Raw genomic sequence first — 56,309 nt, 5'->3', positions numbered from 1 at the left:
CAGGACCCGGACATCCCGCGCGACCGAGAACCACCCGCCGCCACGCAGCGGCCCGCCCCGGAGCCAGGACCCGGACATCCCGCGCGGCCAGGAACCGCCCGTCGCCACGCAGCGGCCGGACGGGGACCGGGCTTATCAGCGGCGGCGCTTCTTCGAGGGGTTGCCCGTGCGGCGGGAGGCGCGCTTGTGGTGCCGCTGCCGTGCCGCCTCGTACTCCTCGCGGTGCAGCTTCTCTCCGGGGGCCTCGGTGAGGGAGCGGAAGAAGTAGGCGAGGAGGGAGCCGACGAAGCCGATGGCCAGCAGTCCGCGCAGGGACGCCTGGCGCTCGGGGTCGGGGCGCCGGGAGAAGCCGTCCCAGGTGTGGCGGAAGGCGAGCGCGCTGCAGACGGCGAACATCCCAACCATCAGGACGGTCACGAAACCGCCGATGCCGGCGATCCGGAGGCCCTGGTAGGCGAAGCGGAGCACGAGGCAGGCGACCGCGGCGGCGGCGAGCGACCCGACGGCCACGCCGACGCGGCGGGCCGGATACCCCTGGTCGTGGTGGACCCACGAGGTGCCGAAGAAGCGCAGGGGCTCGGGGCGGGGACCACCGGCGGAACCGGGGGCACCCGGGGTGTCCGCGGAGCCCGCCCGGGTGTCCGGGGTGCCGTTCTCGTCGCTCACAGGACGATTATGGCGCCGGACGGGGGCGGGCCGGCGGGTGGGGCGGCGCGCGGGCCCGGCCGCGCTCAGGAGACGCAGCGCGAGGCGACGTAGCCGTCGCTGCCCGTGTGCACGTACGTGTCCGACACGAACTCGCCGTTGCCGATGTTGTCCCAGATGTTGGAGGTGCCGTAGTAGCCCGACACCGTCGTGCCCGTCGTCTGGCAGTAGATCGGCACCTTGGAACCCTCGGGCAGCACGCGGACGATGCTGTAGTTCGTGCCCGGACCGCCGCGGACGTTCAGCCGGACGCCCGGAGCGATCGGGTAGAACGCCACGGCGGCGGACGCCGTCACGGCCGCCGACGCCGTCCTGACGGCCTCGGTGCCCTCGCCGCTGCCGACGTTCTCCTCCACATGGTCGACGGACATGAGTACTCCCCCCTCGCACCCCATGACTGTCATGGAGCCACGGTGATTCCCCTGAAACGCGACATGAAACGCATGTGCGCAACTCGTACGCGGAGGCTAGCAAGTCGCCTCGGTCTCGTACGAGTCATCGACTAGGCTCCGTGCGTCGCGCGCGCGAACGAACAGCACGGGGGTGGTCCATGGCGCCACGGCGCAACACCGGGGCGGGCGCGGAAGCGGAACTTCCCGAATACGCCGGCCACTACCTCCTGGAGTCCTGCCTCGGCTCCGGGGGCATGGGCGTGGTCCATCTGGCCCGCAGTACCTCCGGCATGAAGCTCGCGGTGAAGGTCGTCCACGCCGAGTTCGCCAAGGATCCCGAGTTCAGGGGGCGCTTCCGGCAGGAAGTGGCCGCCGCTCGACGGGTCAGCGGTGCCTTCACCGCGCCCGTGGTGGACGCCGACCCGGAGGCCGACCGGCCCTGGATGGCCACCCAGTACATTCCGGGACCGACCCTCTCCGATCACGTCAAACGGAACGGCCCGATGGCCCCCGGCGAGGTGCGCCGGCTGATGGCCGGGCTCGCCGAGGCACTGCGCGACATCCACCGTGTCGGGGTCGTGCACCGGGACCTCAAGCCGAGCAACGTCCTGCTCGCCGGCGACGGGCCCAAGGTGATCGACTTCGGCATCTCCCGGCCGACGGACAGCGAACTGCGCACCGAGACCGGCAAGCTGATCGGCACGCCGCCCTTCATGGCGCCCGAGCAGTTCCGCCGGCCCCGGGAGGTCGGGCCCGCCGCCGACATCTTCGCCCTCGGCTCGGTGACGGTGCACGCGGCCACCGGCCGGGGTCCGTTCGACTCCGACAGCCCCTATGTCGTCGCCTACCAGGTCGTGCACGACGAGCCCGACCTGGCCGACGTACCGGACGACCTCGCTCCGCTGGTGCGGCGCTGCCTCGCCAAGGAGCCCGAGGAGCGGCCCACCCCCGACGAGCTGATGCGCGAGCTGCGGTCGGTGGCGGCGTCGTACGACACCCAGGCGTTCATACCGGCGCAGCGGAACGACGAGGACGGTACGGCGCCGGGCGACGCGCGGCCGGGGTCGGACGGCGGACGGCCGGGGGCGGCGGACGGGCCGGCGCCGGGCGTTCGCGGGGCGGGTGACCGGGGCGGGGCCGGCGCGGGACGCGCGGGCGGCGTCCGCCCGGACGGGAGCGGCGCGGCGCCGCGTGCCCGGCGGATGGCGTACCGGCGGGTGGCGCTGGTGGCCGGGGCGTTGGGGCTGGTCGTCGGCGGGGTGTTCGCCTCGGCGCGGTGGCTGGACGTCCCGCCCGCGTCGACGGCCGGGCCGAGCGCCCCGGCCGCGTTCGCCGGGTGGGAGGCGGGCTCGGTGACCGGGAGCGCGGCGCTGCCGCAGTGCTCGTACGGCGTGGGGAGACTGCTGTGCGCGCAGTCCGGCGTCGTCTTCGCCCTCGATCCGGCCGACGGCACGGTGCTGTGGCGCCACCCGGTGGCCGCCTCGTACCGGCGCGAACCGCCGCTGCTGGCCGGCGGGTTCGTCCAGCCGATGGCGGACCAGGGCGGACGGCTGGCGGCGCTGGACCCGGACACCGGTGAGGCGCGCTGGGAGCGGAGCATGCCCGAGCACGTCGGTATGCGGGCGGCGGGCGGCGTGCTGCTGTTCACCGCCGCCGACGGAACCGTCAGCGCCGTGGACGGCGCGACCGGTGAGGAGAAGTGGCGCCACCGCATCCGCGGCCAGAGCGGCGCGCCCACCTTCCTGGCCTTCCCCGGTGACCCGCTGGCCTACGCGATCAGTGCCTCGGACGCGGGTACGACGCGGGTGGCGGCGGTGGACCCGGAGACCGGGGCCGTCCGCTGGAACGCCGCCCTGCGTGGCACGCTCAAGCCCGTCGGCAGCGAGGACGGAGCCCTGTTGCTGCTCTCGCTCGACCGGGGCACGGGCTACACCGACGCGGTCGTGCGCTACGACCCCGGGTCCGGGGACACCCGCCGGGTGGCGCTGCCGGTGTCCCGGCCTGATCCGGTGGCCGGGGTGTCCGGCGGCGTGGTCTACCTGCTGGCCACCGGTGGGTCGCTGGAGGCGTTCGACATGAACGCGGAGGAACGGCTGTGGCATCTGGAGACGGCCGTGACCCGCGGGTCGGCGCCGGTGCGCGCGGGCGACCGGGTGTTCCTCACCGCCCCGGACGGACGGCTGCTCGCCTTCGACGCGCGGAGCGGCCGGCTCGTCGGGCAGACCCGGCCCCGGCTCGGCCCGAACGGCGACCGGGTGCCCGACGCCCTGCCGGCCCCGGTGACCGTCGACGGGCGGGTGTACGCCGGGGCGCCGGACGGGACCGTGTTCTCGGTGGACGGGCGCGACCCCGCGGACTGGTGACGCGCGCACGCGCGGGGGCCGCCTCCGGTCGGGAGAGATCGGGAGGCGGCCCCTCGGCGTCGTACGGGCGTGCGGTGCGGCGGGTGGATCAGCCCAGCCTGGACACGTCGCGGACCGCGCCCTTGTCGGCGCTGGTGGCCATCGCGGCGTAGGCGCGCAGGGCGGCGGAGACCTTGCGCTCGCGGTTCTTCGGGGCGTACGCGCCGTTCAGCGCCTGGTCGCGGCGGGCCAGCTCGGCGTCGTCGACGAGCAGGTCGATCGTACGGTTCGGGATGTCGATGCGGATCCGGTCGCCGTCCTCGACCAGGGCGATGGTGCCGCCGGAGGCCGCCTCGGGCGAGGCGTGGCCGATGGACAGGCCCGAGGTGCCGCCGGAGAAGCGGCCGTCGGTGATCAGGGCGCAGGTCTTGCCCAGGCCGCGGCCCTTGAGGAAGGACGTCGGGTAGAGCATCTCCTGCATGCCGGGGCCGCCCTTGGGACCCTCGTAGCGGATGACGACGACGTCGCCGTCCGTCACCTGCTTGTTGAGGATCTTCTCGACGGCCTCCTCCTGCGACTCGCAGACGACGGCCGGACCCTCGAAGGTCCAGATCGACTCGTCGACGCCGGCCGTCTTCACCACGCAGCCGTCGACCGCCAGGTTGCCCCTCAGGACCGCCAGGCCGCCGTCCTTCGAGTACGCGTGCTCGGCGCTGCGGATGCAGCCGTTCTCCGCGTCGTCGTCGAGGGCCTCCCAGCGCTCCGACTGGGAGAACGCCTCCGCCGAGCGGACGCAGCCGGGCGCCGCGTGCCACAGTTCCACGGCCTCGGGGGACGGGGAGCCGCCGCGCACGTCCCACGTCTTCAGCCAGTCCGCGAGGGACGGGCTGTGGACGGCGTGCACGTCCTCGTTGAGCAGGCCGGCGCGGTGCAGTTCGCCGAGGAGGGCGGGGATGCCGCCGGCGCGGTGCACGTCCTCCATGTAGTAGGTGCGGTTCTTGGCGACGTTCGGCGCGACCTTCGCCAGGCAGGGCACGCGGCGCGAGACGGCGTCGATCTCGGTGAGGCCGAACGGGACGCCCGCCTCCTGGGCGGCCGCCAGCAGGTGCAGGATCGTGTTGGTCGAGCCGCCCATGGCGATGTCGAGCGCCATGGCGTTCTCGAACGCCGCGAAGGTGGCGACCGAGCGCGGCAGGACGGTGTCGTCGTCCTGCTCGTAGTAGCGGCGGGTGACGTCCATCACCGTGCGGGCGGCGTCGACGTAGAGCTGCCTGCGGGCGGTGTGGGTGGCCAGCACCGAGCCGTTGCCGGGCAGGGAGAGGCCGATCGCCTCGGTCAGGCAGTTCATCGAGTTGGCGGTGAACATGCCGGAGCAGCTGCCGCAGGTCGGACAGGCGTTCTCCTCGATACGGAGGATGTCCTCGTCCGAGATCTTGTCGTTCACGGCGTCGGAGATCGCGTCGACCAGGTCGAGCGTGCGGACCGTGCCGTCGACCAGGGTGGCACGGCCGGCCTCCATCGGGCCGCCGGAGACGAAGACGGTCGGGATGTTCAGGCGCAGGGCCGCCATCAGCATGCCCGGGGTGATCTTGTCGCAGTTGGAGATGCAGACCAGGGCGTCCGCGCAGTGCGCCTCGACCATGTACTCCACGCTGTCCGCGATCAGGTCGCGGGAGGGCAGCGAGTACAGCATGCCCCCGTGGCCCATCGCGATGCCGTCGTCCACGGCGATCGTGTTGAACTCGCGCGGGATGCCGCCGGCCTCGGTGATCGCCTCGCTGACGATCCGGCCGACGGGCTGGAGGTGGGTGTGCCCCGGCACGAACTCGGTGAAGCTGTTGGCGACCGCGATGATCGGCTTCCGGCCGATGTCCGCACCGGGTACCCCGGAGGCACGCATAAGGGCGCGGGCGCCCGCCATGTTGCGGCCGTGGGTGACTGTGCGGGACCTCAGCTCGGGCATCGTCGCTCGCTCCTTCGGACTGTGCGCCGCCAGAGATTTCTGTGCGCCGCCAGAGACGTCTGACTGGAGTCGAGCGTACGCCGGTCATCCAGGGTGCGGGACGCGTTGTCCGGTATGCGGGATGCGCGTCTCGGATCAGGGGTGGGGCGGGGGGGCGCGGGGGGCGTCTGGGCGCACGGGCGGGAGCGCGAGGGTGAGCGGGGCGTGGGGCGTTGGGGGCGTGAGCGGGGGGCGCGGGCGCCGAGGCGTGAGCGGGGCGCGGGGGGCGAGGCGCGGGCTCAGCGCTCCGTGAGGTGTCGTTGGACGACGGGAGCCACGCGTGCGATGACCTGTTCGATGTCCGCCGAGGCGAGCGGCTCCAACTTGATCACGTACCGCATCATCGCGCAGCCCACGAGCTGCGCGGCCGCCAGCTCGGCCCGCAGTTCCGCGTCCGGCAGGTCCAGCTGGGCGGCGACGCGGCGCAGCAGCTGGGAGGCGATGAGGTGGCGGAAGACCGCGGCGGCGGTGTCGTTGTTCACCGCCGAGCGCAGGATCGCCAGCAGGGGCGTACGGGTGGTCGGGTTCTCCCAGACACCGAACATGAAACGGGTGAACCGGTCGCCGACGCCGTCCAGCGGACCCTCCGTGATGGTCTCCGGTGCGTGCAACGCGGGCGCGAACGCCACCTCCACGGCCGCCTCGAAGACGCCCTCCTTGGTGCCGAAGTAGTGGTGCACCAGGGCGGAGTCGACGCCGGCCGCCTTCGCGATGCCGCGTACGGAGGTCTTCTCGTACCCCTGGCGGGAGAACTCCTCGCGTGCGGTGTCGAGGATCCGCTCGCGAGTGTCGGCGGGTTCGCTGCGGCGGGGGCGCCCGCGTCGGCGGGGGCGGGGGGAGGCCGGGCTTCCCGTCGGCGGGGTGGGGGCCGCGCTTCCGCCGGCCGGGGTGGGGGCCATGTCGGTCACCGCCGGGGCACCCTCGCCGTGGAGGCCAGGTGGAGACGGGTGAAGGCCAGGGCCTCGGCCAGGTCGGCCTCGCGTTCGGCGCCGGACATCGCCCGCCGGGTGTTGACCTCGATGACGATGTGCCCGTCGAATCCGCCGAGCGCCAGCCGCTCCAGCAGTTCGGCGCAGGGCTGGGTGCCGCGGCCGGGCACCAGGTGCTCGTCCTTGTTGGACCCCAGACCGTCGGCGAGGTGCACGTGCCCGAGCCGGTCCCCCATGCGGTCGACCATGTGCAGCGCGTCCGTACGGGCCGTCGCCGCATGGCTGAGGTCGATGGTGAAGTGCCGGTAGTCGTCCTTGGTCACGTCCCAGTCGGGCGCGTAGGCGAGCATCTCCCGGTCGCGGTAGCGCCACGGGTACATGTTCTCGACGGCGAACCGCACATCCGTCTCGTCCGCCATCCGCCAGACGCCCTGCACGAAGTCCCGCGCGTACTGACGCTGCCAGCGGAACGGGGGGTGAACGACGACCGTGCCGGCCCCCAGCCGCTCGGCGGCCGCCCGGGCGCGCTGGAGCTTGGTCCAGGGGTCGGTCGACCAGACCCGCTGTGTGATCAGCAGACAGGGCGCGTGCACGGCCAGGATCGGGATCCGGTGGTAGTCGCTGAGCCGGCGCAGAGCGTCGATGTCCTGGCTCACGGGGTCGTTCCAGACCATGACCTCGACACCGTCGTACCCGAGGCGCGCGGCGATCTCGAAGGCCGTCGCCGTCGACTCCGGATACACCGAGGCCGTCGACAGGGCGACCTTCGCATCCGGGACGCGCACCACTGGTTCTGCCACGAAGGACAGCGTACGGGCCCGCACTGCGGCCCGGGGAGCGTGTTCGACCACAGCCCCGGGCCCCCGGTACCAACCGGCCACGCACGCGTGGCCGGATTCCTGCCGGCGCCGCCATTGGCCATGGACGGTCATCAGCGCCGGTGAGCGCGGGGGTGGCGGGGGCGGGGCGCGGCGGGGGTCGAGGTCTCGGGTGCGGCCCGACAGGGAGGTCGAGGGCACCGGCGCGGCTGTGCGTTCGGGGGTACCGGGTGGCGCACTTCACGCGGCGGGGCGGAGGTGAGGGGCACGTGCGCCGCGTGCGAGGGGGTGCGGGTGGGGGCGTGCGCGCCGTGCACGAGGGGGTGCGGGTGTGGGGCGTACGCCGGCGCCCATCCCTGTGGCGCGGGCCGACCCCGCGCCACCCCGCCCCGCGCCGCCTGCGGCGCTGGGGCATCTGGGCCGCTGGGCCGCCTGGGCCGCTGGGGCGCTGCCGCTCGGCTCCCGTGGCCCACCCGCTCAGCTCGGCCCCCCTCAGCCCCCTCAGCCCCCGCGGCGCTGCGCCCCACTCAGCCCTGCGGCGCTGCGCCCCGCGGCTTCGCCCCGGTCGTGGCTCAGCCCGTCACCATGTGGTCGAGGCGGCGCAGGATCACGCCTTCGCGGAGGGCCCAGGGACAGATCTCCAGGGACTCGACGCCGAAGAGGTCCATCGCGCCCTCCGCGACCAGCGCACCGGCGAGGAGCTGGCCTGCGCGCCCCTCGGAGACGCCGGGGAGTTCGGCGCGCTGGGCGGTGGTCATGCCGGCCAGGCGCGGCACCCAGGCTTCGAGGGACTCCCGCTTGAGTTCGCGCTGGATGTACAGGCCCTCCGCGGAACGCGCCGCGCCTGCGATACGGGCCAGCTGCCGGAACGTCTTCGAAGTGGCGACGACGTGGTCGGGGGCGCCGAAGCGGCTGAACTCGCCGACGGTACGGGCGATCTGGGCCCGCACGTGGCGCCGCAGCGCCCGTACGTCGTCGGGCTCGGGCGGGTCGCCCGGCAGCCAGCCCGCCGTGAGGCGCCCCGCGCCCAGCGGCAGGGACGCCGCCGCGTCGGGTTCCTCGTCTATGCCGTAGGCGATCTCCAGCGAGCCGCCGCCGATGTCCAGGACGAGCAGCTTGCCGGCCGACCAGCCGAACCAGCGGCGGGCGGCGAGGAAGGTGAGCCGGGCCTCCTCGGCGCCGCTGAGCACCTGAAGCTCGACGCCGGTCTCGTCCTGCACGCGCGCGAGGACGTCGTCCGCGTTGGTGGCCTCCCGCACCGCGGAGGTGGCGAACGGCAGCAGGTCCTCGACGCCCTTGTCCTCGGCCGCCTGGAGCGCCTCGTGGACGACGGCGACCAGTTTGTCGATCCCCTCGGGGCCGATCGCGCCACCTTCGTCGAGCAGCTGGGCCAGGCGCAGCTCCGCCTTGTGCGAGTGCGCGGGCAGCGGGCGCGCGCCCGGGTGCGCGTCCACCACCAGCAGATGCACCGTGTTCGATCCCACGTCGAGGACACCGAGTCTCATGGGGGGAACGCTACTGCCAGCCACGCCGTCCTCGGCCTCCCGTGCGGTCCCGGGAGAGCGCCCCGGCGACTTACCCTGGACGCGTGCCAAAGACGAAAAAGGCGAAGGACGAAAAGACGCCCAAGACGGCGAAGGCCGACAAGGCCGGCAAAGCCGACGAGTCGTCCAAGGTTCCCGCACAGACGAAGTCGGCGCGGAAGGCGAGGGCCGACGAGAAGGGCCTCGACTTCGCACGCGCGTGGGTGGAGTTCCCGGACCCGGCGGACGACGAGCAGGTCTTCCGCTGCGATCTGACCTGGCTGACCTCCCGGTGGCACTGCGTCTTCGGCAGCGGCTGCCAGGGCATCCAGGCGGGCCGCGCCGACGACGGCTGCTGCACGCTGGGGGCGCACTTCTCGGACGAGGACGACGAGAAACGCGTCGCCGAGCACGTGGCCCGGCTGACCCCCGACCTCTGGCAGCACCACGCGGAGGGCACCGAGAACGGCTGGATCTCCGAGGACGAGGAGGGCTCCCGCCAGACCCGCCCGTACCAGGGCTCGTGCATCTTCCAGAACCGCCCCGGTTTCGCCGGCGGCGCGGGCTGCTCGCTGCACATCCTCGCCCTGAAGGAGGGCCGGGAGCCGCTGGAGACCAAGCCGGACGTCTGCTGGCAGCTGCCGATCCGGCGGACGTTCGACTGGATCGACCGGCCGGACGACACCCGCGTCCTCCAGGTGTCGATCGGCGAGTACGACCGACGCGGCTGGGGCCCGGGCGGCCATGACCTGCACTGGTGGTGCACCTCGGCCACCTCTGCGCACGGCGCGGGCGACCCGGTCTACGTCTCGTACCGCGCGGAGCTGACCGAGCTGATGGGCAAGGCGGGCTACGACCGTCTGGTCGAGCTGTGCGAGGAGCGACTGGCGGCCCGGCTCCCCCTGCTGGCGCCGCACCCGGCGGACCCGACGGACTGACCGGAGCACCGGGCGGCCCCTGCCGACGGAGCTGACCGCCGGGACTGACCGACGGGACTGACCGACGACGGGGCGGCCCCGACCGGACCGACAGGCCGGGCTGCCTGACGGACGGCAGGGAGCCCGGCCGGGTCCGAGCCACCTGGCGAACCGCAGGAGACCGACCGAACCCGAGCCGCCTGGAGCGGCCAACCGGAGCGACCGAGCCGACGGGACCCGCCCCGGGTCGGCGCGGGCATCGGCCGTACCGTTCCGCCCTCCGCCCGTCTACGCCGACGGCACCGGCGTAGACGCCGTCGTACTGGGATCGGACGCGCCGCCGTTGGGCGACGCGGAGTCGGCCGGGCCGGACGGGGGCGGCTGGTCCGGGGTCGGCTCCGGGTCGGACGTCGGGGGCGGATCGCTCGGCGTGGGCTCGGTGGGCGCCGGGTCGGTGGGCGTCGGGTCCGGGTCCTGCGAGGTCGGCGGGGCACTGGGGCTGCCGCTTCCCGTGCCGGGTCCGCCGCCGGACCCCGATCCGGATCCGTTGCCGGGGCCAGGGCCGGGGCCGGGGCCGGGGCCGGGGCCGGGGCCGGGGCCGGGGCCGGGGCCGGGGCCCGGCCGCGACGGTCCAGGGTGCGCCGGGACCGGGGCGGTGCCGTACCCGGAGATGGAGACGACGGCCCCCGCGGGGGCGACGGCCACGCGCGCGTGCCACAACCCGGCGGGCTCGCGCAGTTGGTCGACGTGCACCTTGACGGTCACCGACTCGCCGGGCTCCAGGGTGCCCGTGGACCGGCTCAGGTAGAGCCAGGAGGCCCCCGTGGTCGCCGACCAGCGGACCGGTGCGTCGCCGTCGGGGTCGGCCTTGAGGGTGATCAGCGTGGTCTCACCGCTGCCGGCGGCGGTCACGGTGAGCCGCCCGGCCGCCTTCTTGTCGGCCCCGGCGACGCTGACCACCTCCACGGACACATCGGGCCGGTTGTGGCGGCCGAGGCCGGCCCCGGGACGCGTGCTGGCGTTCCCGGTGTTCTCGTAGCCGCCGGTCTGCTCCCCGGCCAGGCTGTCGGGGCCGTGCGCCTCCCCGGCGCTGGCCGAGCGGCCGTCGACGGCCTCGCCGGTGGGGGTGCCCCGGTAGGCGGCCCACAGGGCGAGGACGGGCGCGGCGACGACCGTGGCGACGACGGTCGTCGTGACGGCACGCGCGCGCAGGCGGTCGCGCCGGGCCGCGTGGTCCTTGGGGTCCATGGGGAAGCCGCGCCGGTCGAAGCGGGGCGCCGCCGCGCCCCGCACGCGCGGCAGGCGCGCCATGACGGCGTGCAGGGCGGCGCGGGGCGCCTCCAGGACGGGCAGCTCGGCGGGCGTGACCGTGTCGCCGGGCCAGCGGCCGGGCACCGCACGGCCGGCGGCACGGCGACAGCGCGGGCAGTCGTCGACGTGGCGGACGAGTTCCCGGCGCAGGGCGGCGCTGAGGACCAGCTGCTGGTCGCCGGTGAGGCGGGCCACCCCGGGGCAGCCGCCGGCGCCCACGACGGCGAGCGCGGCACGCGTGCGTTCCACCTCGCAGGCGGCCGAGGCAAGAAGTTCGCCCGCGGCGGTCCGGTCCATGCCGAGGACGGCGGCGATCTCGTGGGCGGCAAGGTGGTGGCGCACCGCGAGCTCCAGCGCCTCGCGCTGCTCGGGGCTGGTGCCGGCCGCCTCGGGCCAGGCGAGCAGGGCGAGTTCACGCCGCCGCCGCTGCCGTACCGCGTCCGGGACCGGCGGGGCGGCGGGCGATGCGGGAGGCGGGCGATGCGCGCCGTGCCGGGCGCCCGCCGCGTGGGAGGCCTGACGTTTCTGCTTGGCCTCGGCCAGCTTGCGCAGACAGGCCCAGCGGGCCAGCGCGTACAGCCAGGCCCTGCGGTCGCCGGCGGCGTCCGGGACGCGGTGGCCGCGCCGCTCGGCGAGCGACAGGACGTCACCGAGCGCTGCGGTGGCCGCGTCGTGGTCGCACAGCACCGACAGGCAGTAGGTGAAGAGGCCGTCCAGGTACGGTTCGTAGCGCGCGGGTGTGCGCCGCACCGGCGTGTGCGCCGCACCGCGCTCACGCGCCTCCCGGTGCGCCCGGTGTGCGCCGGTCGTGCGGGTCGAGGTTTCCGGGCTGCTGCTCATCACCCGTGCGACCGTAGGCGGCCCGGAACACGCTGCTACCGCCCCTTGAGCCGTTTTAATCCGTACGGGTGAAACGATCCCTCATAAGGGGACAGGGCCCTCCGCCCTCCCCCGCGATCGGTGCTGCCGGGCCCCGACCGATCCCCGGCCTCGGCACGGGCACCGGCACCGGCACCGGCACCGGCAGCAGACCCGAGATCTCCGTGTGGGCCGGCACGAACCCCGACCGATCCGGCGTGAACCACGGCCGCCCCGGGGCGGACCACGGCAGCCGATACCGCGCGGACCGCCTCCGATCCGGCCCGGACCACCACCGCCGAACCACCGTCGGCCCCCGTTGTCAGACCCGGCCGCTACGGTTTCCCCATGGCTGCCCGTACCAAGACCACCAAGGACCGTCCGTCCTACCGCTGCACCGAGTGCGGCTGGCAGACGGCGAAGTGGCTCGGCCGCTGCCCCGAGTGCCAGGCGTGGGGCACGGTCGAGGAGTACGGCACGCCGGCGGTCCGGACGACGACCCCGGGCCGGGTCACCACCTCCGCCGTCCCCATCGGCCAGGTCGACGGCCGCCAGGCCACCGCCCGCTCCACCGGCGTGCCCGAACTGGACCGCGTCCTCGGCGGCGGGCTCGTCCCGGGAGCCGTGGTGCTGCTGGCCGGGGAGCCCGGCGTCGGCAAGTCCACGCTGCTGCTCGACGTGGCCGCCAAGTCGGCCAGTGACGAGCACCGCACGCTCTATGTCACCGGCGAGGAGTCCGCGAGCCAGGTCCGCCTGCGCGCCGACCGCATCGGCGCCCTCGACGACCACCTGTACCTGGCGGCGGAGACCGACCTGGCCGCCGTACTGGGCCACCTGGACGCGGTGAAGCCGTCCCTGCTGATCCTCGACTCGGTGCAGACGGTGGCGTCACCGGAGATCGACGGCGCACCCGGCGGCATGGCGCAGGTCCGGGAGGTGGCGGGCGCCCTGATCCGCGCCTCCAAGGAGCGCGGGATGTCCACCCTGCTGGTGGGGCACGTCACCAAGGACGGCGCGATCGCCGGCCCGCGCCTGCTGGAGCATCTGGTGGACGTGGTCCTGCACTTCGAGGGCGACCGGCACGCGCGCCTGCGTCTCGTGCGCGGCGTCAAGAACCGCTACGGCGCCACCGACGAGGTCGGCTGCTTCGAACTGCACGACGAGGGCATCACCGGCCTCGCCGACCCGAGCGGCCTGTTCCTGACCCGGCGCGCCGAGCCGGTCCCGGGCACCTGCCTCACCGTCACCCTGGAGGGCCGCCGCCCCCTGGTCGCGGAGGTGCAGGCGCTCACGGTCGACTCACAGATCCCCTCGCCGCGCCGCACCACGTCCGGACTGGAGACCTCCCGGGTGTCGATGATGCTGGCCGTCCTGGAGCAGCGCGGCCGTATCAGCGCGCTCGGCAAGCGGGACATCTACTCGGCGACGGTCGGCGGCGTGAAGCTGTCCGAGCCCGCCGCCGACCTCGCGGTGGCGCTCGCGCTGGCCTCCGCCGCCAGCGACACCCCGCTGCCGAAGAACCTCGTCGCGATCGGCGAGGTGGGCCTCGCGGGCGAGGTCAGACGGGTCACGGGCGTGCAGCGCCGGCTGTCGGAGGCGCACCGCCTGGGCTTCACGCACGCGCTCGTGCCGGGCGATCCGGGCAGGGTGCCACCCGGGATGAAGGTCCTGGAAGTCGCGGACATAGGGGACGCGCTGCGGGTCCTGCCGCGCTCGCGTCGCCGAGAGGCCCCACGGGAGGCGGAGGACCGCCGGTAGACTTTGCCCTGGTCTCGCCCGTCCGTACGAACCGAGTGCGTGAAACGGGAGCACCCCAGATCCTGCGACCGGAGGAGTGCAGTGGCAGCCAACGACCGGGCAGCGGCTCCCGGCAAGTCCGGTGGGAGCACCGGTTCCGATGGCCTGATGCGCGCCTCGCTGAGCGCCGTGGCTCCCGGTACGGCTCTGCGTGACGGCCTCGAGCGCGTCCTGCGCGGCAACACCGGTGGCCTCATCGTCCTCGGCTCCGACAAGACCGTCGAGACGATGTGCACGGGCGGTTTCGTACTGGACGTGGAGTTCACCGCGACCCGGCTGCGCGAGCTGTGCAAGCTGGACGGCGGCATCGTCCTCTCCTCCGACCTGTCGAAGATTCTTCGGGCGGGTGTCCAGTTCGTCCCGGACGCCACGATCCCCACGGAGGAGACGGGCACCCGGCACCGCACGGCGGACCGGGTCAGCAAGCAGGTCGGCTTCCCCGTCGTCTCCGTCTCCCAGTCGATGCGGCTGATCGCCCTCTACGTGGACGGCCAGCGCCGCGTCCTGGAGGACTCGGCGGCCATCCTGTCCCGCGCCAACCAGGCCCTGGCGACGCTGGAGCGCTACAAGCTCCGTCTCGACGAGGTCGCGGGCACGCTGTCGGCGCTGGAGATCGAGGACCTGGTGACGGTCCGGGACGTCTCGGCGGTGGCGCAGCGCCTGGAAATGGTCCGCCGTATCGCCACCGAGATCGCGGAGTACGTCGTCGAGCTGGGCACCGACGGCCGGCTGCTCGCCCTGCAGCTCGACGAGCTCATCGCGGGTGTGGAGCCCGAGCGCGAGCTGGTCGTCCGGGACTACGTGCCCGCGCCGACGGCGAAGCGGTCCCGTACGGTCGAGGAGGCGCTGTCCGAGCTGGACGCGCTCACCCATGCCGAGCTGCTGGAACTGTCCACCGTCGCGCGGGCCCTGGGCTACACCGGATCACCCGAGGCGCTCGACTCGGCGGTCTCCCCCCGGGGTTTCCGGCTGCTGGCCAAGGTGCCCCGGCTGCCCGGCGCGATCATCGACCGGCTGGTGGAGCACTTCGGCGGCCTGCAGAAGCTGCTCGCCGCCAGCGTCGACGACCTGCAGACGGTGGACGGTGTGGGCGAGGCCCGCGCGCGCAGTGTCCGCGAGGGCCTGTCCCGCCTGGCGGAGTCCTCGATCCTGGAACGTTACGTGTAGCTCGGCCGGCAGGTCGGACGCACGGGCCCTGCCGGGCACGGCGCGGCGCGGCGGCCGGTCGTACCGCCGGCCGGCCCGCCCGGTCTTTCAGTCGGCCTTCAGCACGAACGAGGTCCGCGTCTTCTCGAAGCCGGGTGCCTTGGCCTCCACCAGGTAGGTCCCGGCGCCGGCCGAACCCGGCGGGGGCGTGGCGCACTGCGGTGCGCTGGGCTTGCGGTCCCACTTCACGGTGTAGACGAAGGTGGCGCCGGCCGGCACCCGGTACAGCAGGCTGCCGGAACCCTCGGGGCAGTCGGCCGAGGACCAGTAGGTGTCGTCCTCGCCGGCCTGAGTGACCGTCAACACCGCGCTCCTGGGCCCGAGGTCGACCTTGCAGTCGCTCGCGGAGCTGTTCCTCGCGGTCAGCCGGAAGGTGGGCGTCTGGTCGGGCGAGTACTCGTTGCGCACGCTGCTCAGCGTCAACGTCACGACGCTGGCGGTGCAGTTGGGCAGCGGGGTGCCGGCCGGCAACGCGGCGCTCGACCCGGTGCCGGCGCCGGCACCGCCGCCGGAACCCGCGCCCGGGGGCGTGTCCCCGTTGGCGTCGTCACCGCCCGCGGCGCCGCCGGGGCCGGTACCGCCGTCGTCGTTGTTGCCGCCGTCGTCGGACCCGGAGCCGGACCCGCCGGTCTCCTCGCCGCTCGACTCGTCGCGGCCGCCCGGGTGTTGGGTGATCGCCGTACCCGAGCCGGACGGTCCCGGCGTGATGGAGGAGGCGGGATTCCTGCCGCCGTTGGAACCGTCGGCACTGTTCTTGCCGCCGCCACCGCCCGAGGTGGCGATCCAGGCGAACACGAGCGCCAACAGGGTCAGCACGGACAGCAGTACGGCCCTCCGACGCCAGTAGATGGAGGAGGGAAGCGGCCCGACCGGATTGCGCAGAGATCCCACGGCGCAAACTGTACGAGAGATCCTGGCGTTCCCCGCCCCCACCCGCCGCCGGGAACCACAACTTTTCCGGATCATCATCCCGGTCCCCTCCGCCCCGGCGCGCCCGGCTGCCGCCCGAGCCGTTCACGACCGCACAGGGTGACGGCAACGACACGCCACGCACCCAGGAACAACCGCGGCCACCGCCACCGGGCCACGGGGCCACGGGGCCACGGGTACGCGTAACGCCCACGGCACGCCCGCGCACGTAACACGCCGCGTAGCACCCCGGCGCGCCGCCCGCAGGCGCGCGGACCGGCGGCACGACGGGCGGGTGCCACCCCGTCGGGTGACGGTACGCACGCGTGCACCCCCGTCGTGGCAGGATCAAAGGGCCATGACTGCGCCCACGAAGCTTCCCCACAGCACCCCCGCCGACACCGTCCCCGCCCCGGCCCCCGCCGGCGTGACGCCGCCCGGAGCGCACTTGCACTCCCCCGTCATCGACTGGTTCGAGGACAACGCCCGCGACCTGCCCTGGCGGCGCCCCGAAGCCGGCGCGTGGGGCGTGATGGTCAGCGAGTTCATGCTCCAGCAGACACCGGTCAACCGAGTCCTGCCGGTCTACGAGCAGTGGCTGGCCCGCTGGCCCCGCCCCGCCGACCTTGCCGCCGAGCCCCCCGGTGAAGCCGTACGCGCGTGGGGGCGGCTCGGCTACCCGCGCCGCGCCCTGCGCCTGCACGGCGCCGCGGTGGCCATAACGGAGCGGCACGGCGGTGACGTACCGGCGGACCACGGGCAGTTGCTGGCGCTGCCGGGCATCGGCGAGTACACGGCGGCGGCGGTCGCCTCGTTCGCGTACGGGCAGCGACACGCGGTCCTGGACACCAATGTGCGCCGTGTCCTCGCGCGCGCGGTGACGGGCGTGCAGTATCCGCCGAACGCCACCACGGCCGCCGAGCGCAGGCTGGCCCGCACGCTCCTCCCCGAGGAGGAGGGGACGGCCGCCCGGTGGGCGGCGGCTTCCATGGAACTCGGCGCACTCGTGTGCACGGCGAAGAACGAGGCGTGCCACCGGTGCCCGATCACCGCGCAGTGCGCCTGGCGGCTCGCGGGCAAGCCCGAGCACGAGGGGCCGCCGCGCCGGGGCCAGACGTACGCGGGTACGGACCGCCAGGTGCGGGGCAAGCTGCTCGCCGTACTGCGCGACGCGCACGCGCCCGTGCCGCAGTCCGCGCTGGACCGGGTCTGGCACGAGCCGGTGCAGCGCGCGCGGGCGCTGGACGGCCTGGTGGCGGACGGCCTGGTCGAGCCGCTGCCGGGCGGCCTGTACCGCCTGCCGCTCACCTGACACCACCGGCCGGCGCGTCCGGCCTGACACCACCCGACGGAACACCACCGGCCGCACGGCCGGCTGACGCACAGCCACATCACAGGGAAACGGCCCGCGTAACACTCACCCGGTCGACATATCACCCCACATCGCCAGCAGTCGGGCGGCTCCTTTACCCCGCTCCGGGTTTCGTTACACAACCGACGGACAGCTGAGCGCTCGCCGCAGGCTGCTTCGGACAGCCCCGTGACAACCGCTCCGTAGCTTCTTTCCCGTGCCCGGCAGGGGCGCTGGGCTACGGACCACAGGCACGACACCGGCAGGGGCCACACCCGGCCGGCACGGGGAACCCACGGGGAATCGGAGGCGGTTGATCATGGCGCAGGGCGAGGTGCTGGAGTTCGAGGAGTACGTCCGCACTCGGCAGGACGCGCTGCTGCGCAGCGCCCGTCGGCTCGTCCCGGACCCGGTCGACGCGCAGGACCTGCTGCAGACCGCGCTGGCAAGGACGTACGGCCGCTGGGACGGCATCGCCGACAAGCGGCTCGCCGACGCCTATCTGCGGCGGGTCATGATCAACACCCGGACCGAGTGGTGGCGGGCGCGCAAGCTGGAGGAGGTGCCCACCGAGCAGCTCCCGGACGCCTCCGTGGCCGACTCCACCGAACAGCACGCCGACCGCGCCCTGTTGATGGACGCGATGAAGGTACTGGCGCCGAAGCAGCGCAGCGTCGTCGTCCTGCGACACTGGGAGCAGATGTCCACGGAGGAGACGGCCGCGGCCCTCGGCATGTCGGCGGGAACGGTCAAGAGCACGCTGCACCGGGCGCTCGCCCGGCTCCGCGAGGAGCTGGAGGCCCGCGAACTGGACGCACGCGCGCTGGAGCGTGAGGAGCGGGAGCGTTGCGCGGCGGCCTGACCGGGGCGGGGCAGAGAGCGGCCCGAGAAACTTCCCAGGCGGTGATCACGGCGGCGGTCGTGCTCACCGCCCTCGCCCTTTTCGTCTCCTCGTGCGCCACCGGCGGCACCGGCGCCCGGGACGAGGGCCCGGCGCACGCCGACACGGTCGCGCCCGCCGGCCCTTCGGCCTCCGTCGCACACTCCGAGGCGTACGACGTGGACCAGGTGGACGCCGTCCAGCTGCTCAAGGGGGACCCGCGGGTCTCGGCGGAGGTGAAGCGTGACCTGCAGCCCTGTGTCGCCGACAAGTACCCGGTCGACGTGCAGTACGGGGAGCTGACCGGGAGCACCGCGAGCGACCTCGTGGTGAACGTGCTGACGTGCAGCGACGCGGTCGGGGTCGGCGCCTACGTGTACCGGCGGCACGACGGCCGGTACGTGAACGTGTTCAAGGCGGAGGAGCCGCCGGTGTACGCGGAGATCGAGCGGGGCTACCTGGTGGTGACCAAGCAGGTGTACGACAAGGACGATCCGGTGTCCGAACCGTCCGGCGAGAACGTGCTCACGTATCTGTGGACCGACGACCGGTTCACCCAGAAGTTCAGCACGCACACCGAGTACGGCACCATCACCGGTGACGAGCCGACGCCGGTGCCCGAGGGCGGCTGAGTGGTGGCCGGCGCCACGCGCCATTATCTTTCCGGCGGCGTGCACCGGTCGGGCCGCCCGTACCGGCGAAGGCGGTGACGACGCACACCCGGCGGGCGGCGCTACGGCGCTACGGCGCTACGGCGCTACGGCCGAAAAGGCGCGAACGCTTCGCGTGCCGCGGGCGTCCCCCCACCAGGGGGCGCGCGAGTGCGCGGGTGCCGCGCCCCTCGGACAACAGGTACGACCCCCCACCACACGAGGACTGAGAGCACAGGGATGGCAGACCAGACCCACGTCCTGTTCGTCGAGGACGACGACGTCATCCGCGAGGCCACCCAGCTCGCCCTGGAGCGCGACGGCTTCGCGGTCACCGCCATGCCCGACGGCCTGTCGGGGCTGGAGGCGTTCCGGGCCGACCGGCCCGACATCGCCCTGCTGGACGTGATGGTGCCGGGCCTGGACGGGGTGAGCCTGTGCCGGCGCATCCGTGACGAGTCGACCGTGCCGGTGATCATGCTGTCCGCGCGCGCCGACTCCATCGACGTGGTGCTGGGGCTGGAGGCGGGCGCCGACGACTACGTGACCAAGCCGTTCGACGGGGCGGTGCTGGTCGCCCGGATCCGCGCGGTGCTGCGCCGCTTCGGGCACGCGGGCGGCGGTGACCGCTCGGAGCCGGGCGCTGCGGCCGCCGACGGGGTACTGACCTTCGGGGACCTGGAGGTCGACACCGAGGGCATGGAGGTGCGCCGGGGCGGACAGCCGGTGGCGCTGACACCGACCGAGATGCGCCTGCTGCTGGAGTTCTCCACCGCGCCGGGCACCGTGCTCTCCCGGGACAGACTCCTGGAACGGGTCTGGGAGTACGGCTGGGGCGGTGACACCCGGGTGGTGGACGTCCACGTCCAGCGGCTGCGGACCAAGATCGGCCAGGACCGGATCGAGACGGTCCGCGGCTTCGGCTACAAGTTGAAGGCCTGAGCGGGGGCGGGGTGTGCGGGGGATGATCCGGCGTCTGGTTCCGGCCCGCGTGGAGCGCGCGGGCATCCGCACCGGCCTGCGGTGGAAGCTGAGCGCCGCCATCGCGCTGGTCGGCGCCCTGGTGGCGATCGTGCTCAGCCTGGTCGTGCACAACGCCGCCCGGGTGTCGATGCTGGACAACGCGCGCGACCTGGCGGACACCCGCGTCCAGATCGCCCAGCGCAACTACGAGCTGTCCGGCCGGCCCAACTTCCCCGGCATCAAGATCGACGACCCCGCGCTCCCCGCCGAGTTGCGCGAGAAGGTCCGGGAGGGCCGCCGGGCGACCTTCGTCTCCGACCACCGGCAGGGGGCGCCGGACATCTGGGCGGCCGTACCGGTCAAGGACGGTCACGTGCTGTCGCTGCACACCGGGTTCACCGACCGCAGCACCGACATCCTCAACGACCTGGACCAGGCCCTGGTGATCGGCTCCATCGCGGTGGTCCTCGGCGGCAGCGCCCTCGGCGTGCTGATCGGCGCCCATCTGTCGCGGCGGCTGCGCAAGGCGGCCACGGCCGCGCACCAGGTCGCCAAGGGCGAGACGGACGTACGGGTGCGGGACGCGATCGGCGGGGTCGTCCAGGACGAGACCGACGACCTGGCGAGCGCCGTGGACGCCATGGCGGACGCCCTGCGGCAGCGGCTGGAGGCCGAGCGCCGGGTCACCGCGGACATCGCGCACGAGCTGCGCACACCGGTGACCGGACTGCTCACGGCGGCCGAACTGCTGCCGCCGGGCCGGCCCACCGAGCTGGTGCTGGACCGTGCGAAGGCGATGCGTACCCTCGTCGAGGACGTCCTGGAGGTGGCCCGGCTGGACGGTGCCTCGGAGCGGGCCGAGCTGCAGGACATCATGCTGGGCGAGTTCGTCACCCGGCGGGTCGCGGCGAAGAACCCCGACGTCGAGGTACGGGTGGTGCACGAGTCGGAGGTCACCACCGACCCGCGCCGGCTGGAGCGGGTCCTGTTCAACCTGCTGGCCAACGCCGCCCGGCACGGCAAGGGGCCCATACAGGTCACCGTCGAGGGCCGGGTCATCCGGGTCCGCGACCACGGTCCCGGCTTCCCGGAGAGCCTGCTCTCGGAGGGACCGAGCCGATTCCGCACCGGCAGTTCCGACCGGGCCGGGCGCGGCCACGGGCTGGGCCTGACCATCGCCGCGGGCCAGGCCCGGGTGATGGGCGCCCGGCTCACCTTCCGCAACGTACGGCCCGCTGGGGTGCCGGAACACATACCCGCCGAGGGCGCGGTCGCCGTCCTGTGGCTCCCCGAGCACGCGCCGACGAACACGGGCAGTTACCCGCTGCTGCCCTAGCGACGGCGGGCGGCCGACCGGCCGCCCGGTGGACGCCTCCTCGCTCTTCTCGGCCGAAGTCCCTGCGCGGGCCGACGTCCCGGCTCTGCCGAACTCCCTGCTCGGCAGAAGTCCCGGCTCAGCCGAACTCCCGGGCTCAGCCGAAGTCCCGGGCTCAGCCGGCGTCCCTTCTCGGGCGAAGTCCCGGCTCAGCCGAAGTCCTTGGAGAAGTCCAGTTCCTCGCTTCGCTCGGTGAGCGAGTACCAGTTGCCGTTGTCGTCGCGGAAGATCGCCTCGATGCCGTAGGGGCGTTCCTTCGGTTCCTGGACGAACTCCACCCCCCGGGCCCGGAAGGTCTCGTAGTCGCCGCGGCAGTCGTCGGTGCTGAGCACCCCCGCGCCCATGACGCCCTTGCTGACCAGCGTCTTCAACGCTTCGGAGGACTCGGTGTCCAGCCCCGGGCCGTCAAGGCTCATCAGTGTGAGTTCCACGTCCGGCTGGTTCTTGGCGCCGACGGTGATCCAGTGCATGTCGCCGAGGGCGAGTTCGGTGCGGACCTCGAAGTCGAGCTTCTCGGTGAAGAAGGCCTTCGTGCGCTGCTGGTCGAAGGTCCACACGGAGGCGATGGTCAGGCCTTTGATCATGGTGGGCGCTCCCCGGTCCGGTCGGTGTCGGTTCCTGATGCCGTTTCCGATCTCCTCTCGTCACCGTAGGCGGGCCGGTGCTCGGGGCGCTTCCTCAGAATTGCGGCGGTCCTCGGCACGGCGGGGGAAGCCGCCGGCCCACAGCATGGCGTAGCAGCCCGGGATCAGGGCCGCGCCGCGACCGACGTGACGGACGCGGTACTCGCTCGGGGTGAGGCCGGTGCGGGCCTTGAAACGGGTCGAGAAGGTGCCGAGGCTGCTGAATCCCACCAGGTGGCAGATCTCGGTGACGCTGAGGTCGGCGCCGCGCAGCAGTTCCTCGGCCCGCTCGATCCGGCGGTGGGTCAGGTACTGGCCTGGGGTTTCGCCGTAGACCTCTTTGAAGGCGCGCACGAAGTGGTAGCGGGAGTAGCCGGCGTGCGCCGCGACCGCCGCGAGGTCGAGGTCCGGGTCGGCCCACTCCCGGTCCATGGCGTCCTTCGCCAGCCGCAACTGCCGCGCCCTGTCCATGTGCCGATGGTGGCACGCCCCACTGACATCGGCCGCGCGGTGCGGCAACGGGGTCCCGGCCGCGCCCGGACAGCGCGGCCGGGACCCCGCCCGTACGGCCTTCTCACACCGCCTCGGGGGCGGCCTCCGGCTTGGGGCCCGCGCCCTTGAGCGGCACCTCCTTGACGAACAGCGCGGCGACCAGCACCGCGACGGCGACGACGGTGCCGAGCACGAAGGCGGCGTGCGAGCCGTCGGACACGGCGTACTGGTACGCCTCCCGCGCCTCGGCCGGCAGCTTCGCGAGGCTCGCGGCGTCCAGCTGGGCGGACTGCTCGGTGATCTTCGAGCCCATGTCGCCGGCGCGCTCGGACATGACGTCCTGGACGCGGTTGTTGAACAGCGCGCCCATGATCGCGACGCCGAACGAGGAGCCGAGCGTACGGAAGAGGGTGGCGGAGGAGGAGGCGACGCCCATGTCCTTCATTTCCACGCTGTTCTGCGCGACCAGCATGGTGATCTGCATCAGGCAGCCCATGCCGAGGCCCAGCACGGCCATGAAGAGACCGGAGGTCAGGCGTGAGGTGCCGGTGTCCATGGTCGACAGCAGGTACAGACCGGCGATCATGAGCACACCGCCGGCGATCGGGAAGACCTTGTAACGGCCGGTGTTGGTGGTGATCCGCCCGGAGACCATCGAGGTCACCAGCATGGCGCCGAGCATGGGCAGGAGCAGCAGACCCGAGTTGGTGGCGGAGGCTCCCTGGACGGACTGCTGGTACAGCGGCAGGAACAGGGTCGCGCCGAACATCACGAAGCCGGTGATGAAGCCGATGGCCGCCATGAGGCTGAAGTTGCGGCTGCGGAAGATGTGCAGCGGGAGGATCGGCTCGGGGGCCCTGGTCTGCCAGAACAGGAAGCCTACGAGTGCGGCGATGCCGAGGAAGATCAGCTCCATGATCCGCGCGGAGGTCCACGCGTACTGCGAACCGCCCCAGGTCGTCACCAGCACGATGGCGGTGATGCCGACGGTCAGCAGTGCCGCGCCCGGGTAGTCGATGCGCGCCTCGGACCGCTTCCTGGGCAGGTGCAGGACCACACCGATCAGACCGAGGGCGACCGCGCCGAGCGGCAGGTTGATGTAGAAGGCCCAGCGCCAGCCCCAGTTGTCGGTGATGGTGCCGCCGACGAGGGGGCCGCCGATCATGGCGAGCGCCATCACACCGGCCATCATGCCCTGGTACTTGCCCCGTTCCCGCGGCGGAACCAGATCGCCGATGATCGCCATGACACCGACCATCAGACCGCCGGCGCCCAGGCCCTGCACGGCCCGGAAGCCGATCAGCTGGCCCATGTCCTGGGCCATGCCGCTGAGCGCGGAACCGGCCAGGAAGATCACGATCGAGGTGATGAACGAGCCCTTGCGCCCGTACATGTCACCGAGCTTGCCCCAGATCGGCGTTGAGGCCGCGGTGGCCAGCGTGTAGGAGGTCACCACCCAGGAGAGGTGTTCGAGGCCGCCGAGGTCGCCCACGATCGTCGGCATCGCGGTGCCGACGATCATGTTGTCGAGCATCGCCAGCATCATCGTGATCATGAGCGCGAGCAGGACGACCCGCACGCTCCTGGGCTTTGCGCCCCCGGTGCCGCCCGCCTGTGCGCCGGGCGCCTTCCCGGCGCTGTCGACCGCCTGTGTGACCGCCATACTCCCCACTCCCCTGGACACCGCCCCGTTCGGCCACTTACTTGCCGCCCGGCTAGTTGACTACACTGGAGGAAGGTAGACCTTTAACTAGCCGGGCGTCAAGTAAGTTTCCGCCGGGGCGCGAGGAGTACGAGGATGGGCGGCACCATGGACGACGGCACCAAGCAGCGACGCCGCGGGAACACCCGCCAGCGCATCCAGGACGTGGCGCTCGAACTCTTCGCCGAGCAGGGCTACGAGAAGACCTCGCTACGAGAGATCGCCGAGCACCTGGACGTCACCAAGGCGGCGCTCTACTACCACTTCAAGACCAAGGAAGAGATCATCGTCAGCCTCTTCGAGGACCTGACACAGCCGATCACGGATCTCATCGAGTGGGGCGGGCGCCAGCCGCCCACCCTGGAGACCAAGCAGGAGATCGTACGGCGCTACAGCGGGCTGCTGGCCGACGCGACGCCCCTCTTCCGGTTCATGCACGAGAACCAGGCCACCGTGCGGGAGCTGCGGATCGGCGAGATGGTCAAGGACCGGATGATCGGCCTGAAGGACATCCTGGTCGACAAGGACGCGGAACTGGTCGACCAGGTGCGCTGCGTCAGCGCGCTGTTCACCCTGCACGCCGGCATGTTCATCGTCGTCAACGACCTCGAAGGCGACCCCGAGGACAAGCGCAAGGCCGTCCTGGAGGTCGCCACCGATCTGGTCACTCAGGCGCACCGCGGCGCCTGAGCGGGGTCTCAGACCTTGACGCCCTTGGCGCGCAGGAACGAGACCGGGTTGATCGCGCTGCCGTAGTTCGGGGTCTTGCGGATCTCGAAGTGCAGGTGCGGACCGCTGGAGTTGCCGGTGTTGCCGGACAGGGCGATGCGCTGACCGGTCTTGACGACCTGGCCGACCTTCACGTCGATGCGCGAGAGGTGGGCGTACTGGGAGTAGACGCCCTTGGCGTGCTTGATCACGACGGCGTTGCCGTAGGCGGGGCCGTCACCGGCGCCGTTGCCGCCGGCCTTGACGACGGTGCCGCCGTGGGCGGCGACGACCTTGGTGCCGCTCGGCACGGCGAAGTCCTGACCGCTGTGCTTGGCCGTCCACATGCTGCCGGCCTGGGCGAAGCTCGCCGACAGCTTGTACTTCTTCACCGGGTCGACCCAGGACGCCGTGGACTTGGCGGCGGTCGCCTCGGCGGCGGACGCCACACCGCCGCCCAGCACGACCGCGGCGGTACCCAGAGCGGCGGCGCCGACGGCCACGCGGGTGCGGAGCGCGGACGTACGGGAGAAACGGTTCATGGCGCGGGACATCGAATACCTCGTGGGTTCGGGTGCAAGAGAGACCACCCGGCACACGGACCGCCGCGACCGGATGGCTCGTCCTTGGTACCCGCGCCCCCCACCCGTGCTCAAATGTGTGACCTACGACGGAAAGTAGGACTTAGCGACACTGCACCCTTAACGTCCCTTTTGGCCGGTAGGTGGGCCAACTATCCCTCGTAGTACGTGACGCACACCCTATGCGGCATGTCACCCGCGGCGGCTTTCCCCGCCACCCCTGATGTGACGCAGACCCCTAGCCACTTACCCTCCAGTAACCCTACGGTTCCCCTCGCGCCACCCTCACCAACGAGCATGCACACGACACGGCAGAGCTTCATGGACGTGAGAGGACCCCACATGACGATCAGAGGTGCCTGGCTGAGCCGGGCCTCGGTGACCGCCGTCTCCGCCGCCGCCCTCCTGGCGCTGGCCGCCCCCGCCGACGCCGCTCCGGCCGCCGCCCCCACCACGGCCCCCACCACGGCCGCCGCCACCGCGCAGGACGTCGACTACGCCACCTGGCAGCGGGACTGCCAGACCGTGATGGACCAGGCTCTGCCGTACCTCAAGCAGCGGATCGCCGCCGCCCGGCCCGGCGAGAAGCAGGCCGTCGTCTTCGACGTCGACAACACGACCCTGGAGACCGACTTCGGCTTCAGCTACCCCCAGCCGGCCAACAAGCCGGTCCTCGACGTCGCGAAGTACGCCCAGGAGCACGGCGTCGCCCTGTTCTTCGTCACCGCCCGCCCCGGCATCATCGCCGGCTTCACCGACTACAACCTCGACTACCGCGGCTACCAGGTCTCCGGCCTGTACGTCCGCGGCCTGATCGACCTCTTCAGGAATGTGGCGGACTACAAGACCGCCCAGCGCGTCGACATCGAGAACAAGGGCTACACGATCATCGCGAACATCGGCAACAGCGCCACCGACCTCTCGGGCGGCCACGCCGAGAGGACCTTCAAGCTGCCGGACTACGACGGCCAGCTCTCCTGAGCGATCCTCCGGCGTTCCCGGGGGCGCGGCTCCCCCGATACGCCTCCGGGAACGCCGGAAGGGGCCGGTGCTCGAAAGCACCGGCCCCTTCTGTTCGGCTGGTCCGGCTGGGCGTCGCTGGACGCTTACGCGTCCTTGCTCAGGTTCGGCCCCGGGCCGCCGGCCGCCTGCTCGATCGGCGGGACGTCGGGCAGCGCCGACTTCTCCTCGCCGCGGAAGGTGAAGGTCTGGGACTCGCCCTCGCCCTCGGTGTCCACGACCACGATGTGACCCGGGCGCAGCTCGCCGAAGAGGATCTTCTCCGACAGGCTGTCCTCGACCTCGCGCTGGATCGTCCGGCGCAGCGGCCGGGCGCCCATCACGGGGTCGTAGCCCTTCTTGGACAGCAGCTCCTTCGCGGACTGGGAGAGCTCGATGCCCATGTCCCGGTCCTTCAGGCGCTCGTCCACCTTGCTGATCATCAGGTCGACGATCCGGAGGATGTCGTTCTGCGTCAGCTGCGGGAAGACGACCACGTCGTCGACGCGGTTGAGGAACTCGGGGCGGAAGTGCTGCTTCAGCTCGTCCGACACCTTGTTCTTCATGCGCTCGTAGTTGGTCTTCGTGTCGCCCACGGCGGCGAAGCCCAGGTTGAAGCCCTTGGAGATGTCCCGGGTGCCGAGGTTGGTCGTCATGATGATGACCGTGTTCTTGAAGTCCACGACCCGGCCCTGGGAGTCGGTCAGACGACCGTCCTCCAGGATCTGCAGCAGCGAGTTGAAGATGTCCGGGTGCGCCTTCTCGACTTCGTCGAAGAGGACGACCGAGAACGGCTTGCGGCGAACCTTCTCCGTCAGCTGGCCGCCCTCCTCGTAGCCCACGTAGCCGGGGGGCGAACCGAAGAGGCGCGAGACGGTGTGCTTCTCGCTGAACTCCGACATGTCGAGGGAGATCAGCGCGTCCTCGTCACCGAAGAGGAACTCGGCGAGCGCCTTGGACAGCTCGGTCTTACCGACACCGGACGGGCCGGCGAAGATGAACGAACCGCCCGGACGCTTCGGGTCCTTCAGACCGGCGCGGGTGCGGCGGATCGCCTTGGACAGCGCCTTGACGGCGTCGTCCTGGCCGATGACCCGCTTGTGCAGCTCCTCCTCCATGCGGAGCAGGCGGCTGGACTCCTCCTCGGTCAGCTTGAAGACCGGGATGCCGGTGGCCGTGGCGAGGACCTCGGCGATGAGCTCGCCGTCGACCTCGGCGACGACGTCCATGTCGCCGGCCTTCCACTCCTTCTCCCGCTTGGCCTTGGCAGCGAGGAGCTGCTTCTCCTTGTCGCGCAGGGAGGCGGCCTTCTCGAAGTCCTGCGAGTCGATCGCGGACTCCTTGTCGCGGCGGACGCCGGCGATCTTCTCGTCGAACTCGCGCAGGTCCGGCGGCGCGGTCATCCGGCGGATGCGCATCCGGGAACCGGCCTCGTCGATCAGGTCGATCGCCTTGTCCGGCAGGAAGCGGTCCGAGATGTACCGGTCGGCCAGGGTGGCGGCCTGGACCAGCGCCTCGTCGGTGATGGAGACGCGGTGGTGCGCCTCGTACCGGTCGCGCAGGCCCTTGAGGATCTCGATCGTGTGCGGCAGGGAGGGCTCCGCGACCTGGATGGGCTGGAAGCGGCGCTCCAGGGCCGCGTCCTTCTCCAGGTGCTTGCGGTACTCGTCCAGCGTGGTCGCACCGATGGTCTGCAGCTCACCGCGGGCCAGCATCGGCTTGAGGATGCTCGCGGCGTCGATGGCGCCTTCGGCGGCACCCGCACCGACCAGCGTGTGCAGCTCGTCGATGAACAGGATGATGTCGCCGCGGGTGCGGATCTCCTTGAGGACCTTCTTCAGGCGCTCCTCGAAGTCACCGCGGTAGCGGGAGCCGGCGACCAGGGCGCCGAGGTCCAGCGTGTAGAGGTGCTTGTCCTTCAGGGTCTCGGGCACCTCGCCCTTGACGATGGCCTGGGCGAGGCCTTCCACGACGGCGGTCTTGCCGACGCCGGGTTCACCGATCAGCACGGGGTTGTTCTTGGTGCGGCGGGACAGCACCTGCATGACCCGCTCGATCTCCTTCTCGCGCCCGATGACCGGGTCGAGCTTGGACTCACGAGCGGCCTGGGTGAGGTTCCGGCCGAACTGGTCGAGGACCAGGGACGTCGAGGGGGTGCCCTCGGCAGGTCCGCCGGCGGTGGCGGTCTCCTTGCCCTGGTAACCGGAGAGCAGCTGGATGACCTGCTGCCGCACCCGGTTGAGGTCTGCGCCCAGCTTGACCAGGACCTGGGCGGCGACGCCCTCGCCCTCGCGGATCAGGCCGAGCAGGATGTGCTCCGTGCCGATGTAGTTGTGGCCCAGCTGAAGGGCCTCGCGGAGCGACAGCTCCAGGACCTTCTTGGCACGGGGAGTGAAGGGGATGTGGCCGGACGGGGCCTGCTGGCCCTGGCCGATGATCTCCTCCACCTGCTGGCGGACCGCCTCAAGCGAAATGCCGAGGCTCTCCAGGGCCTTTGCGGCGACACCCTCACCCTCGTGGATCAGGCCCAGGAGGATGTGCTCGGTGCCGATGTAGTTGTGGTTGAGCATCCGGGCTTCTTCCTGAGCCAGGACGACAACCCGCCGCGCGCGGTCGGTGAACCTCTCGAACATCGTTAATCGCTCCTCAGAGCGGTCAGGCAGTAAGGGGAACTTCCCCTCCCTGTCCTTCCGCAGCTTAGTCCCGCAAGCGGGGACCGCTCATTCCAACTGCCGACACCGTCGATGGCCTCCTGACCCCGAACGCCGACATCTGCTCCAACCCGATGGTGCGAGACGATGTTCCCGCAGGCCAGGCAGTTACCCCAGTCGCCGCTACGCCGATGGCGAACGTGAGACGGCCTTTCCCGCGCGTCGCCCCCTCCCACTAGGGATGTCTTACCCGCCGTCACGGACAGTCCATGCCGTGCACCCCCGGCCACTCCGCTACGGGCGAACAACCTTGCGCCTCCCGGCACCCCCACACGCCCCCTGTTCCGGAACTCAGCGCGATCATCGGGGCACCCAGCGTAACTTGCCGCCCTCCCGGACGGTTGCACTTGGCATGGTTGGCTCAGTCCCTCCGCTCGGCGACTCGATCCCGCCGCCCGCTCCTGGCCCCACGGGCTCTCTCCCGGTACCACCCGCACCTCTCCCGGTCCCTCCGCCACGGCGCGCGCCGGCCCCCGGGGCCCTGCTGCGCGCCTGGTACGAGAACGAACTGGGGTGGCCCACGGTGCCCGGAACTCCGGTACTACTTTCCACCGGCCTGCGCTTCGACGCCCTGGAGGTGCCCGCGGAGGCGGGCCACGCGGCGCTCGGGCGTCTGCGGCCGGCCTCGCCGGTGGCCCTGCGCGGCGACAGGATGCTGCTGCTGGTGGCAGCGGGCAGCGCGGAGGAACTGCCGGGCATCCTGGAGTGGCTGGAGTGGGGTGCGCTGCCGCTGGATCTCACGGCGATCGGCGCGGGCGGGGCCATCGAGGCTCCGCGGCTCCCCGGCCGGGACGGCGCGGGGGCGGTGCAGGGGGCCGCCGTGTGGCTGCGGCCCCCCGTGAAGGGGCGCGAGGCCGAGGCCTCGCTGCCGACGATGTCGGCCCTGGGGGGCGGTGGGGACGCCCCCGACCTCGTACGCCTGGTGGACACGGTGGCGACGGAGTGTCACCGCGCCCGGCTGCGGCGCGGGTGCGCTCAGCCCATCGCCTTCTCGTAGGCCTCACGAATGGTCGCGGGAACACGGCCACGGTCATTGACCTCGTAACCGTTCTCCTTCGCCCACGCGCGGATCTGTGCCGTGTCCTGGCTGCCGCCGGAAGCGGCGGCCCGGGCCTTTCCTCGTCCGCCCGAAGCGCGGCCACCGGTACGACGGCCACCCTTCACATAGGGCTCGAGAAGGCCGCGCAGCTTGTCCGCATTGGCAGTCGTGAGATCGATCTCGTACGTCTTGCCGTCCAGAGCGAACGTCACGGTCTCGTCCGCCTCGCCGCCGTCGAGGTCGTCGACAAGAAGGACCTGAACCTTCTGTGCCACCGGATTTCCTTTCATCGATAACGTGAGGACGGGGGTGTGCGGCGTCCGCCGTTTCGCCGCCCCCTGTTATATGCAGTACTGCAGTACGTCGGAAAGCAAACCGCTTTTGCGGGAAAAACACAAACCCCTGGGAGAGACCGAGCACCCTCGACCGGCCCGGAAACGTACGCGTTTCGGACATAGGGTTCGGACATAGGTCTGGGCGACGCCGATGATCACAGGTGCAGAAGCATCCGGCTGTTGCCCAAGGTGTTCGGTTTCACTCGTTCGAGCCCCAGGAACTCCGCGACGCCCTCGTCATAGGAACGCAGGAGCTCCGCGTAGACATCGGTGTCGACCGGCGTCTCGCCGATCTCGACGAAGCCGTGCTTGCCGAAGAAGTCCACTTCGAAGGTCAGGCAGAAAACCCGTCGAACGCCGAGCCAGCGCGCGGTGTGCAGCAACTTCTCCAACAACTGGTGACCGACGCCGACGCCCTTCAGGCCGGGCTTCACCGCGAGAGTACGCACCTCGGCCAGGTCTTCCCACATCACGTGCAGTGCGCCGCAGCCGACCACCTCGGCGTTGTCGTCGCGTTCCGCCACCCAGAACTCCTGGATGTCCTCGTAAAGCGTCACGGTGGCTTTGTCGAGCAGGATGCCGTCCCGGACGTAGGCGTCGAGGAGACGGCGCACGGCCGGTACATCGCTCGTCCGGGCCCGCCGGACGGTGATGGCTTTAGCGGTGACTCCGGGACTCTCTGCTGACATGTGCGGACGCTATCGCCCGCCGCCCTCGGCCGCGGAGCCGGGGTTCTCTCCCGGGTTCTCCGGTCCTTGCACGATCCGCACGGCGTCCCGCAGGGCCTGCCGCTGTTCATCGCTCATCATGCCGAAGAAGGCGACGAGAGCGGCGGCCGGGTTGTCGCTCTGCGCCCAGGCGTCGTTCATCAGGGCCGCGGCGTAGGCGGCCCGGGTGGAGACCGCCTCATATCGATAGGCCCGGCCTTCCGCCTCCCGGCGCACCCAGCCCTTCTGATGGAGATTGTCCAAAACGGTCATCACCGTCGTGTAGGCGATGGACCGTTCACGCTGAAGGTCTTCCAGGACTTCCCGAACGGTCACCGGGCGGTTCCACTTCCACACCCGCGTCATGACCGCGTCTTCGAGTTCTCCCAATGGGCGAGGCACAGTTCCCCACAGTAGTGGCAGATCTCACCAATGGCGTGACAGACGGGCAGACATGGCGGCAAACCTGAATAAAAAGGGCGCGCAGAAGATGATCGGGGCGGGGCGGGGCGTGAGGTGGTGACGCGGGTCGGCGGGTCTCCGGAACGAGGTGTCAGGCGCCGGGGTCCGCGGAGGCCTGGCGCGTGTTCTCCGCGCGCGCGAGCGCCGCGTCGACCACGGCGTCCTCCTTGGCCTTGTTGGCGCCGCCCTGGGTCTTCACGATCACCCTGATCACGCCGATGAAGAACACGGCCATGACGACCGGAGGCACGAGCGCGGAGACGTAGTCCATGGGCCCAGGGTAGCCCGGGAGAAAAGGGACATCCGGGCGGGGTGACGGAGCGGGGCGCCGGGCGCCGGGCGCGCGGCAGAGATCGCGCGCCCGGCGCACACCGCCCGGCACCCGGCGCACACCGCACGCCTGGGCCGGAACGTAGGCGCGGATGGGCGCGGCGGACGCGGCGCGGCGGACGCGTCTCGCGTGGCGGGTGGCGGGTGCCGGGTGGCGGGTGGATCACCGTCCGCCGCCCGGATCGCGGGCCTTCGGCATCCCGGAGCTTCGCCGTTCGGCGCCCCTTGGCCGCGCGCGTTGGCCGCGCGCGCCATGCGCTCAGCAGACGGCGAGTCGCTGCTCCGGGTCGGCCGTCGGGGACTGGGGGCCGGGCTTGCGGCGTGGGAAGACCTCGCCCGGGGTGGGGATGGGCCGGCGCGTGGGCTTGGGGCCGGCCGGCTCCGCCGGACCGGTGCCGGGGCCGGGCCGTGGCGCGGGCCGTGGCGGCTTCTTGGCGGGCTCCTTCTTCTCCTCGCCCGCCCGCGGGTCCGCCGTGGTGCCGTCGCCCCGTCCTCCGGGCAGCGCCAACAACCGAACCCGCGAGCCGGAGGTGCCGGCACGCGAGCCCGGGACGGTGTGGGCGACGGCGCTCCGCACCGGAGGGGCCGCGGCGACCGTGGCGGGTACCACGGCGGGGGCCGGGACGTGCGCGGCGGGAACAGCCCGGCCGGGGCCCGCGGGGAAGGGCGCGGCGGGGGCGGGGACCGTCGGGGGCGAGGTGGGACGGCGAGGGGTACGGCGGTCGAGGCGGGCCCGCAGGTCGCGCTCGGCCAGGATCTGACAGCGGGTGAGGAGGGTGGCCGCCACGGAGTTGCCACGCAGGGCGCGCAGCGCCGCGAGGTCGTCCGGGCCGGGGTGGTGGCCCGTGTCCAGGACCTCCTCCAGGAGCGTCAGGTAGCCCGCTGCGGTGCCGGGGAGGGCAGCCCGGTACCGGGCGAGGTCGGCCACGAGAAAGGCCCGCAGCCGGGCGCCCTCGCGCATCGCCTCGTCGAGGGAGTCGGCGAGGCGAAGGCAGTCCTGGACGTCCTCGGTCGAGGCGGGGCCGGGGTGGAGGGCGAGGGCGAGGGCACGGCGGAGCACGCGCAGCTCCTCCGCCCCGAACGCCATGCCGCCGCGGGATCCGTATGGCGTGGGCATGCGGCGACGATACGCGCTAATCAGACAAATTCGACACAGAAGTCGGCGTGGCGTGCCGCGGCCACCCACCTGGACCCACCACCGTCACGCGCGTGGAGGCGGCGCGGGTGTCAGCGCGGGGTGGCGCCGTCCCCTCCCGCCGACCGCGCCCTCACATCCGCGAGACGTTCCGCTCGTACACCAGCCGCAGCCCCATCAGCGTCAGCCACGGCTCGTGCTCGTCGATCACCGAGGACTCGCCCAGCACCATCGGCGCCAGTCCGCCCGTCGCGATCACCGTCACGTCCTCGGGGTCGTCCGCGAGTTCCCGGGCCATCCGCCGCACGACTCCGTCGACCTGTCCGGCGAAGCCGTAGACGATGCCCGACTGCATCGCCTCCACGGTGTTCTTGCCGATCACATGACGGGGGCGCGCCACCTCGATCTTCCGCAGCTGCGCGCCCTTGACGCCCAGCGCCTCCACCGAGATCTCGATGCCGGGCGCGATGACGCCGCCGACGTACTCCCCGCGCGCGCTGACCGCGTCGAACGTCGTCGCCGTGCCGAAGTCGACGACGATCGCGGGACCCCCGTACAGCTCGACCGCGGCGACCGCGTTGATGATGCGGTCGGCGCCGACCTCCTTGGGGTTGTCGGTGAGGATCGGCACGCCGGTCTTCACCCCGGGCTCCACCAGGACGGCGGGGACGTCGCCGTAGTACCGCCGCGTGACCTCGCGCAGCTCGTGCAGCACCGAGGGCACGGTCGCGCAGATGGCGATCCCGTCGATACCGTCGCCCAGGTCGTCGCCGAGCAGCGGGTGCATGCCCATCAGGCCCTGCAGGAGCACGGCCAGTTCGTCGGCGGTGCGCCGGGCGTCGGTCGAGATCCGCCAGTGCTCGACGATGTCCTCGCCGTCGAACAGGCCGAGCACGGTGTGTGTGTTCCCCACGTCGATCGTCAGCAGCATGGCCGGTACCCGCTCCCTACTCCGCCGCTCGCAGGTCCAGGCCGATGTCGAGGATCGGCGAGGAGTGCGTGAGGGCTCCCACGGCGAGGAAGTCGACACCGGTCTCGGCGTACGCGCGCGCGGTGTCGAGCGTGAGCCGGCCCGACGCCTCCAGCAGGGCCCGCCCGCCGACGATACCGACGGCCTCCGCGCACTCGCCCGGGGTGAAGTTGTCCAGCAGGATCAGGTCCGCGCCCGCGTCGACGACCTCGCGCAGCTGGTGCAGCGTGTCGACCTCTACCTCGATCGGCACCTCGGGGAAGGCCTCGCGGACGGCCTTGAAGGCCTGTGCGACACCGCCCGCGGCGACGACGTGGTTGTCCTTGACCAGGGCGGCGTCGGACAGCGACATCCGGTGGTTGACGCCCCCTCCGCAGCGCACCGCGAACTTCTCGAGCGAGCGCAGCCCGGGCGTCGTCTTGCGGGTGTCCCGCACCCGTGCCTCGGTGCCCTCCAGGACGTCCGCCCACGCGCGCGTGGCGGTCGCGATGCCCGACAGGCGGCACAGGATGTTCAGCGCGCTGCGTTCCGCGGTGAGGATGTCGCGGGTGCGCGTGGTCACCGACAGCAGCTTCTGCCCGGCCTCGACGCGCTCGCCGTCCTCGACGTGCCGCTCGACCTCGAACTCGTCCGTGCACACGACGGAGACGACCGCCTCGGCGACCCGGAGCCCGGCCACGACACCCGCCTCGCGCGCGACGAAGTCGGCGGTCGCGACGGCGTCCTCCGGGATGGTCGCGACGGTCGTCACGTCCACGCCGTGGTCGAGATCCTCCTGGATGGCCACGTTGGCGATGTCCTCGACCTCGACCGGGTCGAGCCCGGCGTCGGCCAGGAGCTGCGCGAGCGCGGGGTCGAGCCCGCACTCCAGGTACTCGTCGTCTGCGTCGTATCCCCCGGCTCCGCAGCCGCAGCCGTCACCGCAGCCGCCGCTCTGGACGAGGGGAAGGTCGTTGCTCACTTCTGTCACTGCTCCTGGGGGTGCTGGGTCGGGGGAAAGTCTGCGGTGTCCGTGGTGTGCACGGCCAGGGTGCGGTCCGGGTTCAGCCGTACGACGATGTGGCGGCGCCAGCGCGCGTCGTCCCGGCCGGCGTGGTCCTCGCGCCAGTGGCAGCCCCGGGTCTCCTCGCGCAGCCGGGCGGCGGCGACCAGGACGCGGGCGACGCACAGCAGGTTGGTGGCCTCCCAGGTGTCGACGCCGGGCTCGGCCGTCTTGCCGTTGGAGTCGAGCGCGTCGCGGGCCTCGGCGTGCAGCCGTTGCAGCTGGTCGGCGGCCTGCTCCAGGGACTCGGTGGAGCGCAGCACTCCCGCTCCCCCGGTCATGATCCGCTGGATCGAGAACCGGGCCTCGGGGGCCAGCAGCGGGTGGGCGGGGATCTCCGGGTACGGCACGGGCTGCGGCACGCGCGCGTGCAGTCCGTCGTCGGAACGGCCGGCCGCGATGTCGGCGGCGATGCGCTCGGCGTAGACCAGCCCTTCCAGGAGGGAGTTGGAGGCGAGCCGGTTGGCGCCGTGCACACCGGTGCAGGCGACCTCCCCGCACGCGTACAGGCCGGGCACGGTGGTCCGGCCGCGGAAGTCGGTGCGGACGCCCCCCGACGCGTAGTGGGCGGCCGGCGCGACCGGGATCAGCTCGTGGACGGGGTCGATGCCGTGGGCGCGGCAGGCGGCGAGGATGGTGGGAAAGCGGTGCTCCCACATCTCGGCGCCGAAGTGCCGTGCGTCGAGGAACATGTGCTCGGCGCCCTGTTCCTGCATACGGCGCGTGATCCCCTTGGCGACGATGTCGCGGGGCGCCAGTTCGCCCAGTTCGTGCTGCCCGACCATGAACCGCACGCCGTCGGCGTCGACCAGGTGGGCGCCCTCGCCGCGCACCGCCTCGGAGACGAGCGGCTGCTGGCCCTCGGCGTCGGCGCCGACGAACAGCACGGTGGGGTGGAACTGCACGAACTCCAGGTCGGAGACCTCCGCGCCGGCGCGCAGCGCGAGGGCGACGCCGTCGCCGGTGGACACGGAGGGGTTGGTGGTGGCGGAGAACACCTGGCCCATGCCGCCGGTGGCGAGCACCACCGCGGGCGCGTGCACGGCGCCCACGCCGTCGTGCTGCCCCTCGCCCATCACGTGCAGGGTCACCCCGGCGGTGCCGCCGTCGGCGTCGGTGAGCAGGTCCAGTACGAGCGCGTTCTCGATGGTGCGCATCCCGCGCTCGCGTACCGCCTCCACGAGCGCCCGGGAGATCTCCGCGCCGGTGGCGTCGCCGCCCGCGTGCGCGATCCGGCGGCGGTGGTGGCCGCCCTCCCGGGTGAGTTCGATGTCGCCGCCGTCGTCGGTGTCGAAACGGGCGCCGGTGGAGATCAGCCGCCGTACCGCGTCGGGGCCCTCGGTCACCAGGATCCGCACGGCCTCCTCGTCGCACAGGCCCGCGCCCGCCACCAGTGTGTCGTCGAGGTGCTGCTCGGGGGTGTCGCCCTCGCCGAGGGCCGCGGCGATGCCGCCCTGGGCCCAGCGGGTGGAGCCGTCGTCCAGGCGGGCCTTGGTGACCACCACGGTGCGCAGCCCGGCGGCCTCGCAGCGCAGGGCCGCGGTCAGGCCGGCCACTCCGGAGCCGACGACCACGACGTCGGCGTCGATGGACCACCCGGGCGCGGGCGCGTGCAGTCGTATGCCTGTGCTGGTCACGAGGCGGCTCCGAAGGTGAGGGGGAGGTTGTCGATCAGCCGGGTCGAGCCGACCCGGGCGGCGACGGCGAGCACAGCCTCGCCGGTGAAATCGTCGTCGATCTCGGTGAAGTCCGAGGGGTCGACGAGGGCGAGGTAGTCGAGCCTGAGCGGCGGGTCGAGACGGGCGGCCTCGTCGAGGACGAGGTGGGCGGCGGCGCGCACGGCGGCCGCCGAGCCGGGCACGGCGGTGGCGACGGCGTGGGCGTCGGCGGCGGCGCGGGACTCGCCTATGGCGCTGAGCGCCTCGGCGCGCGCCTGCGTCGCGGGGACCTCACGCGCGCGTGCCCGCAGCGCCTCCTGCGCGGCGTGCCGGTCGCTGCCGGCGAACAGCGCGCGCGACAGGGCGAGCGCGGTGCGCCGCTCCTCGGCCGAGAGGTAACGGTTGCGGCTGGACAGGGCGAGCCCGTCGTCCTCGCGCACGGTGGGCACGGCGACGATCTCGACGCCGAAGTCGAGATCGCGCACCATGCGCCGGATCAGGGCGAGCTGCTGGGCGTCCTTCTGGCCGTACAGGGCGATGTCGGGCCGGGTGAGGTGGAGCAGTTTCGCGACGACGGTGAGCATGCCGTCGAAGTGGCCCGGGCGCGAGGCACCCTCCAGGCGCTCCCCCATGGGGCCCGCGCTGATGCGGACCTGGGGTGCGCCGCCCGGGTAGACCTCGGCCACGGAGGGCGCGAAGGCCACGTCCGCGCCGGCCTCCTCGGCGATCTTCAGGTCGGCGTCGAGGGTACGCGGGTAGCGGTCGAGGTCCTCGCCCTGGCCGAACTGCAGCGGGTTGACGAAGACGGTGACGACGACCTCGCCGTCCGGACCGGCGATGCCGCGGGCGGTGCGGATCAGGGTGGCGTGGCCCTCGTGCAGGGCGCCCATCGTCATCACGACGGCCCGGCGGCCCTCACGCGCGCGCGCGTGCAGCGCGTCCGCGGTGCGCAGCAGGGTGATGGTCATCCGGCGGCTCCTTCGGTGCCGTTCGTGCCGTGGGCGAGTACCCCGAGGAGGTCCTCGGCGAGTTCCGGCTTGAGCAGCCCGTGTGCGAGCGCGCGGTCGGCGGTGGCGCGGGCCATCGCCAGGTAGCCGGCGACGGTGTGCGGGGCGTGCCGGCGCAGTTCGGTCACGTGGGCGGCGACCGTGCCGGCGTCCCCGCGCGCGACGGGGCCGGTGAGGGCGGCGTCGCCGGAGCGCAGCGCGTTGTCCAGGGCGGCGCCGAGCAGCGGTCCGAGCATCCGGTCGGGGGCCTCGACGCCGGCGGCGCGCAGCAGCTCCAGGGACTGGGCAACGAGGGTGACCAGGTGGTTGGCGCCGAGCGCGAGGGCCGCGTGGTAGAGCGGGCGGTTCTCCTCGGCGATCCACTCGGGTTCGCCGCCCATCTCGATGACGAGGGCCTCGGCCGCCAGTCGCAGCTCGTCCGGCGCGGTGACGCCGAAGGAGCAGCCGGCCAGGCGCTGGACGTCCACGGGGGTGCCGGTGAAGGTCATCGCGGGGTGCAGTGCCAGCGGGAGCGCGCCCGCGCGCAGGGCGGGGTCGAGCACCTTGGCGCCGTACCGCCCGGAGGTGTGCGCGAGGAGCTGGCCGGGGCGTACCGCGCCGGTGTCGACGAGACCCTGCACCAGGTCGGGCAGGGCGTCGTCGGGGACGGTGAGCAGGACCAGATCGGCGCGTTCCAGCACCTCGGCGGGCCGGACCAGCGGCACGTCGGGCAGCATCAGCGCTGCGCGGCGCCGGGAGGTCTCGGAGACCCCGGAGACGGCCACCGGGCGATGCCCGGCGAGCTGGAGTGACGCGGCGAGGGCGGGGCCCACCCGGCCGGCGCCCACCACGCCGACGGTGAGCCGCGCGGGGCGGTCCTTGGGATCTGGCTGCTGGCTTGTACTCACGCGACGAGGGCCTTCCGTTCCAGTCCGCTCTGGGTACCGGACGATTTCTCGTCATGTTAACGCGATCGGTTCGAGAGGCGTTCGGTTGTCCACAGGCTGTGAGTGTTCCCGGACACCACCGGGCACCACCGCAGCCCCGGCCGCAGGCAATTCGGATGCCCCCGTGTGCACGCGCGCGTCATCATCCCCGTCATGAGCGACACCGAGGAACAGACCACGGACACGACCGGGCCGGCGGACGACGACGGGTCCGAGCGGCGCAGAGAACGGCGCCTGAGCGCGTTGAACAGCGCGCGGCGCGTGCTCGCCCGCCCAGGCTTCACCAGAACGCTCCGGGACCGCCTCGCGGTTCTCGCCACGGCAGGTGAGGTGTACGACCTCGACACGCCGTCCGACATGTACGGCAACGGCGTGGTCGAGGCCCTGGAGGAGAAGGTGGCCGGGCTGCTCGGCAAGGAGGCCGCGGTCTTCTTCCCGACGGGCACCATGGCGCAGCAGATCGCACTGCGCTGCTGGGCGGCCCGCACCGGGAACCCAGCCGTCGCACTGCACGCGATGGCGCACCCCATGGTGCACGAGCGGGACGCCTTCAGCCAGGTCAGCGGGTTGCGCCCGGTCCGCCTGACCGGTGAGTCCAGGCAGCCGACCGCCGCGGAGGTCCGAGACGCCGAGGAGCCGTTCGGCACGCTGATGCTGGAACTGCCCCTCCGGGACGCCGGCTTTCTCCTGCCGTCCTGGGAGGAGCTCACCGACCTCGTGGCGGCGGCGCGCGAGCGCGACGCGGTGGTGCACTTCGACGGCGCGCGCCTGTGGGAGTCCACCGTCCGTCTCGGTCGCCCGCTGGACGAGATCGCGGACCTCGCCGACAGCGTCTACGTGTCGTTCTACAAGTCGCTCGACGGTCTCGGCGGCGCGGCGCTCGCCGGTCCGCAGAGCCTGGTGGACGAGGCGCGGACCTGGCGGCACCGGTACGGCGGCATGGTCTTCCAGCAGTTCCCCACGGCGCTGTCGGCCCTGATGGGCCTGGAACGGGAGCTGCCGCGCCTGCCCGACTACGTGCGTCACGCGCGCGTGGTGGCCGACGCGCTGCGCGAGGGCCTCGCCGCGGCCGGGCTGCCCTGGACACGGGTGCACCCGGAGGTGCCGCACACCAACGAGTTCCAGGTGTGGCTGCCGTACGACGCCGACGTGGTCGCGGAAGCGGCCGTGCGGACGGCCGAGGAGACCGGGATCGTGCTCTTCGGTCAGGGCTGGCTCGCGCCCGCCCCGGGGCTCTGCTCCACGGAGGTCTGCGTCCGCGCGCCGGGCCTGGAGTGGACCGGAGAGGACGTGCGCGCGGCGGTCGCGGAGTTCACGGTGCGGCTGCGCGAGGAGACCGGGAACCGGGCCGCCGGGTAGCCGGGCAGGACGCACCGGTCGCGCGCCCGGCGCCGCGCCGCGCCTCGGGTCATCGGCCGATTGACGCCGGCCGTCAATCGGGTCCGCGTTGTCAGTGGCGGCGGGCACGATGGGCCCATGAGCGTGGTCATCGACATCACTCGGCTGCGGCCGGAGAAGGTCTTCGTCGTGCCCTCTCCGCTGACCGAACTGGGCCTCGCCCTGCACGCGCGCAGCGAGCCGGGCCACCACCCGGCCCTGCAGGGCTGGGCGACGGCCCTGTCGTCACGGCTGGACCCCGGCCTGGCGGACCGGCTGTGCGAGGCGGACTTCCTGTGGCGTACGACGTTCTCGGACGTCTTCGCGCCCTTCGCGGCCGTCCCCGGCCACGCCATCCTGCCGGGAGCCACGCTCGCCGAGGAACTGGACCTGCTCGACCAGCTCTCCGACGAACAGTTCGTCCACGCGGCGCTGGAGTTCAGCTGCCAGAGCAGCTACGAGGCGGGCGGACCGGGCGCCCTGGACGACGAGGGCGTACGCCGGCGCGCGCTGGAGCTGGCCGCCGCGCGGGGCGGCGGACGCGAGCAGTTCGCCCGGCGGCTGCTGGCCGACCCGCCCGCCGTGCGCGACTGGTTCCGTCGGCTGGTGCGGGACTGCGAGGAGGCGTTCTTCGCCGACATGTGGGCGAGCATCCAGCCCGAGCTGGCCGCGGACGCCCGGCACCGCACCGAGCTGCTGCGCCGCAAGGGCCTCGCGGAGGTACTCGCCTCGGTCTCCCACGCCGTGTCGGTCGACGAGGAGGCCCGGCAGATCACCGTCGACAAGCTCGTCGAGGGCCACGCCACCGTGGACGACGGCGGGCTGGTGCTCGTGCCGACGAGCCTCGGCCGGCCGCATCTGATGGTGCTGCACCGGCGCGGCTGGCGGCCCGCCATCACCTACCCGGTACGGGGGCCGGGCCAACAGGCTCCCTCCGTCGAGCAGCTCACCCGCCGCCTGGAAGCCCTGGCGCACCCGGTACGGATACGGCTGTGCCGTCATCTGGCGCGCGCCCCGTACACCACGAGCGAGCTGGCGGACGCCCACGGCATGACGGCACCGGAGATTTCCCGGCACCTGGGGGTGCTGAAGAAGGCCGGGCTGATCTCCACGCGCCGACGCGGCCGGTACGCGCAGCACCAGCTGGACCTGTCGGCGGTGGCCCGTCTGGGCAGCGACTTCATCGAGGGCCTCTTGCGCTGACGCGGGGCCGCCCGCGCGGGTCGCGCGGGTCGCGCGGTCAGTCGACCCGGATGTGCCTCAGGCCCACGCCCGCCTGGCGGATCCGGGTGCGCAGTGCTCCCTCGGTGTTGGGCCGCAGTGTCAGACCGGCCAGGACGGCGATGCGGTCGGCGGTCTTCGGCACGGTCGAGTGGTCGGTCCACAGGTGCTCGGCGAACTCCGGTTCGCGCAGTCGCTCCAGGCAGTGGTCGAGCTGCTCGACGGCCCAGCTCTCACGGCGCAGCCCGGCGTTCTTCCCGGCGACGAACCCGAGGAGGTGCCCCAGGCCGCGCTCCCGCAGCCGGCGCAGCACGGTCTCGCGCTCGGCGAGCAGGGTGAAGTGGCGTACGTCGTGGCCCAGTTCCCGCAGCCGTCCGACCGTCTCGGCGAAGTAGCGGGGATCGGTGACGGTCATGGGGGCGATCACCACACCGTCGTGCCGGGTCAGCGTCAGGTCGAGCACCTCGACGACGCCCTGCCGCCAGGAGGCCAGGTCCTGGAAGTCGCCGCGCAACGCGGGTGGCAGCATGCGGCGCAGGCCGAAGCCGGGGTGCTCGGGGTCGCAGATCACGCTGCCGGTCAGCCGGCGCCGTATCTCGTGTGCGGTCTGTGTCTTGCCGCCCCCGAAGGGGCCGTTGATCCACAGGAGCATGCGCCGACCCTAGTCCCACCGGGCCGCCGCCACCCGCCGTATGCGATGTCCCGCGGCCGCCGTGCGCAGGTCGTGTTCACGGCGGGCGTCGTACGCGCTCGTCAGCCGTGGCCGCCCGCGCGCACCAGTCCGGTCTCGTACGCCAGCACGACCACCTGCACCCGGTCCCGGAGCCCCAGTTTGGTGAGGATGCGGCCCACGTGGGTCTTCACCGTCGCCTCGGACAGCACCAGGCGGGCCGCGATCTCCCCGTTCGACAGGCCCTGCGCGACCAGCACCATGACCTCTCGCTCCCGTTCGGTCAGCCGCTCGAGCTCCTTGTGCCGGGGTTCCTTGCCGGTGGCGGGCAGCATGGGCGCGAAGCGGTCCAGGAGGCGCCGGGTCGTCGAGGGGGCGACGACCGCGTCGCCGCTGTGCACCGCGCGGATGGCGTTCAGGAGTTCGCCGGGTGGCACGTCCTTGAGCATGAAACCCGAGGCGCCCGCCTTCAGCCCCGAGAAGGCGTACTCGTCGAGGTCGAAGGTGGTCAGGATGAGCACCTTCGGCGGGTTCGGCTCCGAGCAGACGCGGCGGGTGGTCTCCACGCCGTCGAGCTTGGGCATACGGACGTCCATCAGCACCACGTCGACCGCGGTCGCCCGCAGCACCTGCAGGGCCTCGACACCGTCGCCCGCCTCCGCGACGACCTCCATGTCCGGCTGGGCTGCGAGCACCATCCGGAACCCGGTGCGCAGCAGCACCTGGTCGTCGACGAGCATCACGCGGATCGTCATCGGGGCCTCTTCCGTGTCCGTCCGGCAGTGGGCCGAGCCACTGGGGATCTGGGTTGTGACAGGTGTCTGGGGGTGTGACGGGTGTCTGGGGGTGTGACAGGTGTCAACGGGGCGCGCGTCAATGTCAGTGCGCCGGTTTGAGCGGGAGGAGCGCACTGATACGGAAGCCTCCGCCGGGGCGCGGCCCCGCGTCCAGGGTGCCGCCGACCATACCGACCCGCTCGCGCATGCCGATCAGCCCGTGCCCCTGGCCGTCGGCGCCGCCCTCCTCGTACAGCTCGTGCGGCGCACCCTTGCCGTCGTCCTCGACGAGCAGGCCGAGCCCGTCGTCGAAGTACACCAGCCGCACGCTGGCGCCCGCGTTGGGTCCGCCATGCTTGCGGGTGTTGGTCAGCGCCTCCTGCACGATGCGGTACGCGGTCAGCTCCACACCGCTGGGCAGTGGCCGCGGTGTGCCCTCGACCTTGAAGTCGACCGGCAGGCCGGAGCCCCGGCACTGCTCGACCAGGTCCTCGATCTGCTCGACGTCGGGCTGCGGCACGTACTCCCCGCCCTCCTGGTGTTCCCCGGTGCGCAGCACGCCCAGCAGGCGGCGCATCTCGGCGAGGGCCTGGCGGCCGGTGGAGGAGATCGTCTCCAGGGCCTTCTTGGCCTGGTCGGGCGCGGCGTCGAGGACGTAGGCGGCGCCGTCGGCCTGCACCACCATGACCGACACGTTGTGCGCGACCACGTCGTGCAGCTCGCGGGCGATCCGGGCGCGTTCGGCGGCGACCGCCACCTTCGACTGCGCCTCGCGCTCCTTCTCCAGGCGCGCCGCGCGCTCCTCCAGCTGGGCGAAGTAGGCCCGCCGGGTGCGCATGGAGTCGCCGAGCACCCAGGCCAGCGCGAACGGCACCGTCTGGAAGACGGCGACGACGACGTTGCCGGCGACGCTGGCCTCACCGCTGGGCCAGCGCAGCTGCGCCAGGGACGCCGCGACGAGGCCCATCGCCAGGGCGAGCCGGGACGCCCAGCGGGCGCCGGACACGGCGACCGTGTACACGATGATCAGCATGGCGAAGTCGGCGACCGACGTCTCGACGTCCAGCACCAGCTGGGCCAGCCCGAGCGTGCCCGCGAGCAGCAGCATCTTCTCGGGCATCCGCCGGCGCAGCGCGATGACCAGGCACAGCAGTGTGACGATCGGCACGATCAGCGCCGGAGAGCCGGTGCCCTGCCGCTCCTCCCGCGTCAGTTCCGCCGTGAGCGAGATCCCGAGGAGGACGAGGGCCCAGAAGCCATCGACCCCGTTCGGGTGCCTGCGGAGAAAATCGTAGAGGCGCTGCACGTAACCCAGAGTAGGGAAACGGAATGCGTGCGGGAGTCAACCGGAGGGCCGATCCGCGGTCGACGCGTGTACTCCGCAAGGTGGAGGCCGTGATCACCTGTACGTCCCGCTGGACCGGGCGCCCTCGCGGACACCAGCGTGGCCGGCATCGTTGCTACGGTCGCGCGGTGACCGGCCACGGCGAGTGGACCGCGGACGACGAGGGGCTGGAGGGCCTGTGAACACGCGCGTGGGTGACTCCGGGCCCCTGCGGGACGGCGGGGCCGACGGCGGGTGGCGCGGCTGGCGGGCCGCCACGGAGGCCGCCCTGTACGGTCCGGGCGGCTTCTACCGGCGGCCCGAGGGCCCGGCGGGTCACTTCCGTACGTCCGTGCACGCGTCGCCGCTCTTCGCCGAGGCGGTCGCCCGGCTGCTGTGCCGGGTCGACGAGGCACTGGGCCGGCCGGAACCACTGGACTTCGTGGACATGGCCGCCGGTCGCGGGGAACTGGTCACCGGCGTGCTCGCCGCGCTGCCCGACGAGGTCGCCGCCCGCACGCGCGCGTACGCCGTCGAGATCGCCGGTCGCCCGCGGGGCCTGCCGGACACCGTGGTGTGGCTCCCCGAGCCGCCGCCGCAGATCACGGGGCTGCTGTTCGCGAACGAGTGGCTGGACAACGTGCCCGTCGACGTCGCCGAGGTGGGCCCCGACGGCGCGGCCCGGCTGGTCCTGGTCCGGGACGACGGCACCGAGCGGCTCGGTGACCCCGTGGGCGGCGCGGACGCGCGGTGGCTCGGCCGCTGGTGGCCGCTGTCCGCGCGCGAGGGGGAGCGCGCGGAGATCGGGCGCCCCCGGGACACCGCGTGGGCCGCGGCTCTCTCGTGCGTGACCCGGGGGCTCGCGGTCGCCGTGGACTACGCGCACAGCGCGGACTCGCGTCCTGCGTTCGGGACGCTCACGGGTTTCCGGGACGGCCGGGAGACGGCACCGGTCCCGGACGGGACGTGCGACATCACGGCACACGTGGCGTTGGACGCGTGCGCGAAGGCGGGCGCGGAGGCGGCAGCGCAGGCGTGCGCGGAGACGGGCGCGCGAGCGGGCGCGCAGGAGCGGACGCCGGAGCGTGAAGCGGAGTGCACCACGGCGCGCGCGCTGCCGAAAGCGCTGCTGCTCACGCAACGCGACGCCCTGCGCGCCTTGCACCTCACCGGAACACGCCCCCCGCTCACCCTGGCCACCACCGACCCCACCGCCTACGTGCGCGCCCTCGCGAGCGCCGGCGAGGCCGCCGAGCTGACGGCCCCCGGCGGCCTGGGCGACTTCGGGTGGCTGCTGCAGCCGGTCGGTGTCCCGAGCCCGCTGTGACCCACTTCGCGACCTACTTGTCGATGTCTCCCACGACGAAGAACATCGAGCCCAGGATCGCCACCATGTCGGCCACGAGCGTCCCCGGCAGCAGCTCGGTGAGCGCCTGGATGTTGTTGTACGAGGCGGAGCGGAGCTTGAGCCGGTACGGGGTCTTCTCGCCCTTGCTCACGAGGTAGTAGCCGTTGATGCCGAGCGGGTTCTCGGTCCAGGCGTACGTGTGCCCCTCAGGTGCCTTGAGGACCTTGGGCAGCCGCTGGTTGATCGGCCCGGGCGGCAGCTCGGCGAGCCGGTCGAGGCAGGCGTCGGCGAGGTCGAGGGCGTTGTGGGTCTGCTCCAGCAGGCACTCGAAGCGGGCGAGGCAGTCGCCCTCCTGGCGGGTCACGACCTTCAGGGTGTCCTGGAGGTCCCCGTAGGCGAGGTAGGGCTCGTCCCGGCGCAGGTCGAAGTCGACACCGGAGGCGCGCCCGATGGGCCCGCTCACGCCGTACGCGTGCACCGCCCGCGGCGTGAGGGTGCCCACGCCCCGTGTGCGTCCCCGGAAGATCTCGTTGCCGAGGACCAGGTCGTCGAAGACGTCCATGCGGGAGCGCACCGCGGCGACCGCACCGCGCGCGCGTGCCGCCCAGCCGGCCGGCAGGTCCTCCTTGAGGCCGCCGACGCGGTTGAACATGTAGTGCATGCGCCCGCCGGAGACCTCCTCCATGACGTTCTGGAGCACCTCGCGCTCACGGAACGCGTAGAAGACCGGAGTGATCCCGCCGAGTTCCAACGGATACGACCCGAGGAACATCAGGTGGTTCAGCACCCGGTTGAGTTCCGCGAGCAGGGTGCGCGTCCACACCGCGCGCTCCGGCACCTCCATGCCGAGCATGCGCTCCACGGCGAGGACGACGCCGAGCTCGTTGGAGAACGCCGACAGCCAGTCGTGGCGGTTGGCCAGCATCACGATCTGCCGGTAGTCGCGCGCCTCGAACAGCTTCTCAGCGCCCCGGTGCATGTAGCCGATCACCGGCTCGGCGCTCCTGATGCGCTCGCCGTCCAGCACGAGGCGCAACCGCAGCACGCCGTGTGTGGAGGGGTGCTGCGGCCCGATGTTGAGCACCATGTCGGTGCTCTCCGCGGCACCGCCGATCCCGACCGTGGTCTCCGTCGTAGGAGTCATGGACACAGTCTCCCCTACGTACGCTGGCCGCATGGAGACGGGGAGCCCGCGAGGCGCACAGATGACGGGGGCGGAGCCGGCGTGGACGGGGCTGCCCCGGGGGCTGCTGCGTATGCGACGGCTGCTGCTGGTGGTGTGGCTGGGGTCGGCGGCGCTCGCCGTGGGCGTGCTGCTGGGACTGCTAGTCGGGCCGGCGTGGGCGGCGTTCGCGCTGCTGCCGCTGGCGGCGGCCGCCTGGGGCTGGGTGCTGATCGGCCGCAACTGGCGCTCCTGGCGCTATGCCGAACGCGCGGACGACCTGCTGATCAGCCGGGGCGTGCTGTGGCGCGAGGAGACCGTGGTGCCGTACGGGCGCATGCAGCTCGTGGAAGTGACCTCCGGCCCCGTGGAGCGCTGGTTCGGGCTGGCCGGCGTCCAGCTGCACACCGCCGCCGCGGCGACGGACGCGCGGATCCCGGGCCTCGACCCGGCCGAGGCGGAACGGCTGCGCGACCGGCTCACCGAGCTCGGCGAGGCCCGATCGGCGGGGCTGTGACCACGCCGGGCGTCGAGGACGGTGTGGTGGGGCGGGAGGCCGTCCGGGAGCGCCGACTGCACCCCGTGACGCCATTCCGGCGGGCGTGGGCCCCGGTCGCGGTGATGGCCGGATGGGCGGTGCACGACCCGAACCAGGCCCAGGAACAGCTGGCCCGGCTGACCACCACGACGCTGCTGGTCGTCGTTGTCGTGGTCGTACCGGTCTCGGCCCTCTACGGCTTCTTGAGCTGGTGGTTCACCCACTTCTCCGTGACCGACAGCGAGCTGCGCATCCGTACCGGACTGGTGTTCCGGCGGACCGCGCACATCCGGCTGGAGCGCGTCCAGGCGATCGACGTCACCCGGCCTCTCCTCGCGCGCGTGGCCGGTGTGGCCAAGCTGCGGCTCGACGTGGTCGGCGCCGACGAGAAGGACGAGCTGGCCTACCTGGGCGAGGAGGAGGCGCGCGCCCTGCGGGCGGAGCTGCTCGCGCGCGCGGCGGGATTCGCACCCGAGACGGCGCGTGAAGTCGGCGAGGCGCCGGCGCGCGAGTTGCTGCGCGTGCCCCCTCGCGCGCTCGCGCTCTCCCTCGTCCTGACGGGCGCCACCTGGGCGGCCCTGGCCGCCGCTCTCGTTGTCCCCCTGGTGCTCTGGCTGGTCACCGACAGCGTGTGGACGGTCCTGGCCACCGGCGTGCCGCTGCTCGGCGCGGCGGGCGCGCGCAGCGCCGGGCGGTTCGTCACCGAGTACGACTGGACAGTCGGCGACTCGCCGGACGGACTGCGCATCGACCACGGTCTGCTGGACCGGGCGCACGAGACGGTGCCGCCGGGCCGTGTGCAGACCGTGCGGATCGTCGAGCCGGTGCTGTGGCGGCGGCGCGGCTGGGTGCGGGTCGAGCTGGACGTGGCCGGCTCGGCGAACTCCGTGCTGGTGCCGGTCGCCCCGCGCGAGGCGGCGGAAGCGGTCATCGCGCGCGTGCTGCCCGGGGTGACCGTCCCCGCCGCCGAAGCACCCGCGCGCCCGCCGCGCCGGGCCGGGCGGTGCGTCCCTGGATGGTGGCGCGGGTACGGGCTCGTCGTCACCGACGCGGTGTTCGCCGCGCGGCACGGGCTGCTGCGGCGCGAGCTGGCCCTGGTACCCCACGCGAAGGTGCAGAGCGTACGGCTCTCGCAGGGGCCCTGGAAGCGACTGTGCGGCCTCGCGGACGTGCACGTGGACACCGGGGCCGACAGCACCGTCACCGCCCGGCTGCGGGACGCACGAGAGGCCGCGGCGGTGCTGCGGGAGCAGGCGGAACGGTCACGGACCGGACGCGCAGGCGCCCGGTCCGACCGCTGGATGGTGTAGCGGGGTGGTGTCTCAGGAGGCGGCGCTGCGCAGCCGCTGGACGTCGATGTGCTCGGTCTCGTCGTGCGCGGTCAGGTCGATGACCTGGCCGATCCCGCGGGATTCCGCGTCGGCCGGCTTGTACGCGGACTCCGCTTCGGCCTTGTGCAGGGCGAGCGCCTCGGGTCCGACGACGTCGGCGAGGTCCTCGTTCTGCACGGCGTCCAGCGCGTCGGACGCCGGCGCCTTCTTCGTTCCGAAGAAGTCGAACCCGCCCTCGTCGGCGGGGCGGCGCGGGGGCTGGGCGGCCGGTACGACGGCGACGGCGGTCGGCACGGTGAAGTGGCCGGCCGGCCGCTGCTGGGGGGCCGCGGGCCGCGGGGCGACCGCGGTGGAAGCGGCGGGCGGGGCCGGGGACGTCACCGCGTCACCCTGACGGCTCGCGGCGCCCTTGCCTCCTTTGTCGTCCTGCGCGCCTTTGTCGTCCTGCGCGCCCTCGTCGTCCTGCGCGCCTTCGTCGTCCTGCGCGTCCTGGTTCATGGCGGTCGCGCGCGCGTGCTCGTCGACCGCCCCGGGCTTCCCCTGGGCCTCGTCCTCCTGGCCGGCGCCGTCACGGGCGGCGGTGCCCTGCCCGATGGTGTCCCGCCCGCTGGTCTCCTGCCCGGTGGTGTGCGGGTCGGCGTCCTCCCGTCCGGCCGGGGCGTCCACCGCGGTCCGGGGTCCGGCGGGCGACCGCTCGGGGTTCTTGTCGGGGTCGAGGCGGCTCAGCGCCTCCTGGGCGCGCAGGAAGAGCCGCGATCCCTGAGGGGAGAACACCGCCGGGGTCTCGGGCTCGGAGTCGGCCTCGGAGTCGGCCTCGGCAGCCACAGCCGCAGCCTTCCCGGCCGTCGCCGCGGCCGGGTCCGTCTCCTGCGTCGCGGCCTTCCCGGCTTCCAGGGTCTCCCGGGTCTCTTCCCGGCGCTCCTCCCGGTCCTTCGCGGTCTCGCCGGTCCGGGCGCCGAGTCCGCCCGGCGGGGCGGGCGTCAGCTCGCGTGCCGGCACGGTGGCCTCTATCTCCAGCCGGCGGCGGCCCTCCAGGGCGCTGGCGCGCTCGGTCTCCGCCGTGGCGTAGCGGCGCAGCAGGGCGGCGTGTTCGTTGCGCAGGCCCGCCAGCTCCGCGCGCTTGGCCCGCAGCCGCTGCTCCAGCTTGGTGCGCAGCTCGCGCGACTCCTCGAGGTCGGTCTCCAGTTCGGCGACCCGTTCCTCGAAGCGCCACTCGTCGCTCGCCCGCGCGCGCGTGAGGTCGGCGACCTGCTTGCCGGCCTGGGTGTCCCAGCGGCGCATCACCGCGGCCCCGACGACCGCGGTAGCGGCCGCGATCGCGGCGACGACCCGCAGCACGCCCGTCTCCGAGAACACCCAGGGGCCGAATGCGCAGATGAGAGAGACGCCGGCGATCGCCGAAGGGGGAAGCAGCCTGTGCAGGGGCGGGGAATGGCGGTGACGTCCACGTGGCATGGCCAGAAACTTACCGCGCGTACGCGATCGTTGGCGCCCCGCCCCGTAAAAACACAACCATCTCCCAGCCCTCACGCCGCATCAGGAATTCACCCCCGCCGCGCCCCCGACAACAATCAAGATCATTTCTGGTCGGGAGCACCGAGCCGCCCGCTGATCCATTCCAGCGCGGGCGGAATCTCGCGCCGCCAGGTGTTGAAGTTGTGCCCACCGCTGTCGAGGATGATCGACGATATTCGGGTCCGGTCGGTCGCCTTCACCTCGTCGATGAACTTGAGCGTCTCCTTGTAGTTGGCCTCTCCGACCTTGCTGCTGGTGACGAGCAGCGAGGTGTCCGGCGCCGGTCTGTTCTTGATGTACCAGAACAGGTCCGCCTCGTGGCGCAGCGTCTCGTTGCCGTGGAAGAGATCGCCCGTGGTGGGGTCGGTCGGCGCCTTGTAGTACGGCGACAGGCCCGCGCCCGCCGCGTAGACCCTGGGGTGGTGCATGGCGATCTTCAGCGCGCAGTAGCCGCCCGTGGAGTCACCGATGATGCCCCAGCTGCCGGGCCGGGCCGTCACCCGGTAGTGGCCGCGCACGGCGTCCGGCAGGTCCTTGGCGAAGAAGGTCTCCGTCTGCGGGCCACCGGGGATGTCCACGCACTCGGTGTCCCGCGGCGGCGCCACCGTCGGCCGCAGCATCACCAGGATCATCGGCTGCATCCGCCCCTTCTCGGCGAGTTCCCGCGCGGTGCGCGGGAAGTGCAGCTTGTCGACGAGCGCCTTGGCGGTGCCCGGATAGCCCGTGAGGACGACGGCCGCCGGGAACGTGCGTGTGCGGTATTCCGGCTGGAAGTACTCCGGCGGCAGATAGACGTACGCGGGCGACGCGATGCGCGACGTACGGCCCTGGACGGACACCTTCTGCACCTGCCCGCCCACCTGCGGCCGGGCTCCGGGCGCGCCGTCCACCCGATGGGTCTCCAGCACCTTCAGCTGCCCGCCCCGGCCTGCGGTGTGGTCGACGACCACCCCCATCTCGGTCTCCTGGCCGAACAGGTCGGCCCAACTGGCGTAGAACCCGAATGCCTGGTTCGCGACGAGACCCACCGACGCGAAAACCGTCACCTGGGTGCCGAGCAGCAGTCCGACCCGGCCGCCGACCGCCCGCCAGCTGCGCCGGGCCAGCCGCGGCCACAGCCACACCGTGCCGACGAACAGCGACAGGGCGGACAGGACCGCCAACAACAGCACCTTGTTGCTCGTAAGACCCATGAGGGTGTTCCCGCCTGTGCTTCCCGTCCGTGCACCCGCGTCGCCACCGGGGCTTGTTCCGGACTTTCCTCGACCTTTGAAGGGGCTTTGGGGGGAGGAGTGAACCTCTGACCCCGAGACACCGTCCTAGAGGACGCAATGTCGCCGGATGCCCGATCGGCACCGGATTCAAGGTCTCTCTCGCGAACGTGGGATGCGATGTCTGTCAGGGAAGATGGGGAAATGTCGGGCGGGGTTCCGAGCCGATCAAGCCGGGTGCGGCGCGTGCTCCGGGGCCCGCGCCCCGAGTCCGTTCCCGTGCTTGTCGGCAGAGCGTGCGCCCTCGTGGGTCTCCTGGACGTCGCCGGGGGTGTCTTCCCGCGGTTCCGGCACAGCCGCATGCACGCGCTCGCCGAGGTACTGCCCGGCTCCTTCGGGCCCTTCGCCGCGGCACTGTCGCTCAGCGCCGGAGTCCTGCTGCTCCTCCTCGCGCACGGCCTGAAGCGGGGCAAGCGGCGGGCCTGGCGCGCCGCCGTCGCGCTCCTGCCGGCGGGCGCGGTCGCGCAGTTCACCTACCGGCACTCCGTCATCGGCGTGCTGATCTCGCTGGCGCTCCTGGTGCCACTGCTCCGCCACCGCGACCAGTTCGCGGCCCTGCCGGACCCGCGCAGCCGCTGGCGCGCGCTGGCCAACTTCGTCCTCATGGGCGCGGGTTCCGTCGCGCTCGGCCTGGTCATCGTCAGCGCCCACCCCGGGACCATCCACGGCGACCCGAGCCTGGCCGACCGCCTCACCCACGTGCTCTACGGGCTGTTCGGCTTCGAGGGCCCGGTCGACTACCAGAACGACACCTCGTGGACGGTGGCCTTCTCCCTCGGCGCCCTCGGCTGGATCACCGCCGTCACCACGATCTACCTCGCCTTCCGGCCCGAGCACCCGGCCGCGCGCCTCACCGAGGAGGACGAGGCCCGGCTGCGGACCCTGCTGGACAAGCACGGCAGCCGCGACTCGCTGGGCCACTTCGCGCTGCGCCGCGACAAGGCCGTGGTCTTCTCCCCCAGCGGCAAGGCCGCCGTGACCTACCGCGTCGTGTCCGGCGTGATGCTGGCCAGCGGTGACCCCATCGGCGACGTCGAGGCCTGGCCCGGCGCCATCGAACGGTTCATGGACGAGGCCAAGGCGCACTCCTGGACACCCGCCGTGATGGGCTGCTCGGAGACGGGCGGCGAGGTGTGGACCCGCGAGACCGGCCTGGACGCGCTGGAACTCGGCGACGAGGCGGTGGTGGACGTCGCGGATTTCTCGTTGGCCGGCCGCGCGATGCGCAACGTCCGCCAGATGGTCAAGCGCATCGAACGCGCCGGTTACGAAACCCGGGTACGTCGTGTCCGTGACCTGGGCGAGGCCGAACTGGAGCGGATCCGCCGGGCCGCCGAGGACTGGCGCGGCACCGACAACGAGCGCGGCTTCTCCATGGCGCTGGGCCGCGTCGGCGACCCGGCCGACGGCGACTGCCTCATCGCCACCGCCCACAAGGCCGACGAGGAACCGGGCCCCTACGGCGACCTGAAGGCGATCCTGCACTTCGTCCCCTGGGGCAGGGACGGCGCCTCCCTGGACCTGATGCGGCGCGACCGCTCCGCCGACCCCGGGATGAACGAGCTGCTGATCGTGGCCGCGCTGGAGGCCGCGCCGAAGTTCGGCATCGCGCGCGTGTCGCTGAACTTCGCGATGTTCCGCTCCGCCCTGGCGCGCGGCGAGAAGATCGGCGCCGGACCGGTGCTGCGCGCCTGGCGCGGGCTGCTGGTGTTCTTGTCGCGGTGGTTCCAGATCGAGTCGCTGTACAAGTTCAACGCCAAGTTCCGGCCCCGCTGGGAGCCCCGGTTCGTGGTCTACCGGGCCTCCAGCGACCTGCCGCGCATCGGCTTCGCCGCGATGCAGGCGGAGGGCTTCGTCGACCTGGCCCTGCCGCTGCCGCGCTTCCTGCGCCGCCGTACGCGCGCCGCGCGTCCCTGCGCCCACGCACTGGCGGAGCGCGACGTGCGGGCCGCCTGACCGCCCGCGGGCCGCCGGCGGGCGACCCGCATCCCCTCGAAGCACGGCCCGGACGGACGCCCGGCCCCCCAGCCCCCGGGGCGTCCGCCCGGGCCGTCCCGCGTCCGGGCGCCTCCCTGGGCCTACGCTGAACATATGAGCAAGCACAGCGGACGCGCGCGCGTGGTCGGCCTTCCGGACTGGGACCGCTGCGCGGTCATGGGCGTCGTCAACGTGACGCCCGACTCCTTCTCCGACGGCGGCCGCTGGTTCGACACGACGGCCGCCGTCAAGCACGGTCTGGCGCTGGTCGACGAGGGTGCCGACCTCGTCGACGTCGGCGGCGAGTCCACCCGTCCCGGCGCCACCCGCGTCGACGAGGCCGAGGAACTCCGCCGTGTCATCCCCGTCGTGCGGGGCCTCGCCTCCGAGGGCGTGGTCGTCTCCGTCGACACCATGCGCGCCTCCGTCGCCGAGCAGGCCCTCGCCGCCGGCGCCGCCCTCGTCAACGACGTCAGCGGAGGGCTCGCCGACCCGGCGATGATCCCCGTCGTCGCGAACGTCGGCGCCCCCTTCGTCGTCATGCACTGGCGCGGCTTCCTCCAGGGCGGCAACGTCCAGGGCGTCTACGACGACGTCGTCGCCGAGGTCGTCGACGAACTGCGCGCCCGTGTGGAGGCCGTGCTCGCCGGCGGTGTCTCCCCCGACCGGGTCGTCGTGGATCCCGGGCTCGGGTTCTCCAAGGACGCCGAGCACGACCTCGCGCTCCTCGCTCACCTCGACCGCCTGCACACGCTCGGCCACCCCCTGCTCGTCGCCGCCTCCCGGAAACGCTTCCTCGGTCGCGTCCTCGCCGGCCCGGACGCCGCCCCGCCCCCCGCCCGCGAGCGCGACGCCGCCACCGCCGCCGTGTCCGCCCTCGCGGCCCACTCCGGCGCCTGGGCGGTCCGCGTCCACGACGTCCACGCCACAGCGGACGCCGTACGGGTCGCACGCGCGGTGGAAGGGGCGCGTGCCGCAGGAAGCGCGCCGGGCCCGCACAACGAGCGCGGGGCACGTGACGACACCCGCACGCCCGGCCCACACGCGGGGAACCCGGCGCGCGACGGATCGCCCGCGCCGGTCCCCAGCCCCGAGCGCGGGGCGCCCGAGCCCGCCGACGCGCCCGGCCCCCGGGAAGCTCCCGGGGCGCACGGCCTCCCCCGCGCGCCGGGGACCGGTGGTGCGCCGCGTGGGGAAGGACAGCGGTGAGCGCCCCCCATACCGACGTGGAACAGGTCGAGGCCGCCAACACCGCCTTCTACGAAGCCATGGAGCGGGGCGACTTCGAGACGCTGTCGTCACTCTGGCTGACCCCGGGCGACCTCGGCGTCGACGAGGAGTACCACGACCCGGCCGACAGCGGTGTGATCTCCTGCGTGCACCCCGGCTGGCCGGTGCTGACCGGCCGCGGCGACGTCCTCAGGTCGTATGCGCTGATCATGGCGAACACGGACTACATCCAGTTCTTCCTCACCGACGTCCACGTCTCGGTCACCGGCGACACAGCCCTGGTGACCTGCACCGAGAACATCCTCAGCGGCGGTCCGGCGCCCGCGGCCGGCGAGGAGCTGGGGCCGCTCGTGGGCCAGCTGGTGGTCGCCACCAACGTGTTCCGCCGCACCTCGGACGGCTGGAAGATCTGGTCCCACCACGCCTCCCCCGTACTGGCGGAGACCGAAGGGGAGGAAGAGGACGAGTCACCCGCCTGACGGCCCCGCAAGGACCAAGAAGTGGTTGGGATCACCGGCCTGCGGGTAAGGGCGGCTACCAACCCGTGAGCCGCCGGATTCTCCAGGGGAAACGCACGGTGAAACCTCCTGGACCCGGCCGGACCCGCGCCCCCGCGGCCCGGCCCCGTCAGTGCCCGCAGGTAGATTCGTTCGAGGCCGGTATGCCGCCCGCACACGGCAGTGACCGGCCGTCACCGACGATTGCAGGAGTGATTCGCGTGGATCGTGTCGCGCTGCGCGGCCTGAGGGCCCGCGGGTACCACGGGGTGTTCCCCGAGGAACGCGAGAAGGGCCAGACCTTCGTCGTGGACCTCGTCCTCGGCCTGGACACCCGCCCGGCCGCGGCCGACGACGACCTGGCGAAGACCGTGCACTACGGCATCGTGGCGGAGGAGGTCGTGGCCGTCGTGGAGGGCGAGCCCGTGAACCTCATCGAGACGCTCGCCGAGCGCATCGCCCAGGCCTGCCTGAAGCACGAGGGGGTCCAGCAGGTCGAGGTCAGCGTCCACAAACCGGACGCCCCGATCACGGTCCCCTTCGACGACGTGACCGTCACCATCATCCGGAGCCGAGTATGACTGCACCCTTCATCAAGGGTCCCAGCGACCCGACCGTACAGCCGGTACCCGCCTCCGTCGTCGAGAAGGTCGACGCCGCCGACACCACGCTGCACAACCCGCAACGGGCGGTGATCTCGCTCGGCGCCAACCTCGGGAACCGGCTGGAGACGCTCCAGGGCGCCATCGACGCCCTGGAGGACACGCCGGGCGTGCGCATCAAGGCCGTCTCGCCGGTGTACGAGACCGAGCCCTGGGGTGTGGAACCGGGCAGCCAGCCCTCGTACTTCAACGCGGTCGTCGTCCTGAAGACGACCCTGCCCCCGTCCTCCCTGCTGGAGCGGGCCCACGCGGTCGAGGAGGCCTTCCACCGGGTGCGCGAGGAACGCTGGGGTGCCCGCACCCTGGACGTCGACATCGTGGCGTACGCCGATGTCGTCTCCGAGGACCCGCAGCTCACGCTCCCCCACCCGCGCGCGCACGAACGGGCCTTCGTCCTCGCCCCCTGGCACGACGTGGACCCGGGCGCCACCCTGCCGGGCCGCGGACCGGTCGCCACGCTGCTGGACACCGTCACCCGGGAGGGGGTCGCTCCCCGCGAGGACCTGGAACTCCACCTGCCCGAGTAGTCGTTAAGGTCGACAGAACCGCGCGTACGTCGGGCCCAGTCGGGGGAGCTGAAGGAACACCGTGAGAGAGCTGCGCATCAGGACGCTGGTCGGCGTCTTCCTCGTCGCCGGCGTCCTGTCCTGGGCGGGTGCCCGCCTGTGGAACTCGCTCGGGAGCCTGCCCGCCGTCCCCCTGGCCGCGCCCATCGTGCTGGCCCTGATCGCCGTGGTGCTGCTGGCGACGGCCGTGTCGCTGCGCGCCCGGCTGAAGGCGCAGCGCGAGCGCCGCCCGGAGGCGAAGGGCGTGGACCCGTTGATGGCGGCCCGCGCGGTCGTCTTCGGGCAGGCCAGCGCCCTGGTCGCGGCCCTCGTCGCCGGCATGTACGGCGGCACGGGCGTCTTCCTCCTGGAGTTCCTCGACGTGCCGGCCCGCCGCGACCAGGCCATCTACGCCGGTTTCTCGGTCGTCGCAGGCATCGCGGTGATAGCGGCGGCGGTCTTCCTGGAGCGGGTCTGCCGACTGCCCGAGGACGACGACCGGAACTCGGG

General features: G+C 72.7%; 51 protein-coding genes and 1 pseudogene (1 of these 52 only partly in view). 23 read left to right on the top strand and 29 right to left on the bottom strand.

Translation table 11 applies throughout. The annotated features are described in order from the left end of the window. Window positions 1-135: 135 nt before the first annotated feature. A complete protein-coding gene (locus AC3ET3_RS06960; RefSeq protein WP_432139087.1) occupies window positions 136-666 on the bottom strand; it encodes an EamA/RhaT family transporter in 531 nt (176 codons plus the stop codon). A 65-nt stretch (window positions 667-731) separates the two neighbouring features. Further along, window positions 732-1,076, bottom strand: a complete 345-nt coding sequence (locus AC3ET3_RS06955; RefSeq protein WP_432139088.1) for an SH3 domain-containing protein — start codon at window positions 1,074-1,076, stop codon at window positions 732-734. A 179-nt stretch (window positions 1,077-1,255) separates the two neighbouring features. Here AC3ET3_RS06955 and AC3ET3_RS06950 point away from each other — a divergent pair, with 179 nt between their 5' ends. Next, window positions 1,256-3,460, top strand: coding sequence for a serine/threonine-protein kinase (locus AC3ET3_RS06950; RefSeq protein ID WP_432139089.1), 2,205 nt, complete (start codon window positions 1,256-1,258; stop codon window positions 3,458-3,460). Window positions 3,461-3,548: 88 nt separating this feature from the next. On the opposite strand, the gene ilvD is transcribed toward AC3ET3_RS06950, so the two are convergent. The 4 genes from ilvD to AC3ET3_RS06930 all read right to left on the bottom strand — a co-directional run bounded on the left by ilvD (window position 3,549) and on the right by AC3ET3_RS06930 (window position 8,693). Next, window positions 3,549-5,402 carry a dihydroxy-acid dehydratase gene (gene ilvD / locus AC3ET3_RS06945; protein ID WP_432139090.1) on the bottom strand — a complete coding sequence of 618 codons (1,854 nt, stop codon included), beginning with the start codon at window positions 5,400-5,402 and terminating at the stop codon, window positions 3,549-3,551. A gap of 278 nt (window positions 5,403-5,680) precedes the next feature. Beyond that, entirely contained in the window at window positions 5,681-6,340 is a 660-nt protein-coding gene (locus tag AC3ET3_RS06940; protein WP_432139139.1) for a TetR/AcrR family transcriptional regulator, read from the bottom strand. Window positions 6,341-6,345: 5 nt separating this feature from the next. After that, window positions 6,346-7,170, bottom strand: a complete 825-nt coding sequence (locus AC3ET3_RS06935; RefSeq protein WP_432139091.1) for a sugar phosphate isomerase/epimerase family protein — start codon at window positions 7,168-7,170, stop codon at window positions 6,346-6,348. 590 nt (window positions 7,171-7,760) lie between these two features. Beyond that, window positions 7,761-8,693, bottom strand: coding sequence for a Ppx/GppA family phosphatase (locus AC3ET3_RS06930; RefSeq protein WP_432139092.1), 933 nt, complete (start codon window positions 8,691-8,693; stop codon window positions 7,761-7,763). Between the two features lie 83 nt (window positions 8,694-8,776). Here AC3ET3_RS06930 and AC3ET3_RS06925 point away from each other — a divergent pair, with 83 nt between their 5' ends. Then, complete coding sequence (locus AC3ET3_RS06925; protein WP_435611817.1) at window positions 8,777-9,649, top strand: DUF3109 family protein; 873 nt, start codon at window positions 8,777-8,779, stop codon at window positions 9,647-9,649. Window positions 9,650-9,916: 267 nt separating this feature from the next. Here the strand turns inward: AC3ET3_RS06925 and AC3ET3_RS06920 are convergent, their stop codons facing one another. Next, the gene (locus AC3ET3_RS06920) at window positions 9,917-11,782 is read right to left on the bottom strand and encodes a BACON domain-containing protein (RefSeq protein ID WP_435611816.1); all 1,866 of its coding nucleotides are present in this window, start codon (window positions 11,780-11,782) and stop codon (window positions 9,917-9,919) included. A gap of 363 nt (window positions 11,783-12,145) precedes the next feature. On the opposite strand from AC3ET3_RS06920, the gene radA reads away from it, so the two are divergent. Together radA and disA are read left to right on the top strand one after the other, a co-directional pair. After that, window positions 12,146-13,555, top strand: coding sequence for a DNA repair protein RadA (gene radA / locus AC3ET3_RS06915; protein WP_432139095.1), 1,410 nt, complete (start codon window positions 12,146-12,148; stop codon window positions 13,553-13,555). 81 nt (window positions 13,556-13,636) lie between these two features. Then, entirely contained in the window at window positions 13,637-14,761 is a 1,125-nt protein-coding gene (gene disA, locus AC3ET3_RS06910; protein ID WP_432139096.1) for a DNA integrity scanning diadenylate cyclase DisA, read from the top strand. A gap of 87 nt (window positions 14,762-14,848) precedes the next feature. Here disA and AC3ET3_RS06905 read toward each other — a convergent pair whose 3' ends face one another. Beyond that, the gene (locus AC3ET3_RS06905) at window positions 14,849-15,691 is read right to left on the bottom strand and encodes a hypothetical protein (RefSeq protein ID WP_432139097.1); all 843 of its coding nucleotides are present in this window, start codon (window positions 15,689-15,691) and stop codon (window positions 14,849-14,851) included. Between the two features lie 376 nt (window positions 15,692-16,067). On the opposite strand from AC3ET3_RS06905, the gene AC3ET3_RS06900 reads away from it, so the two are divergent. From AC3ET3_RS06900 to cseC, 5 genes are all read left to right on the top strand, one after another. Beyond that, entirely contained in the window at window positions 16,068-17,021 is a 954-nt protein-coding gene (locus AC3ET3_RS06900) for an HhH-GPD family protein (protein ID WP_432139098.1), read from the top strand. Window positions 17,022-17,379: 358 nt separating this feature from the next. After that, window positions 17,380-17,922 carry a SigE family RNA polymerase sigma factor gene (locus AC3ET3_RS06895; RefSeq protein ID WP_432139099.1) on the top strand — a complete coding sequence of 181 codons (543 nt, stop codon included), beginning with the start codon at window positions 17,380-17,382 and terminating at the stop codon, window positions 17,920-17,922. Further along, the gene (locus AC3ET3_RS06890; protein ID WP_432139100.1) at window positions 17,907-18,572 is read left to right on the top strand and encodes a hypothetical protein; all 666 of its coding nucleotides are present in this window, start codon (window positions 17,907-17,909) and stop codon (window positions 18,570-18,572) included. The genes AC3ET3_RS06895 and AC3ET3_RS06890 overlap by 16 nt, the downstream gene beginning before the upstream one ends. 258 nt (window positions 18,573-18,830) lie before the next feature. After that, window positions 18,831-19,532 carry a two-component system response regulator CseB gene (cseB, locus tag AC3ET3_RS06885; RefSeq protein ID WP_432139101.1) on the top strand — a complete coding sequence of 234 codons (702 nt, stop codon included), beginning with the start codon at window positions 18,831-18,833 and terminating at the stop codon, window positions 19,530-19,532. A gap of 22 nt (window positions 19,533-19,554) precedes the next feature. Continuing rightward, window positions 19,555-20,889 (top strand): two-component system sensor histidine kinase CseC, encoded by a 1,335-nt coding sequence (gene cseC, locus AC3ET3_RS06880; RefSeq protein WP_432139102.1) that lies wholly within the window; start codon window positions 19,555-19,557, stop codon window positions 20,887-20,889. A 188-nt stretch (window positions 20,890-21,077) separates the two neighbouring features. Here the strand turns inward: cseC and AC3ET3_RS06875 are convergent, their stop codons facing one another. The 3 genes from AC3ET3_RS06875 to AC3ET3_RS06865 form a co-directional block, all read right to left on the bottom strand. Continuing rightward, window positions 21,078-21,512, bottom strand: coding sequence for a VOC family protein (locus tag AC3ET3_RS06875; protein WP_432139103.1), 435 nt, complete (start codon window positions 21,510-21,512; stop codon window positions 21,078-21,080). 60 nt (window positions 21,513-21,572) lie between these two features. After that, the gene (locus AC3ET3_RS06870; protein WP_432139104.1) at window positions 21,573-22,022 is read right to left on the bottom strand and encodes a helix-turn-helix transcriptional regulator; all 450 of its coding nucleotides are present in this window, start codon (window positions 22,020-22,022) and stop codon (window positions 21,573-21,575) included. A 103-nt stretch (window positions 22,023-22,125) separates the two neighbouring features. Continuing rightward, window positions 22,126-23,706 carry an MDR family MFS transporter gene (locus AC3ET3_RS06865; RefSeq protein ID WP_432156006.1) on the bottom strand — a complete coding sequence of 527 codons (1,581 nt, stop codon included), beginning with the start codon at window positions 23,704-23,706 and terminating at the stop codon, window positions 22,126-22,128. Between the two features lie 135 nt (window positions 23,707-23,841). On the opposite strand from AC3ET3_RS06865, the gene AC3ET3_RS06860 reads away from it, so the two are divergent. Further along, window positions 23,842-24,435 (top strand): TetR/AcrR family transcriptional regulator, encoded by a 594-nt coding sequence (locus AC3ET3_RS06860; RefSeq protein ID WP_432139106.1) that lies wholly within the window; start codon window positions 23,842-23,844, stop codon window positions 24,433-24,435. A gap of 8 nt (window positions 24,436-24,443) precedes the next feature. On the opposite strand, the gene AC3ET3_RS06855 is transcribed toward AC3ET3_RS06860, so the two are convergent. Further along, window positions 24,444-24,995 carry a M23 family metallopeptidase gene (locus AC3ET3_RS06855; protein WP_432139107.1) on the bottom strand — a complete coding sequence of 184 codons (552 nt, stop codon included), beginning with the start codon at window positions 24,993-24,995 and terminating at the stop codon, window positions 24,444-24,446. 381 nt (window positions 24,996-25,376) lie between these two features. On the opposite strand from AC3ET3_RS06855, the gene AC3ET3_RS06850 reads away from it, so the two are divergent. Continuing rightward, window positions 25,377-26,015 (top strand): HAD family acid phosphatase, encoded by a 639-nt coding sequence (locus AC3ET3_RS06850; RefSeq protein ID WP_435611815.1) that lies wholly within the window; start codon window positions 25,377-25,379, stop codon window positions 26,013-26,015. A gap of 125 nt (window positions 26,016-26,140) precedes the next feature. On the opposite strand, the gene AC3ET3_RS06845 is transcribed toward AC3ET3_RS06850, so the two are convergent. Then, window positions 26,141-28,666: an ATP-dependent Clp protease ATP-binding subunit gene (locus AC3ET3_RS06845; protein ID WP_432139109.1), complete on the bottom strand. Its 2,526-nt coding sequence runs from the start codon at window positions 28,664-28,666 to the stop codon at window positions 26,141-26,143. 430 nt (window positions 28,667-29,096) lie between these two features. On the opposite strand from AC3ET3_RS06845, the gene AC3ET3_RS06840 reads away from it, so the two are divergent. After that, window positions 29,097-29,741, top strand: coding sequence for an SCO3374 family protein (locus AC3ET3_RS06840; protein ID WP_435611814.1), 645 nt, complete (start codon window positions 29,097-29,099; stop codon window positions 29,739-29,741). Here AC3ET3_RS06840 and AC3ET3_RS06835 read toward each other — a convergent pair. The 10 genes from AC3ET3_RS06835 to AC3ET3_RS06790 all read right to left on the bottom strand — a co-directional run bounded on the left by AC3ET3_RS06835 (window position 29,720) and on the right by AC3ET3_RS06790 (window position 38,316). Then, entirely contained in the window at window positions 29,720-30,058 is a 339-nt protein-coding gene (locus tag AC3ET3_RS06835) for a histone-like nucleoid-structuring protein Lsr2 (RefSeq protein WP_263231234.1), read from the bottom strand. The two genes, AC3ET3_RS06840 and AC3ET3_RS06835, sit on opposite strands and share 22 nt — an antisense overlap. Before the next feature lie 215 nt (window positions 30,059-30,273). Beyond that, window positions 30,274-30,807: an amino-acid N-acetyltransferase gene (locus AC3ET3_RS06830; RefSeq protein ID WP_432139111.1), complete on the bottom strand. Its 534-nt coding sequence runs from the start codon at window positions 30,805-30,807 to the stop codon at window positions 30,274-30,276. Window positions 30,808-30,816: 9 nt separating this feature from the next. Continuing rightward, on the bottom strand, window positions 30,817-31,215 hold the full coding sequence (locus AC3ET3_RS06825) for a BlaI/MecI/CopY family transcriptional regulator (protein WP_432139112.1): 399 nt from the start codon (window positions 31,213-31,215) through the stop codon (window positions 30,817-30,819). A 163-nt stretch (window positions 31,216-31,378) separates the two neighbouring features. Beyond that, complete coding sequence (locus tag AC3ET3_RS06820; RefSeq protein WP_432139113.1) at window positions 31,379-31,558, bottom strand: hypothetical protein; 180 nt, start codon at window positions 31,556-31,558, stop codon at window positions 31,379-31,381. A 318-nt stretch (window positions 31,559-31,876) separates the two neighbouring features. Then, window positions 31,877-32,704 carry a hypothetical protein gene (locus AC3ET3_RS06815; protein WP_432156017.1) on the bottom strand — a complete coding sequence of 276 codons (828 nt, stop codon included), beginning with the start codon at window positions 32,702-32,704 and terminating at the stop codon, window positions 31,877-31,879. A 181-nt stretch (window positions 32,705-32,885) separates the two neighbouring features. Continuing rightward, on the bottom strand, window positions 32,886-33,683 hold the full coding sequence (locus tag AC3ET3_RS06810; RefSeq protein ID WP_432139114.1) for a type III pantothenate kinase: 798 nt from the start codon (window positions 33,681-33,683) through the stop codon (window positions 32,886-32,888). Window positions 33,684-33,699: 16 nt separating this feature from the next. Then, a complete protein-coding gene (gene nadC, locus AC3ET3_RS06805) occupies window positions 33,700-34,692 on the bottom strand; it encodes a carboxylating nicotinate-nucleotide diphosphorylase (RefSeq protein WP_432139115.1) in 993 nt (330 codons plus the stop codon). Next, window positions 34,689-36,401: an L-aspartate oxidase gene (locus AC3ET3_RS06800; protein WP_432139116.1), complete on the bottom strand. Its 1,713-nt coding sequence runs from the start codon at window positions 36,399-36,401 to the stop codon at window positions 34,689-34,691. The genes nadC and AC3ET3_RS06800 overlap by 4 nt, the downstream gene beginning before the upstream one ends. Continuing rightward, a complete protein-coding gene (gene panC, locus AC3ET3_RS06795) occupies window positions 36,398-37,390 on the bottom strand; it encodes a pantoate--beta-alanine ligase (RefSeq protein WP_432156003.1) in 993 nt (330 codons plus the stop codon). The genes AC3ET3_RS06800 and panC overlap by 4 nt, the downstream gene beginning before the upstream one ends. Further along, on the bottom strand, window positions 37,387-38,316 hold the full coding sequence (locus AC3ET3_RS06790) for a Rossmann-like and DUF2520 domain-containing protein (protein WP_432139118.1): 930 nt from the start codon (window positions 38,314-38,316) through the stop codon (window positions 37,387-37,389). The genes panC and AC3ET3_RS06790 overlap by 4 nt, the downstream gene beginning before the upstream one ends. A 192-nt stretch (window positions 38,317-38,508) precedes the next feature. On the opposite strand from AC3ET3_RS06790, the gene AC3ET3_RS06785 reads away from it, so the two are divergent. Together AC3ET3_RS06785 and AC3ET3_RS06780 are read left to right on the top strand one after the other, a co-directional pair. Continuing rightward, the gene (locus AC3ET3_RS06785) at window positions 38,509-39,714 is read left to right on the top strand and encodes a threonine aldolase family protein (RefSeq protein ID WP_432156001.1); all 1,206 of its coding nucleotides are present in this window, start codon (window positions 38,509-38,511) and stop codon (window positions 39,712-39,714) included. A gap of 117 nt (window positions 39,715-39,831) precedes the next feature. Further along, window positions 39,832-40,935 (top strand): DUF5937 family protein, encoded by a 1,104-nt coding sequence (locus tag AC3ET3_RS06780; protein WP_435611813.1) that lies wholly within the window; start codon window positions 39,832-39,834, stop codon window positions 40,933-40,935. Window positions 40,936-40,972: 37 nt separating this feature from the next. Here AC3ET3_RS06780 and AC3ET3_RS06775 read toward each other — a convergent pair whose 3' ends face one another. From AC3ET3_RS06775 to AC3ET3_RS06765, 3 genes are all read right to left on the bottom strand, one after another. Beyond that, entirely contained in the window at window positions 40,973-41,605 is a 633-nt protein-coding gene (locus AC3ET3_RS06775) for an AAA family ATPase (protein ID WP_435611812.1), read from the bottom strand. A gap of 101 nt (window positions 41,606-41,706) precedes the next feature. Further along, a complete protein-coding gene (locus AC3ET3_RS06770; RefSeq protein WP_432139122.1) occupies window positions 41,707-42,378 on the bottom strand; it encodes a response regulator in 672 nt (223 codons plus the stop codon). A gap of 124 nt (window positions 42,379-42,502) precedes the next feature. After that, window positions 42,503-43,705 (bottom strand): sensor histidine kinase, encoded by a 1,203-nt coding sequence (locus AC3ET3_RS06765; protein ID WP_432139123.1) that lies wholly within the window; start codon window positions 43,703-43,705, stop codon window positions 42,503-42,505. Window positions 43,706-43,922: 217 nt separating this feature from the next. Here AC3ET3_RS06765 and AC3ET3_RS06760 point away from each other — a divergent pair, with 217 nt between their 5' ends. Next, window positions 43,923-45,050, top strand: coding sequence for an SAM-dependent methyltransferase (locus AC3ET3_RS06760; protein WP_435611811.1), 1,128 nt, complete (start codon window positions 43,923-43,925; stop codon window positions 45,048-45,050). 13 nt (window positions 45,051-45,063) lie between these two features. Here the strand turns inward: AC3ET3_RS06760 and AC3ET3_RS06755 are convergent, their stop codons facing one another. Continuing rightward, window positions 45,064-46,215: an NADH-quinone oxidoreductase subunit D gene (locus tag AC3ET3_RS06755; RefSeq protein ID WP_432139125.1), complete on the bottom strand. Its 1,152-nt coding sequence runs from the start codon at window positions 46,213-46,215 to the stop codon at window positions 45,064-45,066. Window positions 46,216-46,246: 31 nt separating this feature from the next. Here AC3ET3_RS06755 and AC3ET3_RS06750 point away from each other — a divergent pair, with 31 nt between their 5' ends. Then, the gene (locus AC3ET3_RS06750) at window positions 46,247-46,750 is read left to right on the top strand and encodes a PH domain-containing protein (RefSeq protein ID WP_432155999.1); all 504 of its coding nucleotides are present in this window, start codon (window positions 46,247-46,249) and stop codon (window positions 46,748-46,750) included. Further along, a complete protein-coding gene (locus AC3ET3_RS06745; protein ID WP_435611810.1) occupies window positions 46,747-48,081 on the top strand; it encodes a PH domain-containing protein in 1,335 nt (444 codons plus the stop codon). The genes AC3ET3_RS06750 and AC3ET3_RS06745 overlap by 4 nt, the downstream gene beginning before the upstream one ends. A gap of 12 nt (window positions 48,082-48,093) precedes the next feature. Here AC3ET3_RS06745 and AC3ET3_RS06740 read toward each other — a convergent pair whose 3' ends face one another. Next, on the bottom strand, window positions 48,094-49,557 hold the full coding sequence (locus AC3ET3_RS06740; protein ID WP_435611809.1) for a hypothetical protein: 1,464 nt from the start codon (window positions 49,555-49,557) through the stop codon (window positions 48,094-48,096). Window positions 49,558-49,679: 122 nt separating this feature from the next. Then, window positions 49,680-50,810 carry an alpha/beta hydrolase gene (locus tag AC3ET3_RS06735; protein ID WP_432139129.1) on the bottom strand — a complete coding sequence of 377 codons (1,131 nt, stop codon included), beginning with the start codon at window positions 50,808-50,810 and terminating at the stop codon, window positions 49,680-49,682. Between the two features lie 222 nt (window positions 50,811-51,032). Here AC3ET3_RS06735 and AC3ET3_RS06730 point away from each other — a divergent pair, with 222 nt between their 5' ends. The 6 genes and pseudogenes from AC3ET3_RS06730 to AC3ET3_RS06705 form a co-directional block, all read left to right on the top strand. Then, on the top strand, window positions 51,033-52,844 hold the full coding sequence (locus AC3ET3_RS06730) for a phosphatidylglycerol lysyltransferase domain-containing protein (protein ID WP_432139130.1): 1,812 nt from the start codon (window positions 51,033-51,035) through the stop codon (window positions 52,842-52,844). A 135-nt stretch (window positions 52,845-52,979) separates the two neighbouring features. Continuing rightward, window positions 52,980-53,879: pseudogene (gene folP / locus AC3ET3_RS06725) on the top strand (dihydropteroate synthase); the annotation flags it as partial. A 191-nt stretch (window positions 53,880-54,070) separates the two neighbouring features. Further along, on the top strand, window positions 54,071-54,574 hold the full coding sequence (locus AC3ET3_RS06720) for a nuclear transport factor 2 family protein (protein ID WP_432139131.1): 504 nt from the start codon (window positions 54,071-54,073) through the stop codon (window positions 54,572-54,574). A 239-nt stretch (window positions 54,575-54,813) separates the two neighbouring features. Beyond that, window positions 54,814-55,173 (top strand): dihydroneopterin aldolase, encoded by a 360-nt coding sequence (folB, locus tag AC3ET3_RS06715; RefSeq protein ID WP_432139132.1) that lies wholly within the window; start codon window positions 54,814-54,816, stop codon window positions 55,171-55,173. Next, window positions 55,170-55,781: a 2-amino-4-hydroxy-6-hydroxymethyldihydropteridine diphosphokinase gene (folK, locus tag AC3ET3_RS06710; protein ID WP_432139133.1), complete on the top strand. Its 612-nt coding sequence runs from the start codon at window positions 55,170-55,172 to the stop codon at window positions 55,779-55,781. Before folB ends, folK begins: the two co-directional genes overlap by 4 nt. A gap of 61 nt (window positions 55,782-55,842) precedes the next feature. Then, window positions 55,843-56,309 carry the 5' portion of a DUF3180 domain-containing protein gene (locus tag AC3ET3_RS06705; protein WP_432139134.1) on the top strand. The gene runs 19 nt beyond the window's last position, so 467 of the gene's 486 nt are visible here — the first part of the coding sequence; the start codon lies at window positions 55,843-55,845; its stop codon lies beyond the right edge, outside the window.

This window comes from Streptomyces sp. bgisy159 (assembly GCF_057707805.1).
The sequence above is the reverse complement of the archived record's forward strand: the minus strand, read 5'-3'. Positions and strand labels throughout refer to the sequence as shown.

Bases quoted from the DNA above. Each gene is read 5' to 3' on its own strand.
- AC3ET3_RS06955 (WP_432139088.1), bottom strand. From the start codon at position 1,076: ATGTCCGTCGACCATGTGGAGGAGAACGTCGGCAGCGGCGAGGGCACC.
- AC3ET3_RS06950 (WP_432139089.1), top strand. From the start codon at position 1,256: ATGGCGCCACGGCGCAACACCGGGGCGGGCGCGGAAGCGGAACTTCCC.
- ilvD (WP_432139090.1), bottom strand. From the start codon at position 5,402: ATGCCCGAGCTGAGGTCCCGCACAGTCACCCACGGCCGCAACATGGCG.
- AC3ET3_RS06940 (WP_432139139.1), bottom strand. From the start codon at position 6,340: ATGGCCCCCACCCCGGCCGGCGGAAGCGCGGCCCCCACCCCGCCGACG.
- AC3ET3_RS06930 (WP_432139092.1), bottom strand. From the start codon at position 8,693: ATGAGACTCGGTGTCCTCGACGTGGGATCGAACACGGTGCATCTGCTG.
- radA (WP_432139095.1), top strand. From the start codon at position 12,146: ATGGCTGCCCGTACCAAGACCACCAAGGACCGTCCGTCCTACCGCTGC.
- AC3ET3_RS06900 (WP_432139098.1), top strand. From the start codon at position 16,068: ATGACTGCGCCCACGAAGCTTCCCCACAGCACCCCCGCCGACACCGTC.
- AC3ET3_RS06895 (WP_432139099.1), top strand. From the start codon at position 17,380: ATGGCGCAGGGCGAGGTGCTGGAGTTCGAGGAGTACGTCCGCACTCGG.
- cseB (WP_432139101.1), top strand. From the start codon at position 18,831: ATGGCAGACCAGACCCACGTCCTGTTCGTCGAGGACGACGACGTCATC.
- cseC (WP_432139102.1), top strand. From the start codon at position 19,555: ATGATCCGGCGTCTGGTTCCGGCCCGCGTGGAGCGCGCGGGCATCCGC.
- AC3ET3_RS06875 (WP_432139103.1), bottom strand. From the start codon at position 21,512: ATGATCAAAGGCCTGACCATCGCCTCCGTGTGGACCTTCGACCAGCAG.
- AC3ET3_RS06870 (WP_432139104.1), bottom strand. From the start codon at position 22,022: ATGGACAGGGCGCGGCAGTTGCGGCTGGCGAAGGACGCCATGGACCGG.
- AC3ET3_RS06865 (WP_432156006.1), bottom strand. From the start codon at position 23,706: ATGGCGGTCACACAGGCGGTCGACAGCGCCGGGAAGGCGCCCGGCGCA.
- AC3ET3_RS06860 (WP_432139106.1), top strand. From the start codon at position 23,842: ATGGGCGGCACCATGGACGACGGCACCAAGCAGCGACGCCGCGGGAAC.
- AC3ET3_RS06855 (WP_432139107.1), bottom strand. From the start codon at position 24,995: ATGAACCGTTTCTCCCGTACGTCCGCGCTCCGCACCCGCGTGGCCGTC.
- AC3ET3_RS06850 (WP_435611815.1), top strand. From the start codon at position 25,377: ATGACGATCAGAGGTGCCTGGCTGAGCCGGGCCTCGGTGACCGCCGTC.
- AC3ET3_RS06845 (WP_432139109.1), bottom strand. From the start codon at position 28,666: ATGTTCGAGAGGTTCACCGACCGCGCGCGGCGGGTTGTCGTCCTGGCT.
- AC3ET3_RS06840 (WP_435611814.1), top strand. From the start codon at position 29,097: ATGGTTGGCTCAGTCCCTCCGCTCGGCGACTCGATCCCGCCGCCCGCT.
- AC3ET3_RS06830 (WP_432139111.1), bottom strand. From the start codon at position 30,807: ATGTCAGCAGAGAGTCCCGGAGTCACCGCTAAAGCCATCACCGTCCGG.
- AC3ET3_RS06820 (WP_432139113.1), bottom strand. From the start codon at position 31,558: ATGGACTACGTCTCCGCGCTCGTGCCTCCGGTCGTCATGGCCGTGTTC.
- AC3ET3_RS06815 (WP_432156017.1), bottom strand. From the start codon at position 32,704: ATGGCGTTCGGGGCGGAGGAGCTGCGCGTGCTCCGCCGTGCCCTCGCC.
- AC3ET3_RS06810 (WP_432139114.1), bottom strand. From the start codon at position 33,683: ATGCTGCTGACGATCGACGTGGGGAACACACACACCGTGCTCGGCCTG.
- panC (WP_432156003.1), bottom strand. From the start codon at position 37,390: ATGACCATCACCCTGCTGCGCACCGCGGACGCGCTGCACGCGCGCGCG.
- AC3ET3_RS06785 (WP_432156001.1), top strand. From the start codon at position 38,509: ATGAGCGACACCGAGGAACAGACCACGGACACGACCGGGCCGGCGGAC.
- AC3ET3_RS06780 (WP_435611813.1), top strand. From the start codon at position 39,832: ATGAGCGTGGTCATCGACATCACTCGGCTGCGGCCGGAGAAGGTCTTC.
- AC3ET3_RS06775 (WP_435611812.1), bottom strand. From the start codon at position 41,605: ATGCTCCTGTGGATCAACGGCCCCTTCGGGGGCGGCAAGACACAGACC.
- AC3ET3_RS06770 (WP_432139122.1), bottom strand. From the start codon at position 42,378: ATGACGATCCGCGTGATGCTCGTCGACGACCAGGTGCTGCTGCGCACC.
- AC3ET3_RS06755 (WP_432139125.1), bottom strand. From the start codon at position 46,215: ATGACTCCTACGACGGAGACCACGGTCGGGATCGGCGGTGCCGCGGAG.
- AC3ET3_RS06750 (WP_432155999.1), top strand. From the start codon at position 46,247: ATGGAGACGGGGAGCCCGCGAGGCGCACAGATGACGGGGGCGGAGCCG.
- AC3ET3_RS06740 (WP_435611809.1), bottom strand. From the start codon at position 49,557: ATGCCACGTGGACGTCACCGCCATTCCCCGCCCCTGCACAGGCTGCTT.
- AC3ET3_RS06735 (WP_432139129.1), bottom strand. From the start codon at position 50,810: ATGGGTCTTACGAGCAACAAGGTGCTGTTGTTGGCGGTCCTGTCCGCC.
- AC3ET3_RS06730 (WP_432139130.1), top strand. From the start codon at position 51,033: ATGTCGGGCGGGGTTCCGAGCCGATCAAGCCGGGTGCGGCGCGTGCTC.
- folK (WP_432139133.1), top strand. From the start codon at position 55,170: ATGACTGCACCCTTCATCAAGGGTCCCAGCGACCCGACCGTACAGCCG.